Origin of the sequence: Malacoplasma muris, assembly GCF_046774425.1 — a bacterium.
GTDB lineage: Bacteria > Bacillota_I > Bacilli_A > Mycoplasmatales > Mycoplasmoidaceae > Malacoplasma > Malacoplasma muris.
Genome location: NZ_CP177248.1, coordinates 922,742 through 980,412 on the forward strand (window position 1 = coordinate 922,742; position 57,671 = coordinate 980,412).

Annotated in this window: 41 protein-coding genes and 3 rRNA genes (2 of these 44 running past the window's edge); 1 reads left to right on the forward strand and 43 read right to left on the reverse strand. The window is 24.4% G+C overall.

The window, feature by feature from the left end; translation table 4 throughout:
* From ACLFO7_RS03845 to ACLFO7_RS04030, 38 genes are all read right to left on the reverse strand, one after another.
* Window positions 1–873 carry the 5' portion of a hypothetical protein gene (locus tag ACLFO7_RS03845; protein WP_412032185.1) on the reverse strand. The gene continues 537 nt to the left of window position 1, outside the view, so 873 of the gene's 1,410 nt are visible here — the first part of the coding sequence; it begins with the start codon at window positions 871–873; its stop codon lies off the left edge, out of view.
* The gene (locus tag ACLFO7_RS03850; RefSeq protein WP_412032186.1) at window positions 857–1,630 is read right to left on the reverse strand and encodes an ABC transporter permease; all 774 of its coding nucleotides are present in this window, start codon (window positions 1,628–1,630) and stop codon (window positions 857–859) included. Before ACLFO7_RS03850 ends, ACLFO7_RS03845 begins: the two co-directional genes overlap by 17 nt.
* Window positions 1,631–1,694: 64 nt before the next feature.
* Window positions 1,695–2,555 carry an ABC transporter permease gene (locus ACLFO7_RS03855; protein WP_412032187.1) on the reverse strand — a complete coding sequence of 287 codons (861 nt, stop codon included), beginning with the start codon at window positions 2,553–2,555 and terminating at the stop codon, window positions 1,695–1,697.
* 1 nt (window position 2,556) lies between these two features.
* The gene (locus ACLFO7_RS03860; protein WP_412032188.1) at window positions 2,557–4,149 is read right to left on the reverse strand and encodes an ATP-binding cassette domain-containing protein; all 1,593 of its coding nucleotides are present in this window, start codon (window positions 4,147–4,149) and stop codon (window positions 2,557–2,559) included.
* Between the two features lie 31 nt (window positions 4,150–4,180).
* Window positions 4,181–5,731: a Cof-type HAD-IIB family hydrolase gene (locus tag ACLFO7_RS03865; RefSeq protein WP_412032189.1), complete on the reverse strand. Its 1,551-nt coding sequence runs from the start codon at window positions 5,729–5,731 to the stop codon at window positions 4,181–4,183.
* A 119-nt stretch (window positions 5,732–5,850) separates the two neighbouring features.
* A complete protein-coding gene (gene uvrC / locus ACLFO7_RS03870; protein WP_412032190.1) occupies window positions 5,851–7,620 on the reverse strand; it encodes an excinuclease ABC subunit UvrC in 1,770 nt (589 codons plus the stop codon).
* Window positions 7,621–7,637: 17 nt separating this feature from the next.
* Complete coding sequence (locus ACLFO7_RS03875; RefSeq protein ID WP_412032191.1) at window positions 7,638–8,327, reverse strand: hypothetical protein; 690 nt, start codon at window positions 8,325–8,327, stop codon at window positions 7,638–7,640.
* Between the two features lie 85 nt (window positions 8,328–8,412).
* Entirely contained in the window at window positions 8,413–9,075 is a 663-nt protein-coding gene (locus ACLFO7_RS03880; protein WP_412032192.1) for a PhoU domain-containing protein, read from the reverse strand.
* 3 nt (window positions 9,076–9,078) lie between these two features.
* Window positions 9,079–9,984, reverse strand: a complete 906-nt coding sequence (gene pstB, locus ACLFO7_RS03885; RefSeq protein ID WP_412032193.1) for a phosphate ABC transporter ATP-binding protein PstB — start codon at window positions 9,982–9,984, stop codon at window positions 9,079–9,081.
* The gene (gene pstA / locus ACLFO7_RS03890; RefSeq protein ID WP_412032194.1) at window positions 9,977–12,022 is read right to left on the reverse strand and encodes a phosphate ABC transporter permease PstA; all 2,046 of its coding nucleotides are present in this window, start codon (window positions 12,020–12,022) and stop codon (window positions 9,977–9,979) included. The genes pstB and pstA overlap by 8 nt, the downstream gene beginning before the upstream one ends.
* 5 nt (window positions 12,023–12,027) lie before the next feature.
* Entirely contained in the window at window positions 12,028–13,275 is a 1,248-nt protein-coding gene (locus tag ACLFO7_RS03895) for a PstS family phosphate ABC transporter substrate-binding protein (protein WP_412032195.1), read from the reverse strand.
* A gap of 108 nt (window positions 13,276–13,383) precedes the next feature.
* Entirely contained in the window at window positions 13,384–14,067 is a 684-nt protein-coding gene (locus tag ACLFO7_RS03900; RefSeq protein ID WP_412032196.1) for a response regulator transcription factor, read from the reverse strand.
* Window position 14,068: 1 nt separating this feature from the next.
* A complete protein-coding gene (gene metG / locus ACLFO7_RS03905) occupies window positions 14,069–15,619 on the reverse strand; it encodes a methionine--tRNA ligase (RefSeq protein ID WP_412032197.1) in 1,551 nt (516 codons plus the stop codon).
* Window positions 15,620–15,621: 2 nt separating this feature from the next.
* Window positions 15,622–16,866 (reverse strand): AAA family ATPase, encoded by a 1,245-nt coding sequence (locus ACLFO7_RS03910; protein ID WP_412032198.1) that lies wholly within the window; start codon window positions 16,864–16,866, stop codon window positions 15,622–15,624.
* Window positions 16,867–16,876: 10 nt separating this feature from the next.
* Window positions 16,877–17,554, reverse strand: a complete 678-nt coding sequence (locus ACLFO7_RS03915) for a hypothetical protein (protein ID WP_412032199.1) — start codon at window positions 17,552–17,554, stop codon at window positions 16,877–16,879.
* Between the two features lie 18 nt (window positions 17,555–17,572).
* Window positions 17,573–18,409 (reverse strand): 16S rRNA (cytidine(1402)-2'-O)-methyltransferase, encoded by an 837-nt coding sequence (rsmI, locus tag ACLFO7_RS03920; RefSeq protein WP_412032200.1) that lies wholly within the window; start codon window positions 18,407–18,409, stop codon window positions 17,573–17,575.
* Between the two features lie 7 nt (window positions 18,410–18,416).
* Entirely contained in the window at window positions 18,417–19,379 is a 963-nt protein-coding gene (locus ACLFO7_RS03925) for an NAD(P)/FAD-dependent oxidoreductase (RefSeq protein WP_412032201.1), read from the reverse strand.
* Between the two features lie 66 nt (window positions 19,380–19,445).
* Window positions 19,446–19,628, reverse strand: a complete 183-nt coding sequence (locus ACLFO7_RS03930) for a hypothetical protein (RefSeq protein WP_412032202.1) — start codon at window positions 19,626–19,628, stop codon at window positions 19,446–19,448.
* A gap of 6 nt (window positions 19,629–19,634) precedes the next feature.
* Window positions 19,635–19,814 carry a 50S ribosomal protein L32 gene (gene rpmF, locus ACLFO7_RS03935; protein WP_412032203.1) on the reverse strand — a complete coding sequence of 60 codons (180 nt, stop codon included), beginning with the start codon at window positions 19,812–19,814 and terminating at the stop codon, window positions 19,635–19,637.
* A gap of 89 nt (window positions 19,815–19,903) precedes the next feature.
* Window positions 19,904–20,009, reverse strand: a 5S ribosomal RNA gene (gene rrf, locus ACLFO7_RS03940).
* Window positions 20,010–20,083: 74 nt separating this feature from the next.
* Window positions 20,084–22,964 (reverse strand): 23S ribosomal RNA (locus tag ACLFO7_RS03945).
* Window positions 22,965–23,187: 223 nt separating this feature from the next.
* Window positions 23,188–24,701, reverse strand: a 16S ribosomal RNA gene (locus ACLFO7_RS03950).
* The 16S, 23S and 5S rRNA genes sit together here, the layout of an rRNA operon.
* A gap of 167 nt (window positions 24,702–24,868) precedes the next feature.
* Window positions 24,869–26,170 carry a tRNA (N(6)-L-threonylcarbamoyladenosine(37)-C(2))-methylthiotransferase MtaB gene (gene mtaB / locus ACLFO7_RS03955; RefSeq protein ID WP_412032204.1) on the reverse strand — a complete coding sequence of 434 codons (1,302 nt, stop codon included), beginning with the start codon at window positions 26,168–26,170 and terminating at the stop codon, window positions 24,869–24,871.
* Window positions 26,171–26,183: 13 nt separating this feature from the next.
* Window positions 26,184–26,693 carry a hypothetical protein gene (locus ACLFO7_RS03960; protein ID WP_412032205.1) on the reverse strand — a complete coding sequence of 170 codons (510 nt, stop codon included), beginning with the start codon at window positions 26,691–26,693 and terminating at the stop codon, window positions 26,184–26,186.
* Window positions 26,675–27,388 (reverse strand): 16S rRNA (uracil(1498)-N(3))-methyltransferase, encoded by a 714-nt coding sequence (locus ACLFO7_RS03965; protein WP_412032206.1) that lies wholly within the window; start codon window positions 27,386–27,388, stop codon window positions 26,675–26,677. Before ACLFO7_RS03965 ends, ACLFO7_RS03960 begins: the two co-directional genes overlap by 19 nt.
* A gap of 1 nt (window position 27,389) precedes the next feature.
* Window positions 27,390–27,815: a transcription antitermination protein NusB gene (locus tag ACLFO7_RS03970; protein WP_412032207.1), complete on the reverse strand. Its 426-nt coding sequence runs from the start codon at window positions 27,813–27,815 to the stop codon at window positions 27,390–27,392.
* The gene (locus tag ACLFO7_RS03975; RefSeq protein ID WP_412032208.1) at window positions 27,805–28,089 is read right to left on the reverse strand and encodes a hypothetical protein; all 285 of its coding nucleotides are present in this window, start codon (window positions 28,087–28,089) and stop codon (window positions 27,805–27,807) included. Before ACLFO7_RS03975 ends, ACLFO7_RS03970 begins: the two co-directional genes overlap by 11 nt.
* Window positions 28,090–28,110: 21 nt before the next feature.
* Window positions 28,111–28,680 carry an elongation factor P gene (efp, locus tag ACLFO7_RS03980; RefSeq protein WP_412032209.1) on the reverse strand — a complete coding sequence of 190 codons (570 nt, stop codon included), beginning with the start codon at window positions 28,678–28,680 and terminating at the stop codon, window positions 28,111–28,113.
* 151 nt (window positions 28,681–28,831) lie between these two features.
* Entirely contained in the window at window positions 28,832–31,162 is a 2,331-nt protein-coding gene (locus ACLFO7_RS03985; protein WP_412032210.1) for a hypothetical protein, read from the reverse strand.
* A gap of 24 nt (window positions 31,163–31,186) precedes the next feature.
* Entirely contained in the window at window positions 31,187–33,799 is a 2,613-nt protein-coding gene (locus ACLFO7_RS03990) for a hypothetical protein (RefSeq protein ID WP_412032211.1), read from the reverse strand.
* 42 nt (window positions 33,800–33,841) lie between these two features.
* On the reverse strand, window positions 33,842–38,704 hold the full coding sequence (locus ACLFO7_RS03995) for a hypothetical protein (RefSeq protein ID WP_412032212.1): 4,863 nt from the start codon (window positions 38,702–38,704) through the stop codon (window positions 33,842–33,844).
* A 9-nt stretch (window positions 38,705–38,713) separates the two neighbouring features.
* The gene (locus ACLFO7_RS04000) at window positions 38,714–40,507 is read right to left on the reverse strand and encodes a hypothetical protein (RefSeq protein WP_412032213.1); all 1,794 of its coding nucleotides are present in this window, start codon (window positions 40,505–40,507) and stop codon (window positions 38,714–38,716) included.
* 29 nt (window positions 40,508–40,536) lie between these two features.
* On the reverse strand, window positions 40,537–43,566 hold the full coding sequence (locus ACLFO7_RS04005; RefSeq protein ID WP_412032214.1) for a hypothetical protein: 3,030 nt from the start codon (window positions 43,564–43,566) through the stop codon (window positions 40,537–40,539).
* A gap of 34 nt (window positions 43,567–43,600) precedes the next feature.
* A complete protein-coding gene (locus ACLFO7_RS04010) occupies window positions 43,601–46,504 on the reverse strand; it encodes a hypothetical protein (RefSeq protein WP_412032215.1) in 2,904 nt (967 codons plus the stop codon).
* A gap of 166 nt (window positions 46,505–46,670) precedes the next feature.
* Window positions 46,671–47,870 carry an MFS transporter gene (locus ACLFO7_RS04015; protein WP_412032216.1) on the reverse strand — a complete coding sequence of 400 codons (1,200 nt, stop codon included), beginning with the start codon at window positions 47,868–47,870 and terminating at the stop codon, window positions 46,671–46,673.
* 168 nt (window positions 47,871–48,038) lie between these two features.
* A complete protein-coding gene (gene lepA, locus ACLFO7_RS04020; protein WP_412032708.1) occupies window positions 48,039–49,841 on the reverse strand; it encodes a translation elongation factor 4 in 1,803 nt (600 codons plus the stop codon).
* A gap of 26 nt (window positions 49,842–49,867) precedes the next feature.
* Window positions 49,868–50,848 carry a methionyl-tRNA formyltransferase gene (fmt, locus tag ACLFO7_RS04025; RefSeq protein ID WP_412032217.1) on the reverse strand — a complete coding sequence of 327 codons (981 nt, stop codon included), beginning with the start codon at window positions 50,846–50,848 and terminating at the stop codon, window positions 49,868–49,870.
* Between the two features lie 12 nt (window positions 50,849–50,860).
* On the reverse strand, window positions 50,861–51,577 hold the full coding sequence (locus ACLFO7_RS04030; protein ID WP_412032218.1) for a DUF5385 family protein: 717 nt from the start codon (window positions 51,575–51,577) through the stop codon (window positions 50,861–50,863).
* 105 nt (window positions 51,578–51,682) lie between these two features.
* Between ACLFO7_RS04030 and rpsT the strand changes: the two genes are divergently transcribed.
* Window positions 51,683–52,441, forward strand: coding sequence for a 30S ribosomal protein S20 (gene rpsT, locus ACLFO7_RS04035; RefSeq protein ID WP_412032219.1), 759 nt, complete (start codon window positions 51,683–51,685; stop codon window positions 52,439–52,441).
* Between the two features lie 37 nt (window positions 52,442–52,478).
* On the opposite strand, the gene ACLFO7_RS04040 is transcribed toward rpsT, so the two are convergent.
* The 5 genes in view from ACLFO7_RS04040 to ACLFO7_RS04060 are tightly spaced (at most 37 nt apart) and all read right to left on the reverse strand, a layout consistent with a single transcriptional unit that may run on beyond the window.
* Complete coding sequence (locus ACLFO7_RS04040) at window positions 52,479–53,375, reverse strand: ECF transporter S component (protein WP_412032220.1); 897 nt, start codon at window positions 53,373–53,375, stop codon at window positions 52,479–52,481.
* Between the two features lie 37 nt (window positions 53,376–53,412).
* Window positions 53,413–54,513 carry a hypothetical protein gene (locus ACLFO7_RS04045; RefSeq protein ID WP_412032221.1) on the reverse strand — a complete coding sequence of 367 codons (1,101 nt, stop codon included), beginning with the start codon at window positions 54,511–54,513 and terminating at the stop codon, window positions 53,413–53,415.
* Window positions 54,497–55,429, reverse strand: coding sequence for a DNA polymerase III subunit delta (gene holA, locus ACLFO7_RS04050; protein WP_412032222.1), 933 nt, complete (start codon window positions 55,427–55,429; stop codon window positions 54,497–54,499). Before holA ends, ACLFO7_RS04045 begins: the two co-directional genes overlap by 17 nt.
* A 20-nt stretch (window positions 55,430–55,449) precedes the next feature.
* Window positions 55,450–57,201, reverse strand: a complete 1,752-nt coding sequence (locus ACLFO7_RS04055) for a hypothetical protein (protein ID WP_412032223.1) — start codon at window positions 57,199–57,201, stop codon at window positions 55,450–55,452.
* Window positions 57,167–57,671, reverse strand: partial view of a ComEC/Rec2 family competence protein gene (locus tag ACLFO7_RS04060; RefSeq protein ID WP_412032224.1) — the end only. The gene runs 617 nt beyond the window's last position; the window shows 505 of its 1,122 coding nt (coding positions 618–1,122); the start codon falls outside the window, past its right edge; it ends in the stop codon at window positions 57,167–57,169. Before ACLFO7_RS04060 ends, ACLFO7_RS04055 begins: the two co-directional genes overlap by 35 nt.

Here is a 57,671-nt window from a genome sequence, read left to right on the forward strand (position 1 = left end):
TAAATCTCCATTATACATAATTCCAGAATCTGCGCCTTTTTTATTTGCAAAATTATTAAGAATAATTCCAGAATCTGAATTTAATAAAAAAGAATTTTGTTCTGAAAAATACTTTGATAAATAACTGTATGTATTTTCAAATTCATTTATACTAATTATTGTATTACTTTTACTTGGATTCACTTGTGAGCCATTTGATTCAATTAATCTTGGAATAGAATAAATAGTTCTATAATCATCAATCATTGCAATTTTATTGTATTCTTTCTTTTTCCCAACTCTTGGTCCAAAAAAAGACAGTATATCTTCTCATGTAGGAATATAATTAGAATTTGACTTTAATTGAGATATTTCATTTCCTTTATAACCCATTATAAAATCTTGTAAAAAATATGGAACTCCATAATTTAAAAGATTATCAGAACTATCTTGTTTACCATCTCCATTAACGTCATATATATTAGTTAAAATGCTTTGAACATCTTGTGTAAATAAATTTAATGCCAAATCAGCATTTGTTACTTGAATAACTGACCCTAATGAATCTACATAACTAAGTCCAAATTTATTTCAATCAATTTTTTGTAATTTTTCTGCTCCAGCTAATTTTGCAACAAGATATGTTGAAGGAATAGCAACATCATAATTTCTATCAAAAGAACGTTCAAGATTTTCATTTGTTCCATAATATCTAAAATTAATATTATCAATCTCTTTTTTTAATCTATCCATTAAAGTTGGAGACATATAACTTTCAAAATTAGCAAAATAAAATGCTTGAGAATTACTGCATGAATAAAGGGTTGTAGGAAGAACACCAGCTAATAAAATTGTTGGAATTAAAGTAATAATTTTATTAAATTTTTTTAGCATATTTTTTTGCCCTTTTATTCTTTACTATTTTATGCATAGCAATAGCAATTGAGCCAACTATAAAAGCAAAAACCATGATTGCTCCAAAAGTAACTATTCAAGCCTTTATTCCTTTTGCAGATTGATAAATAGATGAAGAAATTGTATTAAAATTTCCATTAACTAATGAAGTTATCACAAAATCATCAAAACTCATTGCTGTGACAATAATTGAAGCACTTATAATTGATGGAGTCAAATATGGTATTATAATTTTAAAAAAAGTTCTTATGTTTGATGCTCCAAGATCATTTGATGCATTGATTAAATTAACATTCATAGAAATCATTTTAGGATATATTGCAACTATTGCATATGGAACACAAAATGAAATATGAGAAATAACAACAGTTGCATATCCAAATTCCAACCCTAATGGAAGTCATACTATTGTAAATAATAAAGACAAACTAATTCCTGTAATAATATCAGGAATAGCAATATTTGTGTTATACATATATTTTGTTACTTGCTTAATAAATACTCTTGAATGTCACATACCAAAACATGTAAGTATTGCAATAATAATAGATATGGGCACAACAACCACAACAACTAAAAGTGTATTTAATAATGAATTTATAAATTCATCATTCTTAAATAAATCTATATAATTAGAATTAGTCAATCCAGATATATTCAATAAAATGTTCCCTCTAGAACTTGATCCATTAAAACTTAAAATAATTAAAAAAATTAAAGGAATATATATTAACAAAACAATTATATAAATATATCATTGCCTAAGGAGTGAAAAAAAATTAAATTCTTTAAATTTTTGGTTAAGCATTTTTTACCTCCTTTTTATTTAACTTATAATTTTTTATAATTTTTGGTATTAATATAAACACAGAAAATAAGATTAATATTATCGCACACAATAATAAACAAAGTGAAGAAACTCTTGCTAGAGCAATTTCGCTAACTAAAGCTGCTTGTCCTTGCTGAAGTGTTGTATCGCCAATCAAATCACCATTATTTGAATTATTCATAAATCTACTAACCCCAGCAATTGTAATTGATGGTAAAAAAACTAATGTTAATCCACTAATTATTGCATTTTTAGTGTATGGTACTATTACATAAAAAAATGTTTGAAAACTATTTTTTCCAAGATCTCTACTTGCTTCTAATAAATTTTTAGGTATTGAATTTATATATGTATAAATTGTCAAAATGAATAAAGGTAAATTCATATAAACAAGTGCTATTATTGTAAAAATATCACCATATGTAGAATTTGGTTTGTCAGCTATTGCATCAAATAAAGTTTTTAATCCAACAAGCCTCACCAGAAAACTTATTCATATTGGAGAAGTTATTAATGAAACACACAATATTTTAAAACTTAACCGTTTTGACAATGATAAAAAATATGCAAAAGGATATCCAATTATTAAGCAAAAAAATGATGTGGCTAAAGCTATAATAATTGACATAAATATTTTTGTCATTAAATTTTCATCTATAAAATTTCAATTATTAGCAACATCTCAATTTCCCTCTTGATTAGGGGATAATGATTTAATCACTATAGTTATTAATGGAGCAACAACTAGAAGAAGTGTTAGTAAAAAAAATGGAAGTAATAATAAAAGTTTTGGGGTATCTTTTTTTACATTATTAAAGTATTTGATATTCATATTAGTCTACCGCCATAACATGTATATCTTCTATGTCTCATGTTAATCCAACATTTTGACTTTCATTAACTTTATTCACTGATTCAACATTTAATTTTATATCTTTTCATGAACAAACTAATTCTCACAACAATCCTTTATAAATTGTTTTATCAACATTAACTTTAATTTTTGACTTACTTAAAGGAACAACATCAAAATCTTCTGGTCTTATCATTATATTAACGCTTTGATTTATACTAAATTTTTTTCCTAATTCATTTCCAATATCAAATTTTGTATTATGAATTAAAACTTGACCATGGCCTATATATTTTCCTTCAAAAATATTTGCCTTCCCAATAAATTTTGCAACTCAATTATTAGCAGGTGTATCATATATTTCAACAGGCGAACCAATTTGTTCAACATTTCCATGAGACATAACAACAACTTTATCAGAAAGAGTCAGTGCTTCTTCTTGATCATGTGTTACTAAAATGAAAGTTATTCCCAATTCATCATGTAATCTTTTTAATTCCATTTGCATTTGCTTTCTTACTTGTGCATCTAATGCACTAAGAGGTTCATCTAATAAAAGAATATCAGGTTTAATTACAAGCGCTCTAGCCAATGCAACTCTTTGCTGCATACCACCAGATAATTCATTTGGCATTTTTTTATTTTTTCCAGTTAAACCAACTAAATCTATAATTTGATTAATTTCATTTTTCAACTCTTCTTTAGTCAATTTTCTAGACATCTTTCTTTTTTCAAATCAATCTTTTTCCTCATACGGATAATTTTCTCAGTATGACACTCAATAATCTAAATCATTATAAGAAAAATCTATTTTTTCTATCTTATGTTCACACATGTTTTTTATTCTATATGTTCTTTCATGATTTAAATAAGATTGAACAAAACCACTACTTTCATTTGTTTTATAATTTATGTATTTATTTATTCTAAAAAAATTAAGTGCATTATTTACAAATTCATAAAACTTTATTTTAAATGGAATAGAACTAAGCAAGTCTTTATTGTATTTTTCATAATACTGTTTTTTTATATCTTCAATAATTAAATCATATTCATCTTCAGACATATGATAAATTTTGTTTAATAAATCATTTTTATTAATTCTCTTAAGAATTTTTTCTTTGTCTTTTCTAAGATTTTCTTTTTTTCTTTGAATATCTTTTATTTTTTCTTTTGATTTTTTTAAACAATCATCAAAATATTTTTCGCATTGTTTAAATGTATTATTATCAATAGAATCTAATTTAATTCTAGTTTCCTTTAAACCATATAAAATATTTTTTTCAACATTCATATTTGGAAATAGAGCATAATCTTGGAAAACAGTTGCAGTTGGCCTTCTTTGCACAGGCAGATCTTTTATATCAATATTTTTTACCAATATTTTTCCTGATGTTGGCAATTCAAATCCTCCCAACATTTTTAACAATGTTGTTTTTCCACATCCACTTGGGCCTAAAATTGTAACAAACTCACCCTTTTTAATTTCCAAGTTTATATTATTTACTGCGACATTCCCATCACTATATTCTTTTCTTATATTTTTAATTTGGATGAAAATTTCATTTTTCAAAGTAAATCCTCCATATCTACTGATAATGAAATTAGAAATTATTTTTTATTAAATCATCAATTGATGAAAACAATTGCTTTTCACTATTAATAATTGTTTTAACATCAATGGTCTCAATTGCAGAACAATTAAAATGTTCTTTAACAATTTCTTCATAATTATCAATAAAATTAACTTTATTAGCAATAGATATAACATTCCCTCTAATATCAATTCTGAAAGAATTTATATTTATACTATTTGGAATGCTATCTATACCTATAATAATAATATTTGTATATTTAGATGTATGTGGGGACAAATATTTTTCAAAATCTCTATCAATAACAGTAAAATTTTCCTCATTAAAGCCAGTATCTCTAATAAAATTTATAAAATTATTAGGATTACTAGTAAGAAAATAATTGGAACCTGATGTTTGATTAATAATAATACTTACCATCTCATTATTTAAAGATTTAGTAAGAAAATTTGTTAATAAAGAAAGTTGGGTTTCTGTTATTATAGATTTTTTGATAATTTTTTTTGTTTTGCATGAATAAACTACTGATCCATCACCACAATTTATCAATATATTTTTATTTATATCAATAATACTTTTAAACATCATCAAATTATCATTTAATGAATATTTAGATAAAATTGATAAAGGCTGTCCAGAAATTAAGTATTCTCAAAATTTTAAATTTTTTACAAAATCTACATGTTCTACAACATTAAATAAAGTTCCATAAAAATTCAAATTCAACACTTTATCATTAGAAAAATCTGTTATATTAAATAAATATTTATCAATTGCAAATGCAACACCATTTTTGTGGTTTGCAACAACATTTGATATTTTAGATAAATCTTGATTATTCCTATTTAAGCAAACTTTAAAACCAGAATTTATAAACATACTAACATCATTACCAGAATCTCCAAAACAAACTATATTTTGTTTTTTAATATTCTCTTTTTTACTTATAAATTCTAATGCAAAACCTTTATCAACATTTTTGTGGGTGACTTCTATAACCTTTTTAGAGGTTCTTATAATATTTAAATAATCACAAAAATATTTATCCAATCAAGAATAAACATCATCTATTTTTTTTCTATTAAAAGATCCAAACAATATTTTATATGTCTTTAGTTTTTCTCCCCTATGATTAATTATTTTCCCATAATTAAATTTGCTTATAAATCATTTGAATGGAATTTTATAAGAGTGAATTAATTTATTATCAATGCCCTCCTTTGAATAGATTCACATTGCTAAATTAAATTTTTTTCTTAATTCCAAAATCTTTTCAAATATTTCATCATCTATTGCTTGTTCATAAATCAAAGTATTATCTGATAATTGATATATTAATGCACCATTCAATGTAACTAAATATTTATTTGGGGAACCTACAAATTCTTCAATTGTTTTATTAAAAACAAAAGATGAAAGAGGTCATCTTCCTGTTGCAATTACAATATCTCCACCATTATCTTTATATTTTTTTAAAGCCTCTAAATTAGTTTGGCTAATTGATGTTCTATTATGTAAAAGCGTTCCATCCAAGTCAATCATTGCCACTTTATAGTTCATTTTTAATCACCAAAATTATTACTTCAATCCATAAAATATAACTAATTATATATTAAAAATAACCAATGAATAAAAATATAAAAAATATTTATTTCATATTTTTTCAAAATAAATATTTTTTATATTTTTAACTTATTTTTTATTTCTATTGCTATTTTTCTTGGCACAACTTGTGATAATTCATCAACACTAGCTTCTTTTATTTTTTCTATTGTTTCAAACTTTAATAATAATTTTTCAATTCTTTTTTTACCTAAATTATTTATTTCATTAAGTGTTGTTTTAAATAATGATTTACTTCTCTTTGATCTATGAAATGTTATAGCAAATCTATGAACTTCATCTTGCATGTTAAGAAGAAAAAAATATAACTCTGATGTTTTATCTAATTTAATTTCAGTTAAATCTGATTTAACTATTCTATCTGTTTTATGTTTATCATCTTTTGCTAAACCAATAACAGGAACAACAGAATCTATATGTAATTTTTTAAGGGATTTTAAAGCAGCAGAAACCTGTGGTTTTCCTCCATCAACAATGATTAAATTTGGTAAACTATTTTTAGAATCAATAACCAACTTATATCTTCTAAAAATAACTTCCTCCATATATTCATAATCTGAATTTGATTCTAAATTTTTAATATTAAATTTTCTATATAAATTTTTATTTTTCTTACCATTTTCATAAACTACCATAGCTGATACTTTATCATCATTAAAAATATTTGAATTATCAAACATTTCAATTATATATGTAGAATCAACTCCTATTAAATCTTGAAGTTGTTGTAATGCATTTGATTCTCTTGATAAATTTGAAACTGCTGTCAAATATTTACTTTTCATTAATTCATTTGCATTTGTAAGTGCAGTTAACATAATATCTTTCTTTGAGCCTTTTGTTGGATTAATAAAATTAATCTTTAAAGATAATGATAAATTATTTAAAATACTATTATCTAATGACAAATAAACATTTTTAGGTTTTTCAATTGCCAAATTTGAATAATAATCAAATACTAATGATTCAACTATTTCATCGCTTGATAAATAAAATACTGTAAAAATATCATACTTACTTATTAAAAAACCATTAGCATATTTAAATATTACTATTGCAATAATATTTTCTTTAATAGCAAAACCAATAACATCTTCATCATTATTTTTTGAAGATATGATATCCTGTTTTAAAGAAAACGATTTCAAACTATTTCTTAAATCAAAATACTCTTTTGACATTTCAAAATTTAGTTTTTCAGCACTAGATAATTCTTCCTTTTTTAAACTTTCATCAAGTTCATGATATTTACCAGAGAAAAAATCATTTATTCTTTTTAAATATGGTTCATAATCATTTTTTGTTATTTTATTAATACAAGGCCCAAGACATTGACCTATGTCATAATAAATGCATTTTTGATTTGGTAATGTTCTACATTTTCTTAGAGGAAATATTCTATTTATAAAATTATATAATTCATATTTTTTTGTGGTTGCAAAGGGACCATAATATGTTCCTCTAATTTTCCTTTTATTATCATGACTATATAAAATCCTAGGATGTTCTTCTTTTGTTACAACAATATAAGGAAAAGTATTAGACTCCCTAAGCAATATATTATATTTTGGTTTGTATTTGCCAATTAAATTATTTTCTAACAATAATGACTCATTTTCATTATTAACTATAACATAGTCTAAATCATATATTTCTTGGACAAGTTTAAAAGTTTTTGGATCTTTTTTGGAATTAAAATATTGATGAGTTCTATTATATAAATTTTTTGCTTTACCAATGTATATAATGACTCCATTTTTATCTTTTCACAAATAACATCCTGGTAGTTTTGGTACACTTTTTAATTTTTTTTCTAAATCAGTCATATATTGATTATAAGTTGTTATGAAATAAAATTAATTATTCTTTCATAAGAAACAAATAATTCATATTTATCATTAACTTCTATTATATATTTTTTATTATTGTAAAAAATTTCAAAACCACTTAATCCTAATTTATATGATTCAATGTCCTTTATATAAAATGACAAATAATCAATGTTGCTACTACAAACTATTCTATAATTTGTAAGGTAAATATTACATTTATTAATTATTATTTCACAGCTTGTACAGTTTACTATAGATATTGTTGATCTTTCAAAATGAAAGTAGGCTTTTTCTTTCCATCTATAATCATTTAAATTTAATAAAGGGAAATCAACAATCAACTCTTTTAAATTTCTTTTTTTTGCAAATATAATTGATTTAAAATGATTAATATATTCTATTTCTAAAGAATTAAGAGAATTTAATAAATTTAATTTTTTTAAAATAAATTCTAATTTAACAATATAGTCTTCTGTATACAATTCATTTGTATTTATTCACTGTCTAACAATATCAAAACAGTAAACATAAAAATATTTATATGTTTTTGAGGAGAAATATTTTTTAATATCAAAAAAAATATTACTTATTTTTTTATATGTCATATGTGGATTATTTACTCTTAAATAATCAAAATATTTATGTATATCTTCTAGTTCATATCTTCTATTAAACAAATGTGGAATAACTTTAGTTTTCATATAAATTATTATAACTATTCTTTTTTAATTTATAAAAACATGAAATAAAAAAATGCTTATAGCAAAAGCATTTTTTAAATTAATATTATCTATTTTTAACAGAAACAAAATTTTTGTAAATTGATAGACAATGGTCAACAATTCTATCAATGTACTTAATAATAATTGAAAAATTAAAATAATATGAAATAAATTGTGAAACATCACTTGGACTTAAGGTTTTAGAAAATAATTCAATGGAATTTGTTAAAAAATTCTTATAATCAATTCTAAAACTATTAAACATTGATTGTATTTTTTCTTCATATTCACTCAAATCATCTTTCGAAAGAACATCAATTATACAATCATAAAAATCAATGGATTTTCCTAATAAACTACTTAATCTATTCACCATTACAGTTGTGATTTTTTCTTTTTTTAAAATCCTTGAAATTGTGTAAGCATAATCAGACATTCTTTCAATATCTTTTATAGAATAAAGCACAGCAATAATATATCTTAAATGACTTGCTCTTGGTTGGTCTTTTGAAATTATTCAAATACAATCATCTCTAATATCTCTTCGAGATTCATTTACTCTATTATGATATTCTTCCATTTTATCAAGAGATTCTTGAGTAACAATTTTATTATCAACCATTGTTGCTAATTTAATATACATTTTTCTACACAATGAAACCAATGATAAGAAATTATCATTTAATTCCAATTCTGATTTTTCAAGACTTAAAAAATTAATAGCCATACTTTATCCAATCCTTCCATTTACATAATCTCTTGTTCTTTGTTCTTTTGGTTTCATAAATATTTTTCTTGTTGGTCCTGATTCAATTAGTTTTCCTTCAAAAAAGAATGCAGTGTAATCACTAATTCTTTGTGCTTGTGCCATAGAATGTGTGACAATAACTATTGTATACTTTTTCTTTAAAGATAAAACTAATTCTTCAATTTTAGATGTTGCTATAGGATCTAATGCAGAAGTTGGTTCATCCATTAGTAAAACTTTTGGTTCTATAGCAATTGCTCTTGCAATACATAATCTTTGTTGTTGCCCACCAGATAACCCCAAAGCTGAATCATCTAAATTATCTTTAATTTCATCTCATAATGCTGCATCTTTTAAAGACTTTTCAACTATCTGATCTATAGTTTTCTTATTTTTTATTCCCTTGCTTCTTAAACCATATGCAACATTTTCATAAATAGACATTGGAAATGGTGTAGGTTTTTGAAAAACCATACCTACATCACTTCTTAATTCTAAAACATGTGTTTTTTTTGAATAAATATTTATTTTATTAAAAAAAATATCTCCCTCAAATTTTACATTATCAATTAAATCATTCATTCTATTCAACATTCTTAAAAAAGTAGATTTACCACACCCACTAGGTCCTATAAAAGAAATTACCTTATTTTTTTTTATATTCAAATTGATATTAAATAGAGCTTGTTTATAACCATTGTTATATCAGAAATTAAAGTCTCTTATTTCAAATGAATTTGATTCATCAAAATCTTCTTTAATTTCTTGATTAATAGTAACATTGTGTTTATTTGAAAAAAGTTTTTTAAAAAAAGAAACTTTTTTTGGCGAAGAATGTTTATCACTAGGCAACTTAATTTCCTGGGTTGTTAATTTTAAATTACTCATAAATCTCCTTGTTTTTTAATAACATTTCTTTTTTGAAGAAATATTTAATGAATTGAAATTTATTTATAAATCATTTATTTATTTCTTTCTTATTTGGAATTAATACATAACCAATTAAAATTAAACTCAATACTAATAATAGTGTTATAAAAGCAATTTCATACATTATGTTTATCCCTTCAGTTATATTAGTGTTATATAACTGAGCATAAATTCTTGTAGTTAAAGTTTGACCTGGTCTATCTAAAGCTGTTTCTGTAGAACTTGTTAATCCGGCTGTTAAATATAGTGGAGCAGTTTCACTAAGAATTCTACCTATAGCTAAGATTGTGCTTGTTATTATTCCTGTTAAAGCTGCTGGTAAAACAATTTTGTATATTACTTCTCATTTAGAACTTCCTAATGCCAAAGCATTAATTCTTACTTCATATGGCACTTGTATTAATGCTTGTTGTATAGATCTTGTAAAACTTGGTAGTATTACAAGAACTATTGTTAAAGAACCTGCAATCAATGAGTATCCTTTTGCTCCATCACTTGTTCATCCTAAGGTTTCAATAAAGAAAATCAATCCAAACATACCAAATAATATAGATGGTGTAGAACCTAAAGAATCTAAGAAAAAATTAATTGTTTTATTAAAATATTTATTTTTTGAATATTCATTTAAATAAATTGCTGAAATTAAAGAAATAGGTAAACCAATTAGAATTGCTATAAAAATAACTAATATTGTATTTAAAAAAGCTTGTCCTGATGTATTTTTAGTATACATAAATATACTTGTAGAATTTGCCCCTAATGCAACCCAACCTTTTACAAATATTTCCAAAATAATCCATATAAGAATACTTAAACATAACAAGAAAGAAAATATTTCCCAAAATAATTTATATCAAGTGTATAAGTTTGCAAATTTATAATTAGTAGTTCTTATACGTGTATACTCAATTATTTCTTCATGAGATATCAATTTTTTAGATCTACGTTCTTTAAACATTAATCATTCAAATATATTTGAAATTTGTCTTGGAATAAATAAAACATAATAATATAGTTTATCAATGAATTTATCTAATCTACTAACTCTACTTCCTTTTTGTCTAGTTACATATAAAATAAGTACATTAAATATCATTATAAATATAAATAAAATGAATCCAAAAACAAATAATAATGATCTTGTTATTTCATTACTATTTTCACCAAACATATTTGTTGCTATTACAACTGATACAGTTTTTAAATCACTATTTAATGAATATAATAAACCATTATTAAATCCCTCAATATAACCATTTTCATTTTGCAAAATCATAGACAAAGCCATTGTTTCGCCAATTGCTCTTCCCATAGCAATAATTATTGCAACTATTATTCCATTTCTTGCTGCTTTTTTATACACTTTATAAATTGCTCTTGTCTTTGTAGAACCAATTGCAATTGGATTTATAATTAAATTTTTATCTACAGAATCTAAGGCATTTAATGACATAGCAATAATTGTAGGAATAATCATGAAAGATAGCATAATAGATGCATTAATAATTGAATAATTATTTATTCCCATTTGAGACAATAATGCTCCAAGTGATTTTGATGCAAATAAACCAAATATTACAGATGGTATACCAGCTAATGTCTCACTTAATATTCTGAATGTTTTTTTATATTTTTTATCAACCCTAAATTTAATAAAGATTGATGTTTTAACTCCTACAGGAACAGCAATTAATAAAGCTATTAATGTAGTAAGAAGAGTTGATACAAAAGGAAGTCAAAAAGAAACTCCATGTTCTTTACCATTTGAAATATTAAATTTATCAGAAAATAAAATTTTCTCAATTCCATAATATTCAAAACCTTGAATAGATTTATATAAAATAAATCCTAAAATAGCAAATAGAATAACACCAACAAATGTTGAAATAATCATACTGAAATATTTACCAACATTATTATTTATATTTTTTATTTTTGTTCTAAGAAATTGTTTATCATTATTTGTATTTAATTTAATAGTTACTTGCTCATTCATATTTATTACTTTGGTACTCCATATCATTGATTACTTTTTTCTCATGTAGTACTTCCTTTTTGAATATCAGTAACATGAAAAAATACATCCTCATATGATTTATAATTACTTGTATTAATTTGATTATCAATTATTGTTTCATTTTGTAAATAAAACATTTTTAATTTATCTTCATCTGATAAAGGTGCATAACCTATTTTTTGAATTAATCCTGGATTATCAGTGTCACTTCTATTTACATATTCATCTGTATATAATCACCAAATAAATTGTTTTACCAAATTATTTGCTAAATTTGTAGCTATGATTGTATTTAATGGTGAATATCATCCATATGTTTTATTAGTAACATTTTTTGTATCAGCAATTACAGGCACATTATTTGGTGAATATATTGGATTATAATAATTTGCAATTTTATATCCCTGGCTTTCAATAAATTCTCTGTTTGTACTTACAAATCCTAAAGAAAGATAAATCATTGATCCTGGTTTATTTTCAATATTAAATCTATTTCAAGACTCAACATTAGATTCATTTGTTGTAGAAACATTTGATCCATAATTTCCAGAAAGCAAAATATCTTGGGCCTCCTTCCACCTTTGTTCATCTTTAGAACTATAATTGAAGCCTGATTCTTTGGCAAAAGATGTTGCAGTACCTGAGGCATTCCCCCCCCCTGTTCTAGCATAAGGTTTAATAAAACTAGAATTTATTGGGTTTTGATAGTTTAATAAATTATTCTTTTTATTATTAACATCTATTTGATTTACAAACAAATCATATAATCTATAATTTTTAATTCCTGCAAAAGATTCATATATCATTAATATATTATCTTGATTAATTTGTAATACAGGATCATCTTGTGAATCTGGTTTATAAACAATAGCAATTCCATCTCATGCAACTGTTATAGTTTTTAATCCATTATCTCTTCAAGTTTCTCAAGTAAAACCATTTTTTTCCATTGTTGCTTTACCAACAGATGAATATGTGTTTTTTGAAGCATTACCTAAACTTTTGCTTCCATCTGCTGCCACTTTCATTCCAAGAGAACTTCCTCCTGGTTGTACAGTTACATCAGCTTTATCATAATAATTTCCAAGTGCTGCCAATAAAGGTTGTACAGCAGTTGAACCTGCTGCAGTAATTGATGGAGGCGAATTTCAAGCTCTTGAAAATCCAACAATAAAACCTATAGGTATTGCAACAAAAATACCAAGTGAAATATACTTCACATACTTATTCATAATATAGGTTCCCCTAATGTTATGGTTAAATGATATTGCAATAAAATAAAAAATTAAAAAAAATATTTTAACAAGGTAAAAATATTTTTTACCTTGTTAAAATAAATATTAATAGTTTTTATCTAGAAAATAACCTTGCTTTATAATTGTCTTAATATATCCATTATTTAACTTCTTTTTTAATGCTGAAATTGTTGTTTCTACTGTTTTTGATGATTCATCAACAAAGCCCCATATTTCTTTTTGTAGTGTTTGTTTATTAACAGGAGAACCATCTGCTTTCATAAGTAATCTTAAAATTCTATATTCTTTTTTTGTTATTTCTATTTGAGAATTATTTAAATAAATAATATTAGCTTCTCTATCAACGACAAAGTCTCCATATTTTACATAATTATTAAAATATTTTGAGTTTAGAATTTCATATTTTTGAGATAATGAATATATCTTAAACATTAATATTTTAGGTTCAATTGGAGCTTGTATATAATCATTTGCTCCATTTTTATATAAAGATAGAATATTTTCTAAAGTCTCATTATGACCATAGGTAATAATATCTGTTAATATAGATTTATTTCTTATTTCTTTAATTAGATTTATTATGTATTCAATATTGTTTGTAACCTCAATAATAACAATATCATGTCTAAAGTTTTTAATTTTTTTATCAACAGTTTCTTTATCACTACTATTGCAAGCTTCAACAATAAAAGTATTATCATCAAGTTCTATCTTTAGACCATTAAGTGTTTTTGAAACATTATATATAAATAAAATATTTGTTTTCATTTTATTGACTAATTCTTACAAAAATAGGTTTCGCTTCATTAACAGTTATGTTATCCACTTTAGAAAAGTCTTTTAAAGAATCTATCAATAAAATTTCTTTGTCAAAATTCAATTGTTGAATGGCTAGTTCTGTTGCATCAATTAATATAGGTTTTAAAAAAGCAATTGTAGTTCTAATTAAATTAACAAGAATTGATAAAAAACTATCTAAATTTTGTTTCATATTATTTTTTAAAAAATCTCATGGTTTTGATTGTTCTATGTAATTATTTATTTTGTTTTCAAAATCACAAATTAAATCAATAAGATCTTTTATGTTTAAATCATCTATTAATTCTTTAGCTTTAGATAAAAATTCATTTTGTGTTTTAACTATCAAAAAATCATTATAGGTTATAGGACCATTATATTTTGGAACAATATTATTGTTATATTTTTTTAACATACCAATTGTTCTATTAATTAAATTTCCATAGTTATTTGCAAGATCAGTATTAAATGTTGTTATAAATTTATCATCTGAATAAACACTATCATCTTTAATAGATATTTCTTTTGCCAAAAAATATCTAAATGCATCTTTGCCATAATTATCAATAATATCAGTTGGATCTATAACATTACCTAATGATTTTGACATTTTTCCAGTGTTTGTAATAATTCAACCATGAGATATTATTTTATTTGGCAAAGGTAAATCTAACATTTTTAAAATTATAGGTCAGTAAATGCAGTGGAATCTAGTTATTTCTTTTCCTATTAAATGTACTTTTTCACAATCATCAGATATTCAATATTTTTTAAAATTACTATCATCATCTGATTTATATCCCAATAAAGTTATATAATTTAACAAAGCATCAAGTCATACATAAATAACATGCTTACTATTAACTAAAGTTTTTATACCTCATTCAAATGTTGTTCTTGTAATAGATAAATCTTCTAATTTTCCATCAGATAAAAAATTATTTATTAATTCTTTACTCCTGTTATGTGGATATATAAAGTCTTTATTATTAGATAACATATTTATTATTCATTCATTAAATGATTTTATTTTTAAAAAGTAAGATTCTTCATTTTTTGAAACTAGTTTGTGCCCATGTTCACAAAAAAATTCAGAGTCCTTTTTTATTGCAGAATTTTCAGTATAGTTTTCTTCACATGAAATACAATACAAACCTCTTCAATTACCCAAATAAATAAAACCTTTTTTTAATAAAAAATCAAAAGTTTCTTGGACTGCTTTTTTATGACATGAATTAGTTGTTCTAATAAAATAATCATATCTTATTCCCATCTTATTTCATAATTTTTTAAATACATCAGAATTATTATCAACTAATTCTTGTGGTGTTATATTTTTTGATTTAGCTGTCTCTTCTATTTTTTGACCATGTTCATCAGTGCCAGTTGCAAAGTACACATCATATCCTAATAATCTTTTATATTCAGCAAGCAAAGATGCATATAAAGCAGAAAATGCATGTCCCAAATGTGGTTTCCCAGAAGGATAAAATATTGGAGTAGTAACATAAAATTTTTTCATAATTAATTACCTCTATTTTTAATTTTGTTTCAATACTCATTTAACTTATTTTCATATAGACTATATTTATTGTGTTTATAAAAATTATAACTTTTTATTTTATTAGGTAGATATTGTTGTTCTACTCAATTATTAATATAATTATGAGGATATTTATATCCAACAACATTTAAATTCTTAGCATTTTTATAATGATTATCACATATATGACTTGGAGGATCATAATCATGATTTTTTATTAAATTCATAGCATCATCAATTGCAGATATACAGCTATTTGATTTTGGTGATAATGCCAATTCTATTGTGATACTTGCTAAAGGTATTCTTGCTTCTGGCATACCTATAGTTTGTGCAGCAACAATTGCTGCATGAACATTTGCACCAATTTTTGGATTTGCAATCCCAATATCTTCATAAGCAATAGCATATAATCTTCTAAAAATTGGTAATAAATTATTTGTTTGTAGTAGTTTTGCTAAATAATATATTGATGCATGAGGATCACTTCCTCTGATTGATTTATGAAATGCTGAAAGTAAATTATAAAAATTTGATCCATTTCTATCAATATTTGAATTAGAAAAATTAAATAAACCTTCTAAAATTTCATCTTCATTATTATCATCATACAATGATAACAAAATATTAATATAAAGAAAAATTTGTCTAAAATCACAATTTGATTTATAAACTATTTCTTCAACTATTTTTAAACTAAATTGATATCCCTTGGTTTTTAAATAATCATAAACTAAATTAATTAATAGAGATTCATCTATTTTTTTCATTTCATACAAATGCAATCTACTTCTTATTGCAGGATTTACAACAAAAAATGGATTTTCAGTTGTTGTAGCAAACAAATAAATTAATTCTTCTTCAAGATAATACAATAACAAATCTTGTTTATCTTTATTTAATCTATGCATTTCCTCTATAACAACTATTAACTTATTAGTTTTATTTGATTTTTCTAAAATTGAAACTAAATCATTTTTATTATCTGTTGTTGAATTAAATTCAAAATAATCAAGATTCAATTTTTTTAATATCATTCTAATTGATAATGATTTACCACATCCTGGTGGTCCAAAAAATAATGTAGATATAATTTGATTTTTAGAAATCATTTTATCAACAATTGAATTTTTAGGAAATAAAAAATCAAACCCAATCATATCATTGATATTTTTTGGGTTTAAATTTTCTCTTATATATTCTTTATTTATTTTATTTTTGCTCATACATAAAATATTAAAATACTTTTATCTTTTTTGATAAATCTTTTTGTTTTTGTTTTTTAATTAAACTTCTTTTTTTATTCATTTCAAGATTTCTATAATGATTTTGAACTGATTGCAAAGAATTTTCATCAATTTCTGATTTGAATCATTGTTTTTGTAATATAAATGCTGATAAGAAAAAAACACCACCAATTAATGAAGCACCTAATAAAATATACGGCTTCATAAAATATGTTACTCATCTACTTGTTCCAACTACCAATGATGGAGTACCTGTTCAATTTTGTATATAAGATGGCAAACAAGAAAATGTTCCAATTAATTTTAATAAAGTGTCTATAGTAATTAATACAATAATCACTAAACCAAAAATTACAACAACAAAATTGAATTTTCTTCTTTTTCCTGCACTTTTAGAAAGTGACTGACATCATAAAAAATAATTTCAAATAAAATATATGCATGAAACTAACTCAAATATGGTTAATACTAATGTCATTGGATAAGCAATAACATCATACTTAAATGTATTTTGTATAGAATTATTCCCCTTTAAATCAGATAAATATCACATTTCTATACCAAAAACACCTAATGATACACAAAACATGATAAAACATAGCATAGAATAAATAAATAATCCTAATATTCAACTTGTGTCATTTCTATATATTGATGATCTTTTCACAATTAATACCCTATATAATTAGATAATATTTTTTTTAAGTTGTAAAGCATTAAAAAGATCTTTTGAACTTATTCCATACTTATATCCAACCATTTTACATGCAATTTTTTCAGAATTATTTTTGTTCACAAGCTTTTTAACCTCCATTATATAATCATTAATATTGATTATTTCTTTTTTATTTTCATTATAGTTATTATCAATAACTATAACAAACTCACCTCTTAAATCTATTTCTTTTATTATTTTGTTAATATTACCACGGTAAATGGTTTCATTTGATTTAGTTAATTCCTTTGCAACAATTAATTTAACATCATCTGAAAAAACCTCTTTAATATTTTTTAAAGTTTCAATTATCCTGTGAACAGATTCATAAATTATAATTGTTGTTTGAAATTCTTTAATTTTAACAAGTTCAAAAAGTGCTTTATTTTTTTTACTATTTAGAAAACCAAAAAAATAAAAATTATTAGTACTAAATCCACTAATAACTAAAGCATGCATTAATGCGCTAGGACCATTTACTATTTCTATTGAAATATTATTATTTATAGCAAAATTAATTAAACAAAATCCAGGATCACTAATAGTAGGATATCCTGCATCACTTACAAGGCAAATTTCAAATTCATTTTGCAATTTAATTTTTTCCACAACTTCTTTTTCATTAAATCCATTAAGTGATATAAATTTTTTATTAATTAAATTAATATCTAATAAAGTTAATAGTTTTTTTATAACCCTAGTATCCTCACAATAAATAACTTTTATTTTATTTAATATTTCTATTGCTCTTTTTGAAATCTCATTAATATTTCCAATTGGTGTTGCAACTACATATATTTTTTTCATAAATAAATTATCATTCAAGTCTATTTTTAGCAATAAATCAAGCTACAGCTGTAGCTTCCCCGCATGCTGTAACAATTGTATTTGCTTTTGCATTATATGATGAGCTACTACCAATAGCAAAAACATTTTTTACATTTGTTTTTTGATTTTGATTTACTATAAATTTATTCATTTCATTTTTATTTAAATTGTTAAAAAATTCAATATCACATTCATTTATTTTTTGACCATATTGTACAATTAAAAAATCATAGTTCAATTTAAAAGTTTTCTCATTATCTTTATGCTTAATAATTAAATGTTCCTTTGTGGCTTCAATTATTTCATAATTTAAAAATTGTTGTACATTATTTTCTTTTAACCTGTCTATTCCTGTATTTTGAGCTCTATATTCATCTCTTCTATGAACAATTGCTATATTATTTGTGATTGAATTATCAGCAAAATAATTTGCTCAATCCACAGCAGAGTCACCACCACCTAAAATAACTATTCTTTTATTTTTATAAATTCCACTATTATGATCAACAGTATAATGAGTATTATCAAATTCTATTATTTCATTATTTACTTCAAGTTTGTTTGGTAAAAATGCGCCTATACCTGTAGCAATTACAATATATTCTGCCTCTATTATCACATTATTTGTAATAATAATAAATTTATTATTTTCATTTTTTTCTATTGATTCAACTTTTGTAGATAAATAAATATTAGGTGTCCCATATTTTGATAACTGAGTATACAAATTTGTAATAATGTCTTTTGCCAATATTCCATAATTTGCTGGAAAATCATAAACTGGTTTATTAGGATACAATTGGGTCAATTGCCCACCAATAAAAGGATTTTCTTCAATAATACAATTTGAAAATTTAAAAAAATTTAATTGTGATGCTGCAAATAAACCAGCAGGTCCAGCACCAATAATAGCTACTTTTACATTGTCATTTTTTCTATTCAAGTTCATAATATGCTCCATAACATTATTATTAAATTATAAATAAAATAATCACTATTATTTACATAATAGTGATTACAAAAATATAATAAACAAACATCCAATAATAATACCAATCATTACACCAATAATAGTAAACATAATTGCTAGTAAAGAATTAAATCATCTATTTTTTGGATATGCTTTAATTTTTTCAAAATTATTGTTATCTATTAACTTTGAAACATTATCAAATTTATTATTATTTTCATTTCCCATATAAAACTAACTTTCTATAGCAAGAACACTTTTGTTTTTGTAATAACCACATGATTTACAAACTCTATGTGGTAAATTTTTCTTGCCACATTGCTTGCAAGCTACAAGTGTTGGTTCTTCTAAATGGTGGTGACTTCTTCTCATTCCTTTTCTTGAATGAGTTACTCTTCTTTGTTGCACTGCCATGTTAATTTACCTCCATTAGATATATTTTATAACTATAATTTAGTTTTATATTCATATAATTAAAAATACCCAAAAATTGGGCATCTTTAAAGCAGCATCTTCCTATTCTCGCTATTAACTACCTTCGGCTTCATAGTGCTTAACTTCTGTGTTCGGGATGGGAACAGGTGTTTCCACTACAATATTAACACTGCATCTTTTTGATAATTCTCTGAAAACTGAATATTATATTGAGCCAATCTTTCTTTTATTTAGTCAAAATTCAAAATACAAATAAGTTTTCGAATTATTAGTATTAGTCAGCTGAACATGTCACCATGCTTACACTTCTAACCTATCAACGTCGTAGTCTACAACGATTCTAATAGAAGATTAATCTTGAAGTTAGTTTCACGCTTAGATGCTTTCAGCGTTTATCTATTCGACACGTAGCTACTCAGCTATGCCACTGGCGTGACAACTGAAACACTAGAGGTGTCTCCACTCCGGTCCTCTCGTACTAAGAGCAGCTCTTCTCAATCTTCTTGCGGGCACGACAGATAAAAACCAACCTGTCTCACGACGGTTTGAACCCAACTCACGTATCTCTTTAATCGGCGAACAGCCGAACCCTTGGAACCTGCTTCAGCTCCAGGATGAGATGAGTCGACATCGAGGTGCCAAACACTGCCGTCGATATGAACTCTTGGGCAGTATCAGCCTGTTATCCCCAGAGTAGCTTTTATCTGTTGAGCGATGGCCGTTCCATACCGCACCACCGGATCACTATGACCTAGTTTCCTACCTGTTCGACCTATCAGTCTCACAGTCAAGCACACTTATACCATTACGCTCTGCACATGATTTCCAACCATGTTGAGTGTACCATTGCGCGCCTCCGTTACCTTTTGGGAGGCGACCGCCCCAGTCAAACTGCCCACCTAACACTGTCCTACTACCAGATACATGGAAGTAAGTTAGAGAAACGTTAATACAATGGTGGTATTCCACTGGTGACTCCATAAATCCTAGCGAACTTATTTCAAAGTCTCCCACCTATTCTCTAAATGAATTAACATTTCCCAATATTAAGCTACAGTAAAGCTTCATGGGGTCTTTTTGTCCAATCGCGCCTATAGGGCGTCTTCACCCTAACCGGAATTTCACCGAGTCTATTGTCGAGACAGTCAAGAGATGATTACACCATTCAAGCGGGACGGAATTTACCCGACAAGGCATTTCGCTACCTTAGGACCGTTATAGTTACGGCCGCCGTTCACCAGGGCTTCGGTCAAAAGCTTCAGATTGCTCCTAACTTCCTTCCTTAACCTTCCGGCACTGGGCAGGTGTCACCCCATATACATCATCTTGCGATTTAGCATAGAGCTGTGTTTTTGTTAAACAGTTCCCCCTCGCTCTTCACTGCGGCTCAAGAAACTTGAGCATCCCTTATTGCGAACGTACGGGATGAATTTGCAGAGTTCCTTAACAATAGTTAACTCGCTAGCCTTAGGATACTCTCCTTGACCACGTGTGTTCGTTCTCGGTACGGACAATACAATGATAAACTAGAAGCTTTTCTTGGAAGCATGATATATGCAACTTCGCTACTACCCGAAGGGTTCACTCGTATTCATGCCTTGTTATTATAGTAAGCGGATTTGCCAACTTACAAAACTTGACATTTAACCCAGAATCCAATAACTGGGTTGCAATAACCTTCTCCGTCACTCCATCATTCATGTATTGGTACAGGAATATTAACCTGTTTACCATCGGCTACGCCTTTCGGCCTGACCTTAGGACCGACTAACCCAGGATGGACGAACCTAGTCCTGGAAACCTTAGTCAATACGGCTTGGAAGATTCTCACTTCCATACGTTACTTATGCCGGCATTCTTACTTCTATAAAGTCCAGTAGTTCTCACGATCTACCTTCGTCCCATATAGAACACTCGCCTACCGCTACAATGTAGCCCGTAGCTTCGGTATTATGCTTAGCCCCGTTGAATCTTCGGCGCAGAAACACTCGACAAGTGAGCTGTTACGCACTCTTTAAACGATGGCTGCTTCTAAGCCAACATCCTTGCTGTTTAAGTATTTCAACATCCTTTTCCACTTAGCATAATTTGGGGACCTTAGCTAACGATCTGGGCTTTTTCCCTCGCGACTATGAAGCTTATCCCCCACAGTCTGACTGCTGGAGTAAAATATATGACATTCAGAGTTTAATTGTATTCAGTACATCGAGGTGACGCCATCATACATTCAGTGCTTTACCTTCATACATTCATAATCCAACGCTAATCCTAAAATTATTTCGGCGAGAACCAGCTATCACGGAATTCGATTGGAATTTCACCACTAACCACAGGTCATCCGCGGTCGTTTCAACGAACGTCGGTTCGGTCCTCCATTTGGTGTTACCCAAACTTCAACCTGCCCATGGCTAGATCATCCCGTTTCGGGTCTATTGCAACATACTAAATGCCCTATTAAGACTCGGTTTCCCTACGGCTCCACTTCTACAGCTTAACCTTGCATGCTACAATAACTCGCCGGCTCATACTTCAAAACGCACGCCATCACACATTAAAGTGCTCTGACACGTTGTAGGCATATGGTTTCAGATTCTATTTCACTCCCATCTCTGGGTTCTTTTCACCTTTCCCTCACGGTACTATACGCTATCGGTGACTGATTAGTATTTAGGCTTACCCAATGGTCTGGGCAAATTCCGACAAGATTCCACGTGTCTCGCCGTACTCAGGATACTGCTAGGTATATGATAGATTTCGTATACAGGATTATCACCTTCTATGATCAAGCTTCCCAACTTGTTCTACTATCTACCATAAGTCCATATTGCAGTCCTATAACCCCGAAAATTAATTCGGTTTGGCCTCCTCCGCTTTCGCTCGCCACTACTTACGGAATCACTTCGTTTTCTTTTCCTCTAGTTACTGAGATGTTTCACTTCACTAGGTATCGCTTCAATGACCTATTTATTCAGTCAAAGATGATTAACATTACTGTTAACCAGGTTTCCCCATTCGGACATCTACGGATTAATGCACCTTATCAACTACCCGTAGCTTATCGCAGATTAGCACGTCCTTCATCGCCTTCCAGTCCCAAGGCATCCACCATAAGCCCTTAGTAACTTATTTTGTATCCTTATTCTATTATTAAATATGATTAGACTAAAAAGATTGTATAATATTCAGTTTTCAAAGAACTATCATGAGAGAAAATATCTCTCAAAACTAAATAGAATCCGACCAAAAAATAATTTTTTATTTAGGTTTATTTATTTTTTGGATTTCTATAAAAAGTACACAAATATTTAAAATATTCTAATATTTGTTAATTATCTAAAATTAACTCCGTTAGAAAGGAGGTGATCCACCCCCACATTCCCGTAGGGGTACCTTGTTACGACTTAACTCCAATCACCAGTCCTACCCTAGACGCAAGACTCACGAGGTTATCTTAACGGTTTTAGGTATTACCAGCTCTCATAGTTTGACGGGCGGTGTGTACAAGACCCGAGAACGTATTCACCGCGACATGTCTGATTCGCGATTACTAGTGATTCCAACTTCATGAGGGCGAATTGCAGCCCTCAATCCGAACTGAGATCGGCTTTCTCTGATTGGCTCCCCATTACTGGTTTGCAACAGTTTGTACCGACCATTGTAGCACGTTTGCGGCCCTAGATATAAGGGGCATGATGATTTGACGTCATCCCCACCTTCCTCCAGCTTACGCTGGCAGTCTCGCTAGATAAAGTAACTAACAATAAGGGTTGCGCTCGTTGCGGGACTTAACCCAACATCTCACGACACGAGCTGACGACAACCATGCACCACCTGTCATCCTGTTAACCTCCACTATATCTCTATAGTTTTGCAGGAGATGTCAAACCTAGGTAAGGTTTTACGTGTATTGTCGAATTAAGCAACATGCTCCACCACTTGTGCGGGTCCCCGTCAATTCCGTTTGAGTTTCATTCTTGCGAATGTACTACCCAGGCGGGTAATTTAATGTGTTAACTGCAACACCGACACATTCCGTGCCAACATTTAATTACCATCGTTTACGGTGTGGACTACTAGGGTATCTAATCCTATTTGCTCCCCACACTTTCGAGCCTAAGCGTCAGTTGTAGCCTAAGTTTTCGCCTTCGCCACTGGTGTTCTTCCATATATCTACGCATTCCACCGCTCCACATGGAGTTCCAAAACTCCCTACTACACTCTAGACTTGCAGTTTCCAATGCATACAACCGTTAAGCAGTTGTATTTAACACCAGACTTGCAAATCCGCCCGCGCTCGCTTTACGCCCAGTAAATCCGGATAACGCTTGCATCCTATGTATTACCGCGGCTGCTGGCACATAGTTAGCCGATACTTATTCAATGGATACAGTCAAATAGAAATCATTTCCTATTCCTACCATTCGTCTCCAATAAAAGAATTTTACAATCTATATAAGACCTTCATCATTCACGCGGGATTGCTCCATCAGGCTTTCGCCCATTGTGGAAAATTCCCTACTGCTGCCTTCCGTAGAAGTATGGGCCGTGTCTCAGTCCCATTGTGGCTGTTCTGCCTCTCAGCACAGCTATGCATCATTGACTTGGTGAGCCATTACCTCACCAACTATCTAATACACCGCACCCCAATCTAAAAGCGTTCCAAACGGAACTTTAAACATTTTCTCATGCGATAATAATGCCCTATGCGGTATTAGCTAGATTTTCATCTAGTTATCCCCCACTAATAGGTATGTTGGATACGTGTTACTCACCCGTTCGCCACTAGGTATTGCTACCTCGTTCGACTTGCATGTATTAGGCATCCCGCTAGCGTTAATCCTGAGCCAGGATCAAACTCTCAAAAATTGACGGATTCTATTTAGTTTTCAAAGAACTTTCTTGTTCGTGTTTTTCACAAACAATATAATTATACACACTTTTTGAAAAATTAAGAAAAAAAATAAAAAAATTACAATTAAGATTTTTTAATTCTAAATTGCTCTTTTTTTATTTTAATAAATTCTAAATTAGTTTTATTTAATTAATTCACCATATAAACCATCATATATAATGTTTGTAATTTTAACTTTCAAAAGTTTGTTTTCTAAATTATCGTTAGATTTAACATATACTCTACAGTATTCATTACTATAACCTGAGTAATATTCTTGATTTTCTGATTTTTTTTCAAATAAAACTTCAACACTAGTATTGAGAAATCTTTTAAGATTTATTCTTTTATTAATTAAACAATACTGTTGCACTTCTTTTATTCTATTATGTTTAATAGTATCATCTACAACATTTGGAATATAACTTGCTTTTGTTCCCTTTCGTGCTGAATACGGAAAAATATGCATATCATAAAGATTAATTTTATTTAGAAATTCTAGTGACTCTTTATGATTAATATCAGATTCTGTTGGAAAACCAACAATATAATCTGTGGTGAAATTTGTATTTGGAGATTTGCATCTTATTTTTTTAATTAAATCAAAAAATTGATTAGTTGTATACTTTCTATTCATTTGATTTAATACTTTATCACTTCCTGATTGAAGACAAATATGCCAATGTTGGCAAAAACGTTTTTTGTTGGAAGTTATTAAATCAACAATTTCATCTGTTATTTGAAATGGTTCAACTGAAGATATTCTTACTCTAAAGTCTCCATTAAGTTTTGAAATTTGAAAAAGTAAATCATAGAAGTTGACACCATTTTCGTCATAATATCCTGCAGTGTTTACACCAGTTAATACAATTTCTTTAAAATTATTAGAAACTAAATTTTGTATTTGGTTGATTATTTTTGAACATAGTTGAGATCTCTGCCTTCCTCTTGAAAAGGGTATAATACAATATGAACACATAAAATTACAACCATCTTGTATTTTTATAAATGCTCTAGTATTTTCTAAAAAAGTAAAATTTTCTTCATTTGATTCAAAAGATTTTTCAAGAAGTAAATTTTCAATTTTAACAATTCTTTCTTTATTTTTTAAATAAGATTGAATTAATTCAAATATATTATTTTTATATTTATTTCCTATTTGAATACTAATATTTAATTCTTTCATTAAATTTGGATTAATTTGTGACATACATCCAGCTACAACAATTATTGATTCATTATTATTTTTATATGCTTTTCTTATAAAAAATTTAGATTTAGCATCCGCTTTATTTGTAACTGTACAAGTATTTATTATATAGATATCAGCTTTGGAATCAAATGGAACTTCTATTAATCCATGTGACAAAAGATCATTTTTAATTATATTTGACTCAAATAGATTTACTTTACATCCTAAAGTATGTATTGCAAATGTGTTCATTAATAATCCTTTATTATTTTTTATCTTCTACATTTTCTTGTTTGCCTTGACTTCTTCTGATCGCTAATTCAATTTTTATTCTTATTTTTGAATATGAATTCAATCCAGTAGATATTAATGAAAATAATATCACAACAGCAATAAGAATATATAGGTAATAAGATTTAATAATATTTGCTGTAAGTGAAGGAGCAAAAATAAACATTAATGAGGCAAATATAAAATTAAGCAATATAACTAAGCAAGAAAGATAATGCAAGTAGATTCATGTATGTTTAACATGAATTTTTATAAGTTTAAAATAATTTTGTTTATGAAACATAAATATTATTAATAAAATAATTGAAATAAATAAACAAATTACATATGGTAAAAAAAATAATGGATTTATCACATAACCATTTGGTTGTTCTAAAATAATTTTTTTTGCATCTTGAATTATCAAAATACTTGAAACAACTATTCCAATAAAAAATATGATATTTGATATTGTGAAAAAATATTCTAAAAATTTATTTTTCATTTTTTTTTATAATCCTCAATAATACAACTTACTAAATATAAACAAGCTGTTTCAGCTCTTAGTATTGTTTTAGTTAAAACAATGCTTGAGCACAAAGATGAAAGTTCATCTATTTCTTTACTTACGAAACCACCTTCAGGTCCAATAATTAATCCTATATTTTTATTAAAATTTATTTTAACACTATCTAAATTATTTTGACACTCTTTTTCATTAGCAAATACAAAATTATTATTTTCTTTTATTTTTTCTACCAATTTTTTGTATGTAATAGGAGCATTAATAATAATATTTTTATGTCGCTTACATTGTTTACAAGATTCTTTTGAAATTCTATTTAATCTTTCTAAATTGATCAACAAATTGCCTTGTGTTCTACTAAAAAAAACAGGTGTTATTGAATTAATGTTTAGTTCATTCATTTTTTCTACAACAAATTCAAATTCTTTTTTCTTTAATAAAGACACATATAAATCAATTGGATATGTTTCTATAACATTATATTCTTTTATTGAATCAACAATTGCAATAAAAGGATTTAAAGATTTAATGATAGATGAAATCAAATTATTATCTTGATCAATGCATTCAAGGTAATCACCAATTTTTTTTCTTAACACTTTTTTTATATGAAAAATATCTTCATCTGAAAAAAAAATTTTATTTTTAATTTTCTCCACATTAAATCTTTGCATATTATTTCATAACCTTATCTAAAATAAAATTTATAAATTTATATGATGAATCTGTACCATATTTTTTAGATGTAATTATGGCTTGATCTATTAATATTTTTTTATCAATTTTATGGACATTGTATTCACAAATTGCACTAAATATTATAGCCCTATCTACATAATCTAATCTATTTATCTTTCAAGTATCTTTTAAATTATCTTGCAATAATTTAAAATATTCTATTTTATTATTTATAAAATCTTTAACTATTGATAAAATATAGATGTCATTTGGAAGTTCTTTTTCAATCTTTTTTTCAATATCTTTGTCATTTAGGAATTCATCTATTAATAATGAATATATAAATTTAAATACAACAACTCTTCTTTCCCATTGAGAAAGAGTATAGTTTTTATTTATTTTTTCTTTATTTTTAATTTTCATAAGAAAAAGTTATTATTTTGTTATTGATTTGAAATTTATTTGAAAGAACAAAAATTAATTGTTCATATAAATTTTTTTCTTCCTGTCTTGACAGACAAATTTTTTTAGAAAAATGAACATTTATAAATTTTAAAGTATTTCTTTTAATATCAAAAGTAACATCAATGTTCTCTTTTGAATTTACATAATCTTTTATTATTGATAAAAAAGAATTCTTTAATAAATCTTTCTCAATAAAAATTCCACCTAATTTATTTGAATAAACCTTAATCATAAAATTACACCAAAAATAAAACTATTTATTGTCTCTTCCAACATACGTTCCATTAGTAGTGTTTATAATGACCTTTTCACCAGTTTTAATAAATTGTGGAACATCTAATTCATAACCAGTTGAAAGCCTTGCTTTTTTCAAAGCAGTTGTTACAGAGTTACCTTGAACAGCTTCTTCAGCAAATTCAATTTCCATAGTAACTTGATCTGGAAGATCAACACTCAAAATTTCTTCATTGTACTTTAAAACATTAACTTCCATACCATCAACAATGAAATTTTTTTCTCATTCTAATTTTTTAACAGGAAATTCTACAGTTTCAAAAGTTTCGTTATCCATAAATATGTAATTTACACCTTCAGAATAAGAAAAAGTAGCTTTTACTTTTGATACTGGTGCTTGTTCTAACTTTTCACCTGTTAAAACTTCAGTAGTAATAGCTTGGGTTCTTAAATTTTTAACTTTACACTTAACTATACCTTCACGCATTGCTGTTTTATTAAATGAATTTTCTAAAACTAATAGCAAATTATTTTTATAAATAATTGTATTGCCACGTCTTAAATCTTTGGCATGAATAATTTGTGACATATATACCTCAAAAACACTAATATATAAATTTTATAAATTTTAAACTAATTTATCAACAACAAAACTATAAAATATATATATTATTGGTCTTTTTTGCAATTAAAAATAAAAAAATACAATCATTTAAAACAAATAATTGTATTTATATATATTATTTTTCTAAGTCAGCTCTTGTAAGTTTTGGAGTAGAATGAGTTTTAATTTCAAAAAACAATTGTTGTTTTCTTTTCTTTTTAGGAGCCTCTAAAACAAATTTAACTTCTTCTTTTGGTTGAGGAGTAGTTTCAATTTTTTTAGGTTTTTCTTCAACTAATTGTGTAGCAATAGGTGCTTGTTGAACTGGAACTTCAGTTGCTACAGGAGTCTCTTCTAATTTCTTTCTATTAGCTTCAATCTCAGATAACAATCTAATTCTTTCTAATTCTAAAGTTTCTTCAATTTTTCTACGTTCAGCTTCGATTTTCTTTATTTCATCTGAATAGTTAATATCTTGATAATTAGGTTTACTACTATATTTTTCTTCCATTAATTTATCAAGTTCTTTTCTTGCAAGTTCTTCTTCGATATCACTAGATTTAGACTTTCTTAATTGAGATTCTAAATCATGAATCTTTCTATTAGTTTCTTCAATTTCTTTTTTAGTTTTTTCTTGGGCTGAAGATAAATCTTGCAATCTCATTAATGCCTCTTTTATTGATTCATCAATGTTACTTAAAGTATTTTTATCACCACTTGTAGCAATTGTATCCTTAGTTTTTAATCTCTTAATTTCTTCTTCTTGTCTTGAAATTAAATTTTCTAAATCAAGAAGTTTTTGATTACTTTCTTGTCAAGCAGAACCAAAATTATTACTTTCTTTTTCGCTAGCAATCTTTTCAGCATCTTGTTTAATTAAATGTTGTGCATCACTACTAAAATTTGAAGAATTAAAATCATTGTTTATTTTATAATTATTAATTCTAGTAATTTTTGTACCTGGAATTGGTGTTGTTCCATTGTAATAATTATGTTTCATAAGTTCCTCATCAGTTAAATTTTCTCAATCTATACTATCTATATCATTAATAATGTTATCATTATTTTTGAATATAAATTCATTATTTTGTGCATCTAAATTATTTTTAGATATTTCATCAAATAAATCATTTTTTAAATTATCATTTTCTTTAATTTGTTCTTTAAGTTGTGATTCTAATGCTGCAATTTTTTTGTTTGCTTGATCAAAGTATTTTTGTAATTCTTTGTCTTCAAAATTAGCATCATGAACTTCTTTTAAATTTGTATTTTCAATTTTTTTCTTATTTAATAAAGCAATTTTTTCTTTAACTAATTCTATTGCTTGTTTCTTAACTAATATTTCCATTTCATTGCTATTCAAAATGTTTGATGGATTTATATCATATGCATTCTTGCTATCAGATCTTTCCTTGTAAATAAATTCATCATTAAAATTTTTGAAAGGCATTGTTTCTAAAATTTTTGAAATATCTACATCTTTATTTTTTAAAACTTCAGATAAAGTTTGTACCAAATTTTGTCTATCTTCAGATAGTAATTTAATTTGTCTATTTTGTTCATCTAATAAATATTCAAGATCGTTCATTTTATTATTATTTTCAAGTTGAAGTTTATAAACTTTTGAAACTTCTGATTCTTTTAATTGTCCTTCTTCGAATAGCCTTTCAATCAATTCATCATTTCTATCTTCAGAAAATAAATTATAGTCATGTATGTATTTTTCTACTTCTTCTTTAGCTATTTTTTTAGATTCATCTTTTATGAAAGATTCAAGTTCTTCAATAGTATCAAATCTTGAGTCATAATATTTATAGTTAAATATTGAAGAATTTGTATCAAAATTCCCTTCTAATTTTGATAATTCTGATATACGCTTATTAAAAGACTCTTCTAATGTTTCGTTAATTTCTTTTTGTCTTGCAATTTCTTCTTCAATTAAGTAAATTCTGTCTTGATTTTTTTGCAATTCTTCTTTGGCTTTTATTTCAAATTGAGTTAAATTATCAATTTTTTCTAATGTATCATAAATTGTTTCATCAAAATTTTTAATTGTTTGTTTAGTTGCATATTCTAGACGTGTTTCCATGTTAGAAATTTCTTCACTATATTTTTCCTCAATTAAATCAACTATTTTTTGTTCATCCACTGAAGGTATTGCACCATTTTCTTTCAAATCACGTGTTAAATTTAAAGTCTCTTGTTTAATTAGATTTTTAACAAAAGATTGAATATTTTTTTGATTAGTTGCAATATCAGAAATAGCATTCCCATATTGCAATATAAAATCATTTAAATAATTTGTTTGCATTCTAAGTTTTTGGTCAATTTGAAGAAGTTTTTCTCCAGTTAATAAAATTACTTGTTGATGATATGGCAATTTTTTAAATTCAGGATTATTTTCTAGTTCAATAATTCTTTCACATTTTTCACTTATATCAAATTTAAAAATATCATTATTTTTCATAAAATACCTCTTTATATTTATTGCCTATTTTTTATCATCTAGAATACTGTAATTAAATAATTGATCATCTGATAAATTACTACTATTTTTACCTAACTGTTCCTTTTCTTCTTTATGAGCTTTAAATTCCTGCTCATAAAATCAACCAAAATCATCTTCAGATTCAACTGCATTATTTAGATTTGACTCTTTTAAATCATCTAAATCAATTTTTAAATCATTTAAATTAAATTTAAATTCATCTGCTAAAGGTATTTTTTCATCTAATTTAACAGATTCATAATTTTCTTCAAGCTTAGTTAGAATATCTTTTATTCTATTTTTGAAAAAATCACTCACTTCTTCTTTATTATCATCAATAAAAATTGGGTTAGTAATGACTGGAGTATTATTAGTATTGTTTGCTGCAGAGATTAAATTTAATTTTTTAATTTCCTCTCTTACTAAACTTGCAGTTATTTGTTTTACTTTTTCATAAACTTCATTTTCATATACTTGTTCAGGAGAACTATTTATCACAAGATCTTTACCATAAATCTCAAAAACTTTTTCTTTTAAATAATCAATGTCTGCCTTTTGAGCATTAATCTTATCAATTGCTATTTCAAATGAGTTTTCTTTATCTTTTTTGAAACCTTCAATTTCTTCTACTTGTTTTAAAATTAATTTTTCAAGATTTTCTAAAATTCTATTATTTTCAAATAAAGCTTCATAATTTTGAAGAATTTCTTTCTTTTGATCTTCATATTGTTTATCACGTTCATTTAATTCATGATAAATTGCATTTAATGATTCATTTTTAATTTTCTGTCTAATATCTTTTGAATCAATAATTTCCTTTTTTAAATTATCTTGAATATCTTCATCTAAATATCTTTTTACACTATTTAAAATTTTATTTTCTATAACACTCATTGATTCTTTTAAATCATCTAATTGTTCATTAACAACATAAATTAATTTATCATTAATGATATCTTCCAACTCTTTAGAAGCAAAAACCATTTCAATAATTTCGCTTTTTTGTAAAAAGTCTTCTTTAGAATCCAATTTTGTTTCAAGTTCTATAAATTTATTTGAATTATAACAATTAGTGTTATGGAAATCATCTCTTAATTTTGTAAATCTATCATTCAATTCTAATTTAATATCATTAGAAACATAGTTAACTTCTGAAGAAATAATATTTTTAAATTTATCAGAATTAATTGTGTATGTTAGCATTTCTAACTTATCTGATTCATCTAATTTTCTGTCCAATTTTTCATCAATAATAGTTTGTTGGATTTTCTTTTCTAATGAGTAATTGAATATATCACTATCCATAACTTCATCAATAACTCTTTCTCTTGTTATTATTTGTTTTGGATCAAATAAATTTCTTTCAACTAAAGCTTCTTCAACAATATTTTTTGAAATAGTTTTAACCTCATCGATCATTGTTTCAGTTAAATTATTTTTTACATAATCATTAGGATTAAAAGAATTTGATAAATCTTCTACTAAAGAAAGTCTTTCATTGATTTTTTCAATAGAATTTTTTAAGTTATTTGATTCAATTGAAATTTCATTAATATATTTTTCATTATCAGTTGTTTTACGTGCAATTTCTTCATTATATAAATATTTTTCATCAACTAAATTTTCATTTTTATGACTTAAATCTATTAACAAGTTTTCAAGATTAGTTAACAATTGATTGTTATCCAATCATGTCGAATATATTTTATTTATTTCATTTTCTAAATTAGAATATTGTTCTTTTACAACATTAACATCAAGTGATAATCTGTGTGCATTATCAATAGTTTGTTCCAAAATAGTTTTATTTGAATACTCACTTGCCAAAATATAATCATTAATACTTTTTTTGATGATTTCTATTTCTTTATTTAATTTTTCTTGAACATTAACTAATTCATTTTGTTTATTTTTTAATTGATCTAATTCTTCAGAATTAACATTCATAGTTTTGTTAGATTTGTTATCTAAATCTGAATCATCAATTTCAAAATCTTCTAAAGATATTTCATTATCAACTTTAACTTCATTCAAAACATCATTATCATCAAATTGAATTGGCTGAATAACAATTTCTTGATCATTTCTATCAATTTCTTTTAATTGAACATTATCTGTTTTTGATATTTTAGTACCATTTATTACTTCAGACAATTGGTTAATCATTGCACCAAAAGCCTCTTTTAAACTATCATTGTTTTCTACCAATGTTTTTTTAATACTAGAAATTACATCATTATTATTTTCATTTAAAGGGGCATCAAAAGAGTTATTGTCATTATGACCATATTTCAATTGTTTTAGTTCATTATCAAAGTCAATTAATTTTGATTCTATTCTAGACAAGATGTTTTTACTTTCTTCTCAAGTATCATTGCTTCTTTTAATCTCTTCTACATTTTTAAGAGTTCCTTCTTCTAATTTTTCCAAAGTAGAAGCAAAAGGATTATTGGCATCACTTGCCAACTCCAATTTATCTTGTGCTAAATATTTCTGTGCTAAGTGTTTAGCTTCTTCACGAATCAATAAATCTGTTTCTGCTCTATTTTCAAAATCAAGATTAGAATCAAAAATTATATCATCAATATAGCTATTTTTTTTATGCTTAATTGACATAATAAACCCCTTCATTTATCATTTTTTATTTTTCAATTTTCACTATCTTTCCACTATTTCTTTTAAATTATTATTTTTTTTATAGAAAAGACTTATTTCAGATTTTCTTCTTTCAAGTTCATCTATGAAAAATAAAACATTATCATTTATTAATTTTAATGGAGAATCACTGTTTTTATTCATTTTTTGTAATTTAGAATCATCAGATAATCATTTTTCTTTTAATTCATTTATTTCAGTAATAATTTTGTTTAAATCAACTATCAAGTTTTCTTTAAGAGTATCAAATTTTTCTTCAATAACTCTTATTGTATCTTTGCCAACTATATCCTTGAATTTTCCTGAATACATATTATCAGTTTCAAGACTTATAAATTCATCACTAGAAGTTGGATTACCAAGTTTATCAACATAATTTAATTTATCAATCATTTCATTATATAAACTATGTTTTTCCTCTTGGAATGAATTCAACTGTAACATTAACATCTCTATATAATTGTCTAATGAATCCAATTGATCAAAAATTTCTTTTTCATTCAATTCTCTTAGTTTATTTACTTCTTTTTCAAGTTTATTTAATTTATCTTTATATCCTTGAATTTCTGTATTTTTTAAATTAAGAATATAATCTTTAAAATTTTCTTTTTGTTTATCATATTCTTCTTGGATTAACCCTTTTTGCTTATCAAATTTATCAACTATTTGTTTATAAACATAGTTTTCAGAAACTAATGATGTGATACCATTTAATAATTCTTTATTCTTGTTTTCTAATGCATCAAATGCTCTTTCAAGATTTTCTTCTAAAATTGAAATTTTTGAAATAATCTCATTTATAGTTTTAATATCTTCTTCATTAAAATCATCAACTAAATTTTGATCATCATGATTTTTATTTGAATAAGAATCTAATATTTTAGCTTGCAAATTAATAAACTTAGAATTTAATAAATCAATCTCATTATTAAATGTAGTTTTTAATTTATTCACAAGTTTATCAAAAATAGCATTAGATTTAATATCTACTAAAATATCTGAATCATAATCATTATTAGAACTTAAATTATTATTTAACTTATATTTTTTAATTAAATTTTCCTTATCATTAAATAAATTACTTAATGCTTTTTTGTTTTTATCAATTAAATCTGAAATAATTTCTAATTTTTTCTTATTTGCCAAAATTAAATCTTTATGTCTATTTTCAGCATCCATATCTTGTATTTGTAATGAAGCATCTAATTTATGCTTTAGTAAAGATAAATCTCATTCAATGCTAAATAAGTTAAATTTTAATGAATCTAGTTTATCTTGAATTTCTCCTAGTTTTTGAGATTCAGAAGTTGATAATTCAAAATGAATATTATTAATTTCAGAAGTAATAAATTCAACTTTCTTAATTAAAAAATCAATATTAGAAAAGTTTTGAAAAACATCAACAGAAAATAATTCTGAAATGCTATTTTTATCTTGGAAAAAGCCCATATTATTATGAAGATAATTTGATAATTCATCTATCTTCTCATTCATTTGAACAAGTTCATTATAATCATCACTTTTATAAATACTTGTTATATTGTCTGGAGTAGAAAGATTTCTTTTTAAACATTCTTGAACTTTTGATGCAACCACCTGTGACAATTGATCAATTTCATTAGAATTGAATTTTAAATCATTTGGACTAGCATTACCAACTCATGACATAACTTCATTTTTTTCTTGAATCAAAGTTTCAATTTCTCTCTCTTGCATATCTATCAAAGATGCAAGTTTTTCTAACTTTAAATTTAATGATTGTAATTTTGAAAACTCACTCTCAGAAAGTTCATTTTCTCTTTTAACATAATTCTCTTCAATCATTTGTTTTAACTCATTATAATTTTCTTTATCTTTCAATAAAGTGTTTGTTAAAACTTCTTCATATTTTTTAAAATTATCAAATAATTTTGCTTCCACATTTTCATATTCATCATCTAAACTTAAAACTTTTTCAGATATTAATTTAGTAATGTAATCAACACTATCAATTTTATTAGATAATTCAATAAATTCATGTTTATTTCTATCAATAATTTCTTCAGTTAAATCATTTAATTTTCTTTCAATATGACCAATTTTGTTGTTTAATTCTTCAGCATTAATTCCATTATTTATTAGTTCTGAAATTTTATTATTTAACTCAACACTAAATATATCTCTTAATTCAGATTTTAAATTATCACCTAAACCATACTTACTAGAATATTTAATTGAATCAATATCACTAATAATTGAATCTAATTTTGAATTAATTTCACTATCATTAAAAATTGAATCTTTTGTTGAATTTAATCTATTAATTATTTCATTAAAACTTTCATTAAAGTTTTGTTTAATATAATCATAATTTTGTATCAACTTTTGTTCAACTGAATTTATATTATTCATCATTTCATTTAACGATTTATTATCATTATAATTAGATGCATTGTTCATCAATGATGCAGCCATATTGCTATTAATAGCATCTAATTGAGAAACAAATGTTTGTTCAAGCCCATTAATTTTATCTTCAAGACTTTTTACAATTGAAGTTACATTATCTTCTATTTCCATAAATGATGATTGTGTTACATCATCATTTTTTGTAGTTTTTGACAACATTTCATGAATTGTATCAAATGCTTCATTTTTATCATTTAGTAGCTCTTCTAATTCTTGATTTTGTCTCATAATCAAGTGTTCAAGTTGTAATAATTTTTCACTATTAATTAAAGATCTATTTAAAGCAACTTCATCATTTGTGCTTTTATTATCATCTTGAATTTTATTTAATAAACTAATAATATATTTTTTTTCATTTTCATTACTTTTAATAATACTTGTAATCTGTTGTTTTGTTTCTAGGAAAAATTCATTTTTTTCATAATTTATAGAATTTACAAGTTGTGCTAATTTATCATACAATCTATCAGAATTTTCTTGTTCAATGTTTAATTTATTAGCATTACTTTCATTAATAACATCAACTAAAGAAGTAAATTTATTTTCAAGTTCTGAAATTCTTGAATTAATAATTTCACTAGTTTTATTTTGTATATCATTCTTATTCTCTTTAAAAGCAGAAGTTAAAGACTCAATTTTATCTTCAAGAGGACCATATTGTTGAATCAAAGATGATTTATTACTTTCTAATAAATTAGATAATTCATTCTTAATGTCATTACCTAATCCAAATTGATGAGTACCATGTTTAATATCTCTTACATTATTTAATAATTCATCCAATTTAGTTCCAGTATCTCTATTAGAATTCAATCAATTAATAATTTCATTAAAACTATCTGAAAAATTCATTTTAATTGTTTCATAATTTTGCAATAATCTATTTTCTACATCACTAATATTGTCAATTAAATCATTTCTATCAGAATTTTCACGTGAATTCATAGACTCTAATTTATCAACAAATGATTGTTCAAGATTGCTAATTTTTTCATCAAAATTATAAATTATACGTTCTATATTAGATTCAATATGCGACAATAATTCTTCTGGATCATTTTTTCCTTGAGGGTTATTTAAAATATCTTCAAGAACATCAAATGCATCATTTTTTTCTTTTAATAATTCTTCAATTTCATCATTTTGTCTCATTATTAATGATTCAAGTTGAACTAATTTATTGCTATTTACTAAACTTCTATTGTATGCTTCAGCATCACTTGCTGAAATTGTTTCAGATTGTATTTTTTGCAATAATTCAATAATTGTTTTCTTTTCATTTTCATTATTTTTTACAATATCAACAATTTGCTTTTGAGCTTGCATTATAAAGTCATTTTTTTCTGTTTTTATTGAATCAACAAAATTAGATAATTTTTCAAAAATCTTATTTGAATTTTCTTGTTCTAAATAAAGTTTATTTTCATTTTGTTCTACAAGAGAATTAATCATTTTATTAAATTTTTCTTCAAGATCATTAATTTTTTTGTCAATTATTTCTGTAGTTTTATTTTCAAAATTATTATTTTTAGTTGCTAAATTATCAACTGAATCAATTAATTTTAAAATTTTATCTTCTAATGAAGAATATTTATCATCATTTATTGCAAAAGATTGTTTTGAAGTTGGTGAATCATCCAAATTGATTTTTTGATTTTCTCCATTAATAGATGAAATTTTTTCATGTAAAAATTTATTAAACATAATATAGTTTTTAAATTCTTCTTTTAATTCCTCAATACTATCATCAATTAAATTCAAAATATTCTCTTTAAATTTAATTAAGTCACTAGAATTTTTATTATTTAAACTAGAGTATTTTGAAGAATAATAATTCAAATCCAATTTAAAATCTTTATTAATGTAATCAAGTTTATTAATTACAGAAGTTGTGACAACTTCATGAGTAACATCATTTGGATTCAAATCATAAATGATTTCATCAATAAATCTTGCTTTGTTTTTTTGAATGTCTCTAATTTCTTTAATTTGCTCTTCAAAAAGATTTTCAATATCTTGTGTATAACTTTTATCAAGAGAAGAAGGACTAGAATTTAGTGTTGAAGTATCAAGATTACTTGAAGAAGAAAATTCATAATTTACATAATTTTCGAACTTAGAAGCAACTTTTAATTTATTTAAGTCTTTTTCATCATAAAATTCTACAAATTTATTCAATAAATGTTGAAATTTATTTTTTCCAGAAAGAGATGATAGTTTTTCATATATTCTTTCTTTTGTATTATTTATTTTAATAGACAACTGTCTATTTTCTTCTTCTAAGCTAGTTTGAGAATTATTTTTTTGTTGAGAATGAAAATTGTTAGAATTATCAATATCATTATAATCTGAAACAATATTTTGTAATTCTTGCTTTAATTCTTCAATATTTAGTTTATTATTAAATTTATTTTTCATAATTTTCTCCTATATCTTCTCAACAAATGTTTCAAATTGATCCATCTCATATAAATCAACTAATTTCTCTAAATTACTTAACTTTTGAAAAATATTTTTTAATTTATTGTTCTTATTAATTAACTCATTTGAATCATATAAATCTTGATGATTAAATTCACTTAATGATGAACCACTTTCCTTTAATTTATTATAAATGTCAACTTCAGTCTCTAAATTATCAAAAACAACTTTTTGATAATTTATTAATAATTTTATTGAATTTAATAAATCAACAAAATCAAATCAATATTGAGATTGTGAAAGATCATCCTCTAATTCATATAAAATATTAGAAACATTAATTGATGACATTTCACTATTTAATAGTGCTATGAAATTATTAATTCTATTTATTAAATCATTAATTATATTAAAGAAACTATTTACATTAAATGATTTATCATTAATAGTAATAACTTTATTATTTAAAATATTTCTTTCAGAAATAATTTCATTTACAAACTCATCAAATTTATCTGTTGAATAAGTAATGAATTGTTTAAAATCATTTAATGTATTTAGTTTGCTTAATCTACTAAACAAATCATGATCATCATTAACTTCGCTTCCAAAAGTTAAATTTACATATTCATCCACATTAATTAAATCATTTTTTAATTCCTCAATATTAGAAGAAGGATTAATAAAATCACTTGTACTAGGAGATATTAATGCAGTCACTTCTGAAGAAAATAATGGTTCTATTTGATCTAATTTATTAATAATTTGTGTATATCTATCTTTCAAATTTTTTAATAAGTCAATAATTGTTTTATTATAAATTTCTTTAGCTTTTATTTTTAATTTATCATAATTATTTATTTCATTACTAACTTTATCTAAACTATCTGTTGTAAATTTATTGTTAATTAATTCTATTTTTAAATCATTAAATTTTTGATCAATTGCCTCTAATAAAGAACTATTTGTAATATTAGAATCATTATAGATATCTTGAGAAAATTGATCATAAATACTATTTTCATTTCTAATATTATTTATTTTATTAGCAAGTGAATCAATAGCTTCATCCTTTTCATTCTCTAAACTTGTGTATTCCTCTTGTTCTTTTAATAAAAGATTTTCAAGTTCATTAAGCTTAGAAGAATTTTTTAGTCAAGCATCATATGATTTACTAATTTCCTCTTCCTTTTCATTGTTTATATAAATTAATTCATTTAATTTAGATTTACACTCTTTGTTTTCCAATAATAATTGATCTATTTGGTGTTTCAAAAATGCAATTTCATCTTTATAGATAGCTTCATCTTTTATATCAATATTTTTTGATGAAGTTAAATTTTTTATTTGATTCTCTAATGAATTAATTTTATCTATTATCAAATTTGTTGAGTCATTAAAATCATTTGATTTTTGATCATAATTTTGTTCCATATTATTTATCAAATCAAGTGATGCACTAATTTGATTTTTAATTTCATCAAAAGATTGATTATTAATATTTAAAGAATTAATTTTTTCAATATTTTTTATTTTTGTAGCAATATTATTTTTTAAAATTCTAATTTTATCTTGAACTTCCAAGTTTTCATTTATTTTATTCAAAAATAAATCTGATTCTATATCACTTAAATCACTATGACTGTAACCAAAAACTCTATCAATATTATCAATAGATGTTTCATTTAACTCTACTAATAAATTTTGATACTTATTTTTTAACTCAACTAATCTGTTAGAAATTCTTTTTTTATTATAAGAAACATCTAAAGATTGATCTATTATTTTTTCCTCTTTCATAGTGACTCCGTATAGTTAAAAATTTATTTTTATATTCTATCTCCTGCATTTAAAAATTTATTTAATGAATCATTTTCTAAATTAGATATTTCATTATCTATTTGTATTAATAATCTTTCAAAATTTTTCAAACGCTCTGTATTTTCTAGAAGTTCTTTTGGAACATTATATTGTTTATCTTTAATTTCCTTAACAATAATTTTTTCTTTTATAATTGGTTCCTTATTTTCTAATTCTTTTAATAAAAGATTGTATTGTTCTTGTAAATTAATTAATTTTGTTTTTAATTCTGCATTTTCTAAAGATTCATCAATATTAAAATCTTTTTCAATACTTAATTCATTTCTATCATTAGCAACTTCATCAGGTAAAATTTTATCTGTTTTTTCTTGATTCAAATCTTCAACAATTTTTTCTTTATTTTCCTGATCAGACTTAACTCTATCATAATAGTTAACATCTAAATAATCTTTATTCTTAATATTAGATTCAAATTCATTTGTATAACCATTTGACTCAAAAGATTGTTCAACAGGAATAAAATCAAATTCTTCTGATTTTGTTTCATCAATTCCACTATTATATTGGATAACACCTTTTTTATCGTCAATTTCATTATTCATAAATGGATCAAAATTCTTTATGTCAACTTGGTCTTTATTGTCCTCATTAGAAATAAAATCTGTTGGATAGTCATCTGGTGATGAAAAAACATGATTTTCACTTACTTGGGAATTCAAATTATTTAATGATAATGAATTATTATTATTTGCCAAAACATCTAAAGCTTTATTTGCCAATAATTCATTAACACGTTTATCAACTAATAATTCAATATTTTCCCTTGCTAAAGATTCATTATATTCATTGTATTCCTGATATTGTTGGTTTTCTGGATAATATTCTTCTTGATAATACTGGTTATTTGCATCTATTGTTTCTTGAACTTTACTTTCAAGAGCTGCAATCAATTCATCTTTTTCAACATTAAGTTTTTCAAATTCTTCAACTTGACTATTTAATAACTCTTCAACTTGCTTCATCTTATTTGTGTTATATGCAAATTTTTGGAAAGAATCATCAAGCTCAGTTGTCATCTCATAGTTTTCTCTTTTAATCTTAATGTTTTCACTTTTCAACACATTAACTTGATTTTCCAACCTAACAATTTCTGACCTTATATCATTATATATATCAGAGTTCTTGATAATATAATCCAACTCTTCTTGACTCATTTCTCCAACATTATAATCATCTGAATAATAATTTGCTACATCTTTATTTTCAAATGCACTAAGTCTATCCATTGTATCATTTAACATTTGTTCTAATGATTTTAATTTCTGAGAAACTTCATTATCCATTATTTCATTTTTTACATATTCATATCCTAAAGAATCATTAATACTTTCTATAGTTTCTTTACTATTTCTATCTAGAGTTTGAATTTGAATTAGTTTTTCTTCTAATAGCTTAACTTTATTTTCAAATCTGTCTATTTTATCTTGGAAATCTTTTATTTCATTTGTATGATTTGATTGTTTATCAAATTCATATGACAAAATATCCTTATTTGTATTAATACCTTCAATATTTTCTTTAACTTTATTCTCTAATAAATCCAGTTCTTCCTTATATCTACTTATCATTGCAGATAACTTAATTTCAACAATTTTATTTGTCTCTTTTTCAACTAAATCTTGAAGTGATTTTGCTTCAATGTCCTTTTCAAAAGCACTTACAGTATATTCACTTTTAATTTCATTAAGTCTAATAAATTCTTCTAATTCTTCTTGTCTATTAATCAACTCTTCATTTTGAGATAGAATTATATTTAAATTAGATATTGTATCTTTTAATTTTTTTTCAAGAGTATCAATAATTATATTTTTTTGTCCATCTAAGTCACTAATATCAATTGATTGTTGACCTAGTAAAATTTCAAGATCTTGTAATTTTTTATTACTTGAAACTCATGCTATATATGATTCATTTAATTCTTTTTCTCTTTCAAGTCTATCATTTTTTAAATCACTAATAGTTGAAATATATTCATCCATCTTATCTCTATAAGTCTTATTCTCTTCTTTTAAGTTTTTAATATCTTTTGAAAGGTTTTCAATATTAGCTTCAAGACTTTTTACTAAAGTTTGACTTATATCTTCAAGATTTTTAATGTCATGATTTTTATAATCTGGAATTTTTGTTAATTCAATTTTTGAAATCATATCATTAATAGCAACATCTAACATGTCAAATGAATGCTTATTAACCAAATCTGAGTCCATTATTTCAGGATGTTCATTTTTAATTTTTGACAATAATGTATCATTAGTATCACTTACTAACTGATTTGAAACTTTTAATTTGTTAATTTCATTCATTAATTTGTTTTCAATTTCTAACAACTGATCACTAATTGAATGACCTTCCATTTTTTCAAATTCATCTTTAATAGAGATTTTAGTTTCAAGTTCATTCTTATTTTTTTTGTATTCATTAAATTCTTGAACTTCATCAAAATACATGTCATCAAAAATTGATAATTCTCTAGGTGATGGATCATTTAAACTTTCAATTAAAACGCCCTGTCTTAAATCTTTAATTTCATTTCTAGATTTTTTTCCAAATTCTTTGTTCACATCTTTTTCAGGAACATTATCTAATGTTCCATAAATAGCATTATCACTTGGTACATTTGAATAATTTTTAATATTTTGTGCTTTTGATAAATCTTCTGTTAAAACTCTTGTTTTTAAATTTAATTGATCAATTGTTTTTTGTAATTGTTTTTCAATTTCTTTATGTTTTTCAGCATCAAAGGACTGCAATGAATTAATAAAATTTTGAATAAGTATTTCTAATTGAGAGACAGCAAAATTTATAGCATTATCTAAAGCAGATTGTTTGGCTTTAGCTAAACTAATAATATTATCATCTTTAGTAGTTTTGATTATGTCATCAATTATTGAAGAAATTGTAAAATAGTTATTTTCTATTACAACTTTTTTTCTAATAATTAATTGTAGTATTTCTTTTTTACTAGATGAACTACTCATATGTCTCTCCCAATGTTATTATCTTTATATTTAACTATTTAACTTGCTCAAATAGTTTTATTGATTCATCAATTTTTGCATCATCTTCTTTTACATAGTCTTTGATATCACTTAATTCATCTATGCTATTTTTTATAATTTCATCTATCCTAGATAATTTAGCTTTAATATCGTCTTCTTCACTAGTTTCATTTTCATTAGAAATATTTACATTATTTTCTATATCCAAAATGTTCACTTTTGTATTAGAATCAAAATTTGAAATTATTGAACTTTTATTTTCTGTTTTTTCATCATTCAAGAAACGATTATAAAAATCCTTATCTTCATTTGTTAATGTTGCATCATCATAATTTGATTCATATTCTTTTAATTCATTTTGAGGTTCAAAGTTACTTGAATTATTTAAGAAATTAAAATTTGCATTTTCTAATTCATTATTTGCAAATGATTCATAATCAACTGTTTTTGCTTTTTCAGTTTTTACTTCCTCAATTAATGGTTCATTTGATATTTTGTTTTCTTCTTGTACTACATCTTCAGTTGAATTATTAGAATAATAATTTACTTTATAATCATCATAATTTGGTATCTGAAAACTATTATCATTTGTTCTAATTGTTTGAATAACTCCAAAATCATTATCAAAAGTTTCTACTCTATTTATGTTTGAATAATTAGATTCATCATCATGTAAATTTTCTTCATTAACTAATTGATCTTGATTACTATCTTCTTTGTTGTCATATAAATAATGTTCTTTATTATACACATACTCACTTAATGTATCTATTTCATTATAAATATTAAGTACAGAGTTTTTCATTTCTTCTGAAACTACACTTAATTGATTTGTTATATCATTTCTTAAATCTTTAATTTCATTGCTATTATCGATGCTCTGGTTATTAATTTTATTTTTTAATAATGACATTTCTTCAGCAATACTATCAAAATTAAGTTTTAATTGTTCTACTAAAGAATTATTTACATTCACACTATTTTCTTTATTTATATTTACAATTTTATCTAATAATTCATTTTGTTTATTATTGAAAACTTCAGCTAATGCACCTTGTTTCTTATCAATTTCTTGTATATATTGAGTAAGATTATTTGCAATTTCATTTCTAAGTTCATTTAATGAATCATTAAAATTAATTTTTAAATTGTTTTCATTTTCCTTAATTTCTTTTCTAATAAAATCTAAAGATTCATAAATATTTTTTTCATTTTCATTGAATTTTTCTTTTAATTCATTAATTTCAACTGAAATCTCATCCTTTATTTTTGCCCTTTCCTCATTAAACATTTCTGTAATTTTATTATCAAAATCCTTAACTAATAAATAATCTTTATTATTTTTTGGATCTTGATTATTCCAATTTAATGATTCATTTTGTAAAGAATGTTGTTGTTCTTGTAAATTATTTGAATTATATGAAAAACCTGTATATCTTTGAGAAGGAAAATTTGAATTGCTAATATTCAATAAACTATTAAATTTAGAATCAATATGATTTTTTAAAACCTCAGTTTGAAAATCAAATTGCATTTTTCTATAATTTTCCTCAATTAAAACTGATCTCATTTCATCTTTTATAAAAAAACGATTGTCATAATTGTAGTAATTGTTTTCATGTGTATGTCTATGATGCTTATGTTTCATATTCTCTTTTTTAAGACAATGATTATGATGATAATCTAAATGATGATCAAATTCTTTATTAGATTTAACATCAACATTTTCTTGTTTTTGGTCCTCTCTTACAATAGCAATTTCAACTCTTTGAATATTATTATCACTTTTATTTTTAGAATCTGTAATTTTAGTTGTTATTACACTACTAGAATCATTTTTATCATTTGGTAAGTCAATAGATTCAGCAACATCTTCTTTATTGTCTAATTCTTTTTCTGACACTAACCCAATGTTCCCATATTTTGCTTGAAGTGTAGATATGTTTGCAGGATTCAATAATCAATGTTCAACATCAATCTCTTTTCACTTATTATTAAAAGCCATTGAATATAAATCATTAACACATTCTTCATTTGTAATATTATATTTAGTTAATAATAAATCTCTTATTCTTTTCTTTGGTAAATAAGAATATTTAGGCATATCATCATAGTTAACATATTTATCCAATTTATCATATTGGTTAAATAAATCATCCTGAAATGTTTTGCCTAAATCATCATATACATCATTAATATTAATAATATTATCTAATTCATTTATTGAATTAACATCATAGTCATAATTAAAAGTATTAATTTCATTTTCTAAATTGTAATTCTGAGATGTACTTTTTTGCTGATTATTGTCTAAATTAGAGCTGGCATTATTTTTAGTTGTAACTTGACTAATATTATTAGCATTAAAATTTTTCATTGGCTTTTCCTCAATATTTTTATGAACTTCTTTTTTTGTAGTAGGACTAGTATAAACAATGTCTTGTTTTTCCTCTAATACATTTTTTTTGCTTTCTATAATTTGTGGTTTAGGTGGAACAATTGGCACTGATATCACTTCTTGTTCATTTGTTTTTTCATTTTTTGATATTGGTATTGTTGATTGTTCCTTCTTGAAATTAAATTTTGCATTGAAATTTGAACTTAATTTGCTATAGTCTGATGTTGGAACATTAACACTTTGCGAATCTACAGATGGATGGTTAAGACTTTCTTTATCTTTTGCAACATTTTCTATAGTGGTTTTCTTTTCATATAAATCATTTAAATTTTCATTATATAAGTTTTTTTCAATATTATGAGAAGGTGCACTCTTAACTTGTTCAGATTTAATAATCTCTTCTTTTTGTGGTTGCTCATATACAATTTCGTCAATTACATCATAATTTTGGATTCTAGAAATAACATTATTGGCATATTTAATCGAAACTGCATCAATAAAATTAAATTTATTACTCATTCTTGACTCCATCCTTATCTGATAATTAAACTTTTACAAATTTTTGATTATATAAAAATACCTATCTTATATAATAACCTAAAAATTACCCATTTTATCATATATTTTATAGCAGTGCAACAATATCATTTTTTCCTAAAAACAACAAAAAAACATTTAGTTTTATCTAAATGTTTAAAATTATTTTTTCTTTATTTTTATGTTGAATAAATCCAACTATAAAGTATATCAAACCAAGCATAACAATTAAACTCAGTAATATCCCATTTATAACATAGTTATTCTTAGTAAATGCTTCTTGATTCTTACTAGTTAAATTTGTTTTTATAAAAGGAACTAAAAAAGTCGATATTGTTGTTCCGATTGACAAAATTCCTTGATATATTCCCATGGGTGTGATTTTATTCATATTAAATGAAAGCGTTAATACTAAACCTAATACCAAATTATAAAGAATTCCATAAGACAACCCATTTAAAGCAGATAAAGCAAAATATGCAATACTATCATTTACAAACATTATTAATAAATGATATGAAATTCAAACTATTATACCAATAGAAAATAAAATATCCTTTCTATCCTTTTTTATTACAAATAAATATATAAATAATGAGCTAGAAAGCTGAAAAAGGCTAAAAAGAAGTGACATATAAGCTGTTATTCCTTCAAGCACTTCACTACTATATGTTTTGTAATATTCATTAATTTGAGTTATTGTCAATACACCAACACTACCACTATTTGAAAATTTTATAAAGGCTACTAAAAACCCCATAACACATATTAATGAATATCAAATATATGCTATTCAATTATTTTGTATTATTATGTTTTTAGAGTTTTTTAATCCTATTAAACCTCTATTTTCTTTAACAAAGAATAAAAGAATTAATGTCAATACTAAAAAAAATAAAGAAATTATTCAAATATACATATATGGATAGTTAGTGTTGTATCCAGTTTTTGGAATTGTAGTAACTATTGATTGAATTGATGATGACAAAAAATCTGCCAGTAATGGAGGTAAAGCTAATATTGATACTGTTAAAAATGCTTTATTAACAGTATATTGTTCTTTAAACATTAACTCATACATTCCTATCATTGATGCACCAACACCAATTCCAATTGATTGAATAACAGATGTTGTTGTATTTTGCACAATTATAAAAGGGATAAATGAAATAAAAACAATTACTATTGCAGAATATAAAATAATTTTTCTATTTTTTAATCTTAATGCCAAATAATCAACAATTGGCCGAAAAAAAATCCCAATAAATCCATAGGAAGATAATACTAACCACATTAAATCTACATTTATACCATAGGTTATTTTGCTACTATATTCACGCGTCATCATTAATGGTATCCAAAAACAAAGATAAGTTATAAATAATAATTTGTAACCCTTTTGCCTTATTTTTAATCTATAAATTACAACTATTGATATCAAAAAGAAAATAAGAAAAATTGATGTATTAATTATTAAACTTATTTTTCATGATTCCATAACCAAATCTTCCCCCATCTACTCATCATCACTTAGTATTTTGACAAATGTATCATGTGGCACACTAACATTTCCAATTGCTTTTAATTTCTTTTTTCCTTCTTTTTGTTGCTCTAAAAGTTTTTTCTTACGTGAGATATCTCCCCCATAACATTTAGCAAGAACATTTTTTCTCATGGCCTTTATGGTTTCTCTTGCAATAATTTTTCCTCCAATAGCTGCCTGAATTGGAACTTCAAATTGATGCTTAGGAATATATTCTTTTAATTTCAAGCATAATTTTCTAGATCTTTCCTCAGCAAAATCTTTATGCATAATTGTTGATAATGCATCGACTTTATTTCCATTTAATAAAATATCAACTTTTACAAGATTTTCTTTTTTATAATCGTCAATCTCATAATCCAAAGTTGCATATCCTTTTGATATAGATTTTAATTTATCAAAAAAACTATACATTAATTCAGCTAATGGAATTAAATACTTTACTTTTTTTCTTTGATTGTACAAAACTTCTAAATCAATATATTCTCCTCTAGATTTTTGACATAAATCCATTACATTACCAAGATATAAATCTGGAACTACAATTTCAACTTTTGCAAAAGGCTCTTGTATTTCTTTATAATAAGTTTTGTCAGGTAATTTATTTGCTGAATCTATTTCTAAAATTGTACCATCACCCATAATGACTTTATAAATAACTGATGGTGAAGTTGCAATTAAAAAAATATTAAATTCTCTTTCCAATCTTTCTCTAATTACATCCATGTGTAGCAATCCCAAAAAACCACATCTAATTCCAAATCCCAATGCTTGAGAAGTTTCATATTCATAGGTTAATGATGAATCAGATAATGATATTTTTTCCAAGGCTTCTTTAAATAATTCATATTGAGTTGTATCAACAGGATATAACCCACAATAAACCATAGGCAATATTTTCTTATATCCTGCAAGAGCTTGCTTTGCAGGAAAATTTGCATTTGTTATTGTGTCTCCAACATTAACATTCTTAATATTTTTTATAGATGCTGCAATTCATCCAACTTCTCCAGCAGTTAATTCATTTTTTTGCTTCATTTTTGGTGTATTTACACCAACTTCTACAACAGTAAATTTTTCCCCATTTGCCATGAATTTAATTACATCACCAACTTTAACTTTTCCATTTTTTATTCTTACAAGACAAACAGCTCCTCTGTAAGAATCATAGAATGAGTCAAAAATTAATGCTTGCAAAGGCATATTTTCATCAGAATTTAATGGTGAAGGAATATATTTAACAATAGCTTCTAATATAGAATCAACATTTAATCCTGTTTTGGCAGATACTAAAGGAATGTTTGAACAATCAAGTCCAATAACGTCTTCTATTTCTTTTTTAACTTTATCAATATCTGCTGAAGGCAAATCAATTTTATTAATAATAGGAATTATTTCTAAATTATTTTCTAATGCTAGATAAACATTGGACAGTGTTTGTGCCTCTATTCCCTGTGCTGCATCAACAACTAATAAAGCACCTTCACACGCAGCTAAACTTCTTGATACTTCATATGTAAAATCAACATGGCCTGGTGTGTCAATCAAATGAAAAATATAATCATTGCCATCTTTAGCATGATAATTTAATTGAACAGCATTTAATTTAATTGTTATTCCTCTTTCTCTCTCTATATCCATAGAATCAAGAATTTGATCCTTCATTTCCCTTTTATCTAACCCATTTGTTAATTCAATGATTCTATCAGATAAGGTAGATTTACCATGATCTATGTGTGCTATTATGCTAAAATTTCTAAAATATTTTTTATCAATCACTACAATTTTCCTATCACAATTTATTAAAAAAACTTTCTATTTATTTTAAATAATTTATTTCCAAAATAAAAATCTTTAATATTTATTCTTTTTTTGCCTTCAATTTTAAATTCATTAATTTTAACATTATAGTCCAAAGTGCTGACAAAAATACCTTCTTTTCTTATTGAAGTAATTGTTCCTGGTTCCAATTTTGATAATTCATCTGTTACTTCAACATCATATAATTTAATTTTCATTCCATTTTCATAAACTACATAAGCACATGGAAATTCATATAAGCCTTTAACTCAATTAACAAAGTTCTTTGCTTGCATATTAAATGTTAATTTTTCCTGTTCCTTTGTGATATTTAATGCTTTTGTAGCAAATTCTTCATTTTGTTTAATAGGAGTTAATTTTTTATTTAAAATATTTTCAAGCTCATGATAGATAATCAAATAAATTGTTTTTTCTATTTTTTTAAATAGTGTTTTAAGATTATCATCATCTAAAATTGAAATTTTATATGAAACATAACAATCTCCAGCATCCATTTGCTTAATTGTTTTCATTAATGTAACACCTGTCTCTTTTTCTCCATTTATTAGTGCTCAATGAACAGGTGCTCCACCTCTATACTTGGGCAATAATGATGCATGAACATTAATACATCCATATTTTGGCATATTTAAAATCTTATCAGGAATAAACTGACCATATGCACAAGTTACTATTACATCAAACTTAATATTTTTTAATTCATTATATATATCAGATATTTTATTTGGTTGAAATAATTTTAAATTGTACTTTAAAGCAAATTCTTTAACAGGACTAAATGTTATAGTTTGTTTTCTTCCTGACGGTCTATCTGGCTGACAAACAATTGCAACAATTCTATAACCTCTATTGGCAAGTGCTTTTAATGCAGAAACAGCAATAAAAGGAGTACCCATGAACACAACTCTAGGATATCTCTTTTTTATGGAATTAATAACAATAGTTTTTTTATTTTTTTTCATAATAACCCCATTTTATTTTTTGTTTTTTGCTTCTTCCTTTTTCTTTTGTTTTTCTACTTTTTTACTGGTTTTTTCTTTTCTTTTTTCTTCTCTTTTTTTCTCTTTTTTTATAGCAGCTTTCATTTTAGCTTCTTCAGCTTCTTTAATTGGTAAGATTCATTCTGCTTCTGTTTTATAATCTTTTTCGCCATTTATTACAATAACTCTTTCAGTATCATATTTATTTTTTTTGATCATCTTAACTTCACATTCAATAACCCTTGGTTTGTCTTCTTTTTTAGTTTTTGGATTTCTTGTAGTGAATAATACAACATAAAGCTCTTTTTGTTTTATTTGTTTGGGCAACTTACCTTCTGCTTTTAATCTTTTATTCTCTTCTTTTAATGCTTGATTTCTTTTTTTAATTGCTTCTTTTTGTTCTTTTTGTTTTTCTTTTGGCAAAGACTTATTTACAATATTTTCATCTGGTCTTTTAACCACATAAGTTTCAACAATTTCCTTACCAGATTCATTTTTAGATTTCAGAAAATCTTTTACAGTTTTTCAAACTTCTCCTTGTTTTTCAGATTTAGTTTGTGTTGGTTGATTATCTTTATCTTTTTTTTTCTTGTAAAAATAAAAAATGGCAATAGCTGGTATAAAAATAAGAATAATTAAAAATAGTAAATTGTTACTACCACCACCCATATCTCCCATATTAATTATTTTAGTAAAATCTAATTTTTCCATAAAAATACCTTATATATGTTATTAAAAATATAATTTTCTTATAACTCAATCATATATTATAATCTATATTATGATGCAAATTATAAATAATAAGTTGGAGATATTATGGCAAATATTAAAAGTAATGATAAAAGACATTTGCAAGATGAAAAAAAACATTTATTAAATCACATTCAAATGTCTAAACTAAAAACTCAAATTAAGAAAGCTCAAAAATCTAAATCAAAAGAAGATTTGGCTAAAGCTTATTCGTTAATTGATTCAAGTTTATCAAAAGGTATAATAACAAAAAACAAAGCAAGTAGGTTAGCTTCAAGATTAACTGCAATTGTAAATGGTAAAACTCAAGTTGTAAAACAAGAACCTAAAAAACCTGTAAAACAAGTAAAAATAAAAGAAGAATCTTTAAAAAGAGAAAATGAACAATTAAAAGTAGTTCAAACTGTTTCTAAAAAAGAAGGAAAAGAAAAAGTTGAAGTTGTTGAACAAACATCTATTATTATGATTTCTACAACTCCAAAATATGCTAATTTAATTTTAGATGATGAATCTAAAAATGTATTCTTTTATAAAGTAACACCAGTTAACAAAGTGAAAAGAGTGTTAATTTATGCAACTGCTCCTGTAAAAGCAGTTGTTGGAGAGTTTGATTTAGAAAAAATTGATATATGTGCATTAAGTACAGCATGAAATAAATATAGGTCACAATCTGCTATGGAGAAAAAAGAATTTGATTCTTACTATGAAGGAAAAAAAGAAGCTCATGCTCTTATTTCTAAAGAATCATTTAGATATAGTAAACCAAAAAAACTTGAACAATTTAATATGACTAAAGGACCAAGTGGTTTCCAATATTTAAAATAAATTTCATAAATTATTTATAATGCATACATCAAAAAATCTAAGATTTATTTCAAGTAAATCTTAGATTTTTTTTAACATTATTTGTATAAAGAGTCGTTATTGGAATTAATAATAGCAATGCAAAATCTTGAAGTGGTAATTTTACAGATTCTTTAATAACTCTAGGAATTAAATAAAATATTAAACCATATTTTACAACATTAGGTGACTCCCTACCATTTGCATATTTAAAATATTCAGCAGCTGATATTGGACCAAGCAAGAAAGAGAAAACTGTTGTTGTTATCATTGTAAGATTAACAATTCATATGAATAATAAAAAATTCTTTTTTTTCCTTTTATAAAAAACTAATGTAATGGTTTCAACAACTACAAAGAAAATAATATTTACAACAATAATTATATATCTTGAATATTTAAAAAATATATCGTCAAACTTACTTTTTCCTTCAAAAGATTGGATACCATCTGCCCAAACAAGAACAATTAAAGTTGTCACAAACGTAAATCCAATAATAATTATTTGATTAATTACAAAATCCCATTTTACATTTTTATTATTATTTTTGTTTTCTACAAAATCATCTATTAAAGTTTTTGTTCTTAAAACATATAATGAACCTATAATTCCTGAAATAAATCCAACAAGAGGTTCTTGTATTGCATACATTCAAAATCAAAGTGATGTTGGTTTTATTAAATATGACACTGTATCAGTTATTACACCAGAAAAAAAACCTATCATAGGACCAAAAATTCATCCAATTATCATAAGGGGTGTTCACGCTAAAGAAAATGAAACACTTACAATTGGTATATGTATTACTGCATATTGTAATGCAAATCTTAGTGCAAGAAGAATAGATAATATAACAATCAATTTTGTATGTTTAAATATACTATGTGGATAAAAAGGAAAAAAGAATATTTTCATATTATGTCATATTCTTTTTTTCCTAGATATTTGAATATTATAATTTATCATTTTTAGACATAGATTGTTTTATTTCTCTATATATTTCTTCTTGCTTCAACTGAATTCTTTCAAGATCCAATTTTGGATTTAAAAAAATTGTCATGATTGAAACCAAAAATAAAAAGAATCCTATTCCAGAAAGTGTAAATACAATGTATAGATAAATGAAAAATAACCTTATAGTCTCTTTACTATTATTATTTATTCATCAATTTTGATTTTGATAATATGGAACTTCTTCAATTAAAGAGCTAACCAAATTAAATAAAATAACAAATATTATTAACATTGCATTTGGTCATATAAAATAGTATTTATAATTTTCATTTTTACTATTTTTAAACATAGAATAGGTTAACCAAATTGAACCCAATATTGTTATAATATCTGTAAATAAAATTCACCCAAATAAATTTCGTGATCCTGAATTGGAATTTATATTCAAATTAACTGCTCCTATAATAGCTGCAATTATTAATTTGACAATAATTAACAAAGCAAAAAGAAGTGCAATTATTCCAATAATATATTTAAAAATAATAATTGAAATAGGTTTTGTTTTATATTGATAAAATCTTCCACTCCTAACTTCTTCTATCATTCTTTTCAATGCCATATCACGAACTATTTGTTCTTTTATTCCCTCAGTAGTAATATTTTCTGGATTAAATCCATATGTAGAAAATGGACTTCCACCATACTGAAAAGATTGCTTTGTTGAATTCTCATTTACTGTTTTAGATTCTACTTTTTGAACTGTTTCTACTGTCTCATTTTTGGATAAATCATATTTAAATACATTTTTTATGTAAACATTTATGTAATTAATTTCATCATACATTTCATTGATGTTTAAATTTGATACATCAATTAATTTAACATTTGTATTGTTAATTACATTTAATTTTTCCAATCATTCTTTTGATGATGAACCTTTTCCTTGCTTTTTTTCAGCAAAATCCAATATAGAAATTTGTTTTAAAATTAATTCTGCAAATGCGTTTTTATTTAAATTGTTAGCTAAAAAAGAATTATTAAATATTTTTGTTAAATTATCTTTGGATGTATCAATTAATAATTTATAAGTTATTTTCATAATTCACACCCTTTATTAAAAATAATTTTAAAGATTGATTGATATCTTTCCTACCTGAGAAAATATCTTTCTCTAATTCTAACAAATTTTTAAGTAATATATCAATATAATCATTATTATATTTTGAAAATAAATTTATTCAATTTTCTATTTGAAATCTTACAACGCCAAAATCTTTTTCTAAGGAATCAATGTTCTTATTAACATTAAAATATTGGATATATAGTTTTAAAGAATAAAGTTGTGATATTAATATATTTAGTATTGAAAAAAAATCAATTTTTATTTCCTCAAAATACTTTATTTGTTGTATAAGTTCCAAAGATCTATCATTTAAAAAATTATCAACTAATTTAAATATATTAGAATCTACATCATATGATATTAAACTATTTATTAAATCTATATTAATTTCAGTTAGTTTAAATACAAATAATTTATTTAATTCAGATGCAATATAAGAACCATTTAGAGGAAGTCTTTCTGCTAATACATCAACTAATTTATTGTCAAAATAAAAATTATTAAAATTTAAATAATCTATTATAAATTTTTTTACTGTGTATTTATTTAATTGCTTTAAATAATAACTTTGCTCAAAAAAAGAAAATGCATTTTTTGAAATTTTATTTGAGTAACAAATTACATAAACTTTTGATGGTAGTTGCTTTAATGACTCTAAAAAATTAGATTCATTAACTGATAATTTTGCATTTGAAAGAAAATCTAAATTATCAATTATGACACATGAAGCTATATTTGTATTAATATCAAAAATAGAATATTGAAATAATTTTTCTTCAATATATTCTAAATTATCATCATAATAAAACTTGTTTATATCTTTATTATTGCCTAATAATTTATTTAATTCAAAGCAAACTTGACCTACGTCATTAGAATATATTAAAATCATAAAATTATTTTAATATATTTTTATTTTTTTTTGAAATTCTTTTTTATAAAAAAGAAAATACAAACAATTATTAAAGTAATTAATATTGATAAAATAAGTCAAATATATCAATTGCTATCTAATTCAGTTTTATTTGAATTTTCATTTCCATTATCATTAATTATGTCTTTTGTATCTATCTTAAAATTATCTTTAAATATTATTTCATTATATTTATTTTTAAGAAAATAACTTAGAAGTAAAATTCCATTGTTATATGATACATCCAATGAATTTGTGCTTATAAAAACATTCTTTTCTTCTATTAATCAACTAAAATTGTTACTAGTTATAAATGATTTTTTAAATTCATCATAATTAAAAATATTATTTATAAAAAAATTATCTTTCAAATAGGCATAAATATCGCTTTTCTTTTTATAGTTAATGCTTAAAAGATCATCAATTTTTAGAATATCTTTTTTTTCACATAATATTCCAAAATAATTTTTATAACTATAATTTATTTCAATATCAATTGTTCCTAAATTATTACTATAGGTAAGAATATTTATACTTTTTATTAATACATCTTTTAAATCTATTGATCCTTTTATTTCTATATCATTTTGTCTAAAACTAATTGGTAAATATTTATCTTTTAATTCCTCTTTTATATCAATTACCAAAATATGATTATTGTTAAAATTTAAATTAATTTCATACTCTGTTTGAATATTTTTTAAAATATTAAAAAATATCAGTTCATTATCTATTTGATTAATTAAAAAAATTATATCAACTTTATTAGTATTAAAATTCTTTTTCATTTTTATACTATAGCCAATATTTTTTAATGTTGTTCCAATATGGAATATATTTTCAATAGATGATTCATCTATTGAAAATATATTTACCTTATTAATAATATTATTATCTTTAATTGATATATCTATTGGACTTGGTTCAAAAAACTTAGTTCCAACATAATTTAAACTAAATCTTTGAAAACCTGTATTAATTTCATATCTAATATTTTTAAGCAATAATCCATCTTTATTATTTTGAAGGTATTTTTCATAAAACATTTCAGTAGGAACATTATTATAAATAGCAAATAATTTTTTTATATTATTCTTTCTTATATTACTTACATCTGTCTCTAAATATTGAATAGAATAATTAAAAATATTTGATATTTCTCTAAAAATAAAATTATCAAATTTATTTTTTATCTTTATTGTTGAAAAACTATTATTTAATTCTAATGTATAAAATACATTTCCATTGTTATCAATAAAAATATTATTCATAATAGAAGAATTTTTATTTGTTGTATATTCTTGTCCATTGACAATAAATTCAAAATCCAAATTAATATCATTAAGAGAATAATTTATATTTTGTTTTACATAATTAATTATTGGATAATTAATATTTAAATAATTAGATAATCAATCATTAAAATATCTTTTAAGGTTATAACAAAATACATTTTTTAAAAAAGAATAAATTACTTCTCTTTTATTATTAATAGAATAATAGATATTTATATTTTTATTTTGATACTTTTCATAAGATACATTAGAAAATTTTGTAAATAATGATAATGTTTCATACTCATTATTAATTTGCAAAATATTATCTTGTTCAAAATTATTATGATTTAAATTTATATTAGTATCTAGATGTTTATTACATTTATTACTTCATAATAATGCTTGAGGAAAAATAGACAAAGACAATAAGAAAGTATAATTAATTTTCTTTCATCAATAATTGATTTGTTTCATATTTTATATCCTTTCAATAATTTAATAATATTAAAGATGTACACATATAAATAATGGATAATAAATTATTCATATTAGGTAGTGAAATGAATATATTAAAAGAGTCAGCTAATTTTACTAGATTTAAAAAAACATTTACAAAAGTGCTTATTGGTATAACCATAAATTCAAAAAGAAAAAATAAACTAATAAATAAATACAAAATATAAAATATTGGAGTGAATAAATAATTGTATAAAAAAAATAATAACGAAATCTTATTACTAAATATTGAAGTATATGGCAGTAAAATTAAATTTATCAATGCTGTTAAAATAACATAATTAATAAATTTTGATTTACCTTTTATTTTTTTATTAAAAATGTTTATAACAAAAATACATAAACAACTCATTTGAAAACCATATTGAGTAAGTGCATTAGGAACAAATAAGCTAATCAATATAATACTTATATTCAAAAAATGCTTC